The organism is Sporosarcina luteola, from assembly GCF_023715585.1.
Classification (GTDB): Bacteria; Bacillota; Bacilli; order Bacillales_A; family Planococcaceae; genus Sporosarcina; species Sporosarcina luteola_D.
The window spans coordinates 1,672,355-1,730,025 of sequence record NZ_JAMBOK010000001.1; the positions used below are offsets into that span (position 1 = coordinate 1,672,355).

52 protein-coding genes (1 of these 52 cut by a window edge) are annotated in these 57,671 nt (G+C 48.1%); 10 read left to right on the forward strand and 42 right to left on the reverse strand.

Annotation, left to right across the window (positions count from 1 at the left end; genetic code table 11):
- From csaB to murJ, 3 genes are all read left to right on the forward strand, one after another.
- Positions 1–124, forward strand: partial view of a polysaccharide pyruvyl transferase CsaB gene (gene csaB, locus M3193_RS08200; RefSeq protein WP_251626090.1) — the 3' end only. 998 nt of this gene lie to the left of the window's left edge; the window shows 124 of its 1,122 coding nt (coding positions 999–1,122); its start codon lies off the left edge, out of view; its stop codon occupies positions 122–124.
- Position 125: 1 nt separating this feature from the next.
- Positions 126–1,304 (forward strand): glycosyltransferase family 4 protein, encoded by a 1,179-nt coding sequence (locus M3193_RS08205; protein ID WP_251626092.1) that lies wholly within the window; start codon positions 126–128, stop codon positions 1,302–1,304.
- A gap of 91 nt (positions 1,305–1,395) precedes the next feature.
- Positions 1,396–2,907 carry a murein biosynthesis integral membrane protein MurJ gene (gene murJ / locus M3193_RS08210; RefSeq protein ID WP_251626095.1) on the forward strand — a complete coding sequence of 504 codons (1,512 nt, stop codon included), beginning with the start codon at positions 1,396–1,398 and terminating at the stop codon, positions 2,905–2,907.
- Between the two features lie 237 nt (positions 2,908–3,144).
- Here the strand turns inward: murJ and M3193_RS08215 are convergent, their stop codons facing one another.
- From M3193_RS08215 to M3193_RS08235, 5 genes are all read right to left on the reverse strand, one after another.
- The gene (locus M3193_RS08215; RefSeq protein WP_251626098.1) at positions 3,145–5,193 is read right to left on the reverse strand and encodes an S-layer homology domain-containing protein; all 2,049 of its coding nucleotides are present in this window, start codon (positions 5,191–5,193) and stop codon (positions 3,145–3,147) included.
- Between the two features lie 71 nt (positions 5,194–5,264).
- Positions 5,265–6,302 carry an NlpC/P60 family protein gene (locus tag M3193_RS08220; RefSeq protein ID WP_251626101.1) on the reverse strand — a complete coding sequence of 346 codons (1,038 nt, stop codon included), beginning with the start codon at positions 6,300–6,302 and terminating at the stop codon, positions 5,265–5,267.
- Between the two features lie 19 nt (positions 6,303–6,321).
- Positions 6,322–8,211 carry a S8 family peptidase gene (locus M3193_RS08225; protein ID WP_251626104.1) on the reverse strand — a complete coding sequence of 630 codons (1,890 nt, stop codon included), beginning with the start codon at positions 8,209–8,211 and terminating at the stop codon, positions 6,322–6,324.
- 80 nt (positions 8,212–8,291) lie between these two features.
- A complete protein-coding gene (locus M3193_RS08230; RefSeq protein WP_251626107.1) occupies positions 8,292–9,809 on the reverse strand; it encodes an N-acetylmuramoyl-L-alanine amidase in 1,518 nt (505 codons plus the stop codon).
- A 240-nt stretch (positions 9,810–10,049) separates the two neighbouring features.
- Positions 10,050–12,281, reverse strand: coding sequence for a 5'-nucleotidase C-terminal domain-containing protein (locus tag M3193_RS08235; RefSeq protein ID WP_251626120.1), 2,232 nt, complete (start codon positions 12,279–12,281; stop codon positions 10,050–10,052).
- A 277-nt stretch (positions 12,282–12,558) separates the two neighbouring features.
- Here M3193_RS08235 and M3193_RS08240 point away from each other — a divergent pair, with 277 nt between their 5' ends.
- Positions 12,559–12,756, forward strand: a complete 198-nt coding sequence (locus M3193_RS08240; RefSeq protein WP_251626123.1) for a hypothetical protein — start codon at positions 12,559–12,561, stop codon at positions 12,754–12,756.
- Positions 12,757–13,063: 307 nt separating this feature from the next.
- Here the strand turns inward: M3193_RS08240 and M3193_RS08245 are convergent, their stop codons facing one another.
- Entirely contained in the window at positions 13,064–13,432 is a 369-nt protein-coding gene (locus tag M3193_RS08245; RefSeq protein WP_251626125.1) for an iron chaperone, read from the reverse strand.
- Between the two features lie 584 nt (positions 13,433–14,016).
- Here M3193_RS08245 and M3193_RS08250 point away from each other — a divergent pair.
- Complete coding sequence (locus M3193_RS08250; RefSeq protein ID WP_251626128.1) at positions 14,017–14,202, forward strand: hypothetical protein; 186 nt, start codon at positions 14,017–14,019, stop codon at positions 14,200–14,202.
- A 296-nt stretch (positions 14,203–14,498) separates the two neighbouring features.
- Complete coding sequence (locus tag M3193_RS08255) at positions 14,499–15,326, forward strand: glycerophosphodiester phosphodiesterase (protein WP_251626141.1); 828 nt, start codon at positions 14,499–14,501, stop codon at positions 15,324–15,326.
- Positions 15,327–15,534: 208 nt separating this feature from the next.
- Here M3193_RS08255 and M3193_RS08260 read toward each other — a convergent pair whose 3' ends face one another.
- The 6 genes from M3193_RS08260 to M3193_RS08285 form a co-directional block, all read right to left on the reverse strand.
- Complete coding sequence (locus tag M3193_RS08260; RefSeq protein ID WP_251626144.1) at positions 15,535–16,446, reverse strand: DMT family transporter; 912 nt, start codon at positions 16,444–16,446, stop codon at positions 15,535–15,537.
- Positions 16,447–16,797: 351 nt separating this feature from the next.
- Positions 16,798–18,240: a sodium/pantothenate symporter gene (gene panF / locus M3193_RS08265; RefSeq protein ID WP_251626147.1), complete on the reverse strand. Its 1,443-nt coding sequence runs from the start codon at positions 18,238–18,240 to the stop codon at positions 16,798–16,800.
- Entirely contained in the window at positions 18,237–18,572 is a 336-nt protein-coding gene (locus M3193_RS08270; protein ID WP_251626150.1) for a YhdT family protein, read from the reverse strand. The genes panF and M3193_RS08270 overlap by 4 nt, the downstream gene beginning before the upstream one ends.
- A gap of 473 nt (positions 18,573–19,045) precedes the next feature.
- Positions 19,046–20,017 carry a nuclease-related domain-containing protein gene (locus tag M3193_RS08275; RefSeq protein WP_251626152.1) on the reverse strand — a complete coding sequence of 324 codons (972 nt, stop codon included), beginning with the start codon at positions 20,015–20,017 and terminating at the stop codon, positions 19,046–19,048.
- A 256-nt stretch (positions 20,018–20,273) separates the two neighbouring features.
- Positions 20,274–21,185, reverse strand: a complete 912-nt coding sequence (locus M3193_RS08280; protein WP_251626155.1) for a S16 family serine protease — start codon at positions 21,183–21,185, stop codon at positions 20,274–20,276.
- A gap of 307 nt (positions 21,186–21,492) precedes the next feature.
- Positions 21,493–22,098 carry a 3'-5' exonuclease gene (locus M3193_RS08285; RefSeq protein WP_251626158.1) on the reverse strand — a complete coding sequence of 202 codons (606 nt, stop codon included), beginning with the start codon at positions 22,096–22,098 and terminating at the stop codon, positions 21,493–21,495.
- Between the two features lie 226 nt (positions 22,099–22,324).
- On the opposite strand from M3193_RS08285, the gene M3193_RS08290 reads away from it, so the two are divergent.
- Positions 22,325–23,812 (forward strand): MDR family MFS transporter, encoded by a 1,488-nt coding sequence (locus M3193_RS08290; protein WP_251626167.1) that lies wholly within the window; start codon positions 22,325–22,327, stop codon positions 23,810–23,812.
- Positions 23,813–23,861: 49 nt separating this feature from the next.
- Here M3193_RS08290 and M3193_RS08295 read toward each other — a convergent pair whose 3' ends face one another.
- The 6 genes from M3193_RS08295 to M3193_RS08320 form a co-directional block, all read right to left on the reverse strand.
- Positions 23,862–27,800 carry a S8 family serine peptidase gene (locus tag M3193_RS08295; RefSeq protein WP_353056374.1) on the reverse strand — a complete coding sequence of 1,313 codons (3,939 nt, stop codon included), beginning with the start codon at positions 27,798–27,800 and terminating at the stop codon, positions 23,862–23,864.
- A gap of 669 nt (positions 27,801–28,469) precedes the next feature.
- A complete protein-coding gene (locus M3193_RS08300; RefSeq protein ID WP_251626169.1) occupies positions 28,470–29,594 on the reverse strand; it encodes a polysaccharide deacetylase family protein in 1,125 nt (374 codons plus the stop codon).
- Between the two features lie 159 nt (positions 29,595–29,753).
- Positions 29,754–31,028: an HlyD family efflux transporter periplasmic adaptor subunit gene (locus M3193_RS08305; RefSeq protein ID WP_251626171.1), complete on the reverse strand. Its 1,275-nt coding sequence runs from the start codon at positions 31,026–31,028 to the stop codon at positions 29,754–29,756.
- A complete protein-coding gene (locus tag M3193_RS08310) occupies positions 31,029–31,715 on the reverse strand; it encodes a hypothetical protein (protein WP_251626174.1) in 687 nt (228 codons plus the stop codon).
- Between the two features lie 621 nt (positions 31,716–32,336).
- A complete protein-coding gene (locus tag M3193_RS08315) occupies positions 32,337–32,780 on the reverse strand; it encodes a transcriptional regulator (protein ID WP_251626177.1) in 444 nt (147 codons plus the stop codon).
- Between the two features lie 87 nt (positions 32,781–32,867).
- Complete coding sequence (locus M3193_RS08320; protein ID WP_251626181.1) at positions 32,868–33,185, reverse strand: hypothetical protein; 318 nt, start codon at positions 33,183–33,185, stop codon at positions 32,868–32,870.
- A gap of 118 nt (positions 33,186–33,303) precedes the next feature.
- On the opposite strand from M3193_RS08320, the gene M3193_RS08325 reads away from it, so the two are divergent.
- Both M3193_RS08325 and M3193_RS08330 read left to right on the forward strand, forming a co-directional pair.
- Positions 33,304–34,881 carry a hypothetical protein gene (locus tag M3193_RS08325; RefSeq protein WP_251626184.1) on the forward strand — a complete coding sequence of 526 codons (1,578 nt, stop codon included), beginning with the start codon at positions 33,304–33,306 and terminating at the stop codon, positions 34,879–34,881.
- Positions 34,878–37,622, forward strand: a complete 2,745-nt coding sequence (locus M3193_RS08330; protein WP_251626186.1) for a DEAD/DEAH box helicase — start codon at positions 34,878–34,880, stop codon at positions 37,620–37,622. The genes M3193_RS08325 and M3193_RS08330 overlap by 4 nt, the downstream gene beginning before the upstream one ends.
- A 40-nt stretch (positions 37,623–37,662) precedes the next feature.
- On the opposite strand, the gene M3193_RS08335 is transcribed toward M3193_RS08330, so the two are convergent.
- Positions 37,663–37,824, reverse strand: a complete 162-nt coding sequence (locus M3193_RS08335; protein WP_251626191.1) for a hypothetical protein — start codon at positions 37,822–37,824, stop codon at positions 37,663–37,665.
- A 285-nt stretch (positions 37,825–38,109) separates the two neighbouring features.
- A complete protein-coding gene (locus tag M3193_RS08340; protein WP_251626193.1) occupies positions 38,110–38,568 on the reverse strand; it encodes a single-stranded DNA-binding protein in 459 nt (152 codons plus the stop codon).
- A gap of 242 nt (positions 38,569–38,810) precedes the next feature.
- Between M3193_RS08340 and M3193_RS08345 the strand changes: the two genes are divergently transcribed.
- Positions 38,811–39,248 (forward strand): YwpF-like family protein, encoded by a 438-nt coding sequence (locus M3193_RS08345; protein WP_251626196.1) that lies wholly within the window; start codon positions 38,811–38,813, stop codon positions 39,246–39,248.
- A gap of 431 nt (positions 39,249–39,679) precedes the next feature.
- On the opposite strand, the gene M3193_RS08350 is transcribed toward M3193_RS08345, so the two are convergent.
- The 22 genes from M3193_RS08350 to wecB all read right to left on the reverse strand — a co-directional run bounded on the left by M3193_RS08350 (position 39,680) and on the right by wecB (position 57,660).
- Positions 39,680–40,018, reverse strand: coding sequence for a hypothetical protein (locus M3193_RS08350; protein WP_251626198.1), 339 nt, complete (start codon positions 40,016–40,018; stop codon positions 39,680–39,682).
- Between the two features lie 88 nt (positions 40,019–40,106).
- Positions 40,107–40,499, reverse strand: coding sequence for a hypothetical protein (locus M3193_RS08355; protein WP_251626200.1), 393 nt, complete (start codon positions 40,497–40,499; stop codon positions 40,107–40,109).
- A 97-nt stretch (positions 40,500–40,596) separates the two neighbouring features.
- Positions 40,597–41,040, reverse strand: coding sequence for a 3-hydroxyacyl-ACP dehydratase FabZ (fabZ, locus tag M3193_RS08360; RefSeq protein WP_251626203.1), 444 nt, complete (start codon positions 41,038–41,040; stop codon positions 40,597–40,599).
- Positions 41,041–41,098: 58 nt separating this feature from the next.
- Positions 41,099–41,434 carry a DNA-directed RNA polymerase subunit beta gene (locus tag M3193_RS16710; RefSeq protein WP_285851861.1) on the reverse strand — a complete coding sequence of 112 codons (336 nt, stop codon included), beginning with the start codon at positions 41,432–41,434 and terminating at the stop codon, positions 41,099–41,101.
- Positions 41,435–41,456: 22 nt separating this feature from the next.
- Positions 41,457–42,293, reverse strand: coding sequence for a flagellar hook-basal body protein (locus M3193_RS08370; RefSeq protein WP_251626206.1), 837 nt, complete (start codon positions 42,291–42,293; stop codon positions 41,457–41,459).
- Positions 42,294–42,318: 25 nt separating this feature from the next.
- Complete coding sequence (locus M3193_RS08375) at positions 42,319–43,155, reverse strand: flagellar hook-basal body protein (RefSeq protein ID WP_251626208.1); 837 nt, start codon at positions 43,153–43,155, stop codon at positions 42,319–42,321.
- A gap of 66 nt (positions 43,156–43,221) precedes the next feature.
- Positions 43,222–44,214 (reverse strand): rod shape-determining protein, encoded by a 993-nt coding sequence (locus M3193_RS08380; RefSeq protein ID WP_251627256.1) that lies wholly within the window; start codon positions 44,212–44,214, stop codon positions 43,222–43,224.
- Between the two features lie 365 nt (positions 44,215–44,579).
- Positions 44,580–44,849: a sporulation transcriptional regulator SpoIIID gene (locus tag M3193_RS08385; protein ID WP_251626212.1), complete on the reverse strand. Its 270-nt coding sequence runs from the start codon at positions 44,847–44,849 to the stop codon at positions 44,580–44,582.
- 302 nt (positions 44,850–45,151) lie between these two features.
- Entirely contained in the window at positions 45,152–45,805 is a 654-nt protein-coding gene (locus tag M3193_RS08390; protein WP_251626214.1) for a M23 family metallopeptidase, read from the reverse strand.
- A gap of 10 nt (positions 45,806–45,815) precedes the next feature.
- The gene (gene spoIID / locus M3193_RS08395; RefSeq protein WP_251626217.1) at positions 45,816–46,814 is read right to left on the reverse strand and encodes a stage II sporulation protein D; all 999 of its coding nucleotides are present in this window, start codon (positions 46,812–46,814) and stop codon (positions 45,816–45,818) included.
- A 72-nt stretch (positions 46,815–46,886) separates the two neighbouring features.
- Positions 46,887–48,188 carry a UDP-N-acetylglucosamine 1-carboxyvinyltransferase gene (murA, locus tag M3193_RS08400; protein WP_251626222.1) on the reverse strand — a complete coding sequence of 434 codons (1,302 nt, stop codon included), beginning with the start codon at positions 48,186–48,188 and terminating at the stop codon, positions 46,887–46,889.
- Positions 48,189–48,587: 399 nt separating this feature from the next.
- The gene (locus M3193_RS08405) at positions 48,588–48,824 is read right to left on the reverse strand and encodes a DUF1146 family protein (RefSeq protein WP_251626224.1); all 237 of its coding nucleotides are present in this window, start codon (positions 48,822–48,824) and stop codon (positions 48,588–48,590) included.
- A gap of 193 nt (positions 48,825–49,017) precedes the next feature.
- Positions 49,018–49,419 (reverse strand): F0F1 ATP synthase subunit epsilon, encoded by a 402-nt coding sequence (locus tag M3193_RS08410; protein ID WP_251626247.1) that lies wholly within the window; start codon positions 49,417–49,419, stop codon positions 49,018–49,020.
- 23 nt (positions 49,420–49,442) lie between these two features.
- Complete coding sequence (gene atpD, locus M3193_RS08415; RefSeq protein ID WP_251626249.1) at positions 49,443–50,858, reverse strand: F0F1 ATP synthase subunit beta; 1,416 nt, start codon at positions 50,856–50,858, stop codon at positions 49,443–49,445.
- 38 nt (positions 50,859–50,896) lie between these two features.
- Positions 50,897–51,754: an ATP synthase F1 subunit gamma gene (atpG, locus tag M3193_RS08420; RefSeq protein ID WP_251626253.1), complete on the reverse strand. Its 858-nt coding sequence runs from the start codon at positions 51,752–51,754 to the stop codon at positions 50,897–50,899.
- Positions 51,755–51,810: 56 nt separating this feature from the next.
- Positions 51,811–53,322 carry a F0F1 ATP synthase subunit alpha gene (atpA, locus tag M3193_RS08425; RefSeq protein WP_251626254.1) on the reverse strand — a complete coding sequence of 504 codons (1,512 nt, stop codon included), beginning with the start codon at positions 53,320–53,322 and terminating at the stop codon, positions 51,811–51,813.
- Between the two features lie 23 nt (positions 53,323–53,345).
- Entirely contained in the window at positions 53,346–53,885 is a 540-nt protein-coding gene (locus M3193_RS08430; protein WP_251626257.1) for a F0F1 ATP synthase subunit delta, read from the reverse strand.
- Entirely contained in the window at positions 53,882–54,412 is a 531-nt protein-coding gene (gene atpF / locus M3193_RS08435) for a F0F1 ATP synthase subunit B (RefSeq protein ID WP_251627257.1), read from the reverse strand. The genes M3193_RS08430 and atpF overlap by 4 nt, the downstream gene beginning before the upstream one ends.
- A gap of 191 nt (positions 54,413–54,603) precedes the next feature.
- Positions 54,604–54,828: a F0F1 ATP synthase subunit C gene (atpE, locus tag M3193_RS08440; RefSeq protein ID WP_251626260.1), complete on the reverse strand. Its 225-nt coding sequence runs from the start codon at positions 54,826–54,828 to the stop codon at positions 54,604–54,606.
- A 71-nt stretch (positions 54,829–54,899) separates the two neighbouring features.
- Complete coding sequence (gene atpB, locus M3193_RS08445) at positions 54,900–55,610, reverse strand: F0F1 ATP synthase subunit A (RefSeq protein ID WP_251626263.1); 711 nt, start codon at positions 55,608–55,610, stop codon at positions 54,900–54,902.
- A gap of 30 nt (positions 55,611–55,640) precedes the next feature.
- Positions 55,641–56,015: an ATP synthase subunit I gene (locus tag M3193_RS08450; protein ID WP_251626267.1), complete on the reverse strand. Its 375-nt coding sequence runs from the start codon at positions 56,013–56,015 to the stop codon at positions 55,641–55,643.
- A 544-nt stretch (positions 56,016–56,559) separates the two neighbouring features.
- Entirely contained in the window at positions 56,560–57,660 is a 1,101-nt protein-coding gene (wecB, locus tag M3193_RS08455) for a non-hydrolyzing UDP-N-acetylglucosamine 2-epimerase (RefSeq protein WP_435372036.1), read from the reverse strand.
- Positions 57,661–57,671: the final 11 nt, after the last annotated feature.

Sequence of the window (57,671 nt, forward strand, 5' to 3'; positions counted from 1 at the left end):
TTACGTGCTTGACCATGGTACAGATACGAAAGAGATGATTGCGCCGAATGTTGACGTGCTGCGACGGGAAGCTGTTCGCAATGTGGATTTATTACGGGAACAATTTTTGGATGGAGGACGTTGAATTGAAAATATTATTGGCTACTGCATATGATTATCCCCATTTAGGAGGATTATCAGTCCATATGGCAACTTTGAAGGCCGGGCTTGAGTCACGGGGCCATACAGTGGATATCGTATCATTCTCGGATGTGCCTAAGTGGAAGCAGGACGGTGTTGTCCGTGGACCGGCTTTCGTTTTGAATAAGATGAAGAAAGGTTCGGGCTATGTCTGGACGTTGAATCGACGGAAGGACGAGCTGGAGTCGCTTATTAAGGTGAAGGTTTCGGGCGGCGGCTATGACATCATCAATGCGCAGGATGCTTTTACGACGCTTGCCGCGCTGGAGTCTGACGTTCCTGTCGTCAGTACGGTGCATGGCTATTTGACTTTTGAAGGTATTTCCAAAGGTACGGTCATCGAAGGCTCTACTGAAGCGGATAAGCTGAAAGAAGCCGAGTGGAAATCGTATAAATCAACGCGTGAAGTGATTACGGTCGATACGCGCATTAAGGATTATATCGAGAAGGAAACGGGCGTCATTGGTAACATGATCAAGAACTTCATTGACGTCGAATCGTTCAAGCCTGAAGTTTCCCGCCGGGACGAGTTCCGCGAGAAATATGGCTTTGAGAAGGATGATATGATTTTCTTCGTTCCGCGTCGTTTGACGAAGAAGAACGGCGTCATTTACCCGATTTTATCATTGCCAGCGGTTCTTGAGAAATTCCCGAAAGCGCGTGTCGTGTTTGCGGGAACGGGCGAAATGATGGAGACAATGAAAGCGAAGGCTGCAGAACTTGGCGTGGCTGACCGGGTGACGATGGTCGGCGCGGTCGATCATGCAGATATGATTCAGTATTATGCGTTGAGCAATGTGGCACTTGTCCCTTCGATCTATTCCGCAGGAGTGGAGGAAGCGACGTCCATTTCCGCACTAGAGGCGATGGGTTCCGGTGTTCCATTAATCGCGTGTGCGGTTGGCGGTTTGAAGGAGATCATCGAAGACGGCGTGGACGGGCTATTGGTGGAAGAGCAGAATGTCGAGGAGTTAAGCGAAGCGATGATCCGTTTGCTGGAAGACCCTGCTTTCGGCCAGCAGTTGGCTGACACTGCGCGTGCTAAGATCGTTGCGGAGTATTCGCATTTCGCTGCGGCAGAAAAGTATGAGAAGATTTACGAGAAGGCTTTGAAGAAAAATTGATGAACTGATTGCTCCCCGCCCAGGCTGGGAGCTTTCTTTATGACTACAGATCGGCGTCTTTCCGGCGTTGATGCAGGTTAGGTGGATGGATATGAGCAAATTAAAGAAGGCGGCTTTGTGGACGACGTTGCTTGCTCTCATTTTGAAAGTGTCGGGGTTCATTCGCGAGTCTATTGTTGCAAATGAGTTTGGGGCGTCGCATGAGACGGATGCTTATTTCTTGGCGTTCGGCTTCATTACGCTTGTCGTGGCGATGATTTCGACGGGCTTCAATAATGTGTTTTTGCCGATGTATGTGAAGAGCCGGACGGGGAATCCGGACCATGATGACCGGAATGCAAATGCTTTATTGAATTGGACGGTTTTATTGTTCGTCTTTGTGAGCGCATTCGGGTGGTTTTTTGCAGATTGGTTCGTACCGTTGATTTATAAAAAAGCGGTTTTTGAAACGAAAGTTATTGCCGTTGAGATGACGCGGCTGTTTTTCGCATTCATGACGATGATTGCGTTGACCGGGTTGCTCGATTCGTATTTGCAGTCGCGCCGCATCTTTGTCCCTTCCCAAATGGCGAAGCTTCTAGCGACGTTGATGGCAGCGGTGTTTGCAGTTCTATTCAGTGATGTGTGGGGCATTTATTCACTCGTGTATGGATTTCTTGTGGGGACGGTGATGGGTGTTATCGTGCAGGTCGTTGCACTCGCCCGATCCGATTATAAGTGGCAGCCGGTTTTCAATATGGAGAGGACATTTGCAAAGGCGTTTTTAGTGCTCATCATTCCATCGCTGTTGAATTCGGTTGTTGGCCAAGTGAATTTATTCGTGAACCGTTATTTCGCTTCCGGGACGGAGGAGGCGGCGGTTACGTATTTGAACAACTCATCGCTCATCATCAGTATTCCGAACGCAATCTATGCAACGACGCTTGCCGCCATCATTTTTACGCTGATGAGTGAGCAGACGGAGCAATTGGATAAATTCAAGGATACTGTTTTCCGCGGTATGGAAATTTCGTTGGTGACATTGCTGCCGATTGCAGTCGGATTGCTCGTTGTCGGAGATGCAGTCGTTTCTTTCATTTACGAACGCGGGAAATTCACAGCGGCGGATACCGCGAATACGTATTTAACGTTATTGCTTTACTTGCCGATCATCGTGTTCCAGGGCATGCAGCTGATCCTGTCGAAATCGATGTATTCGAGGGGCAAGACTGCCATTGTATTCCGGATCAGTGTAACGACGATCGCAGTGAATCTCATTTTAAATTGGCTGCTGGTTGATAAGTACGGGTATCCGGCACTTGCAATATCAGCTTCAGTCGTGAGCGTTTATTATTTTGCGGTTTCGATGGCTGTCGTTTATAAGGATTTAGGGGCTGCAGAGTTGAAGCGGTTCGCACGGATGAGTTCGCGTGTTATCGGACCTGCGATTGTGATGGGGCTTGCTGTGTGGGGCGCGAAGGTATTGCTGAATGCAGAGGATTGGTATTCGCTCTATCAGTTGGCTGTGCTTGTGCCGATTGGCGTTGTCGTTTATGCAGCGATGATCCGGGTTATGTACCGGGAAGGGTTTAACCGGTTTGTTGGATTGTTGAGGCGTGGATGAGAGGGTTATGCGTGAATACTGCTGTTTATGCGTAAGAATTTCATTTTATGCGTGGATGTCGCGTGTTATGCGTAAGAATTTCATTTTATGCGCGGATATCGCGGTTTATGAGTGTATCGCGGTGAAATTCCGCTCATAAAATACTCTAAGTCGCGCTAAGTGGTTTTGACAATCTAAATTCCTTTAAAAGAATCACCCCAGAAGGTAGAGTTGCATTCTACCTTCTGGGGTGTTTTATTATCTAGTATTCAATTCTGTCAGGAAGTCGCCGCGAATCCATCCAAATTCGATGTGTTCTCCGTTGGCGTCTTTTGTAACGGAGTCTGCGAAAACTTTGTACCAGATGTAGCCGTCTGCGCCTTTTTGCTGTTCGACGATGGCGACTGGATACCCGCTTTTGCCGCTTCGACCGAGGTCACGCGGGCTGAATGAAAAGAGCAGTGTGTCTGACGAGACTACTGGTAACGTACGAACATTCAATGATGTTGTAATGTTCGTCATGGCAAGGCGATATCTATATGCATCTTTACCACCCATTGCAACATCGGTTCTCCACATATGACCAGCGATTTTTGCCCCCCATGTTGGGTCAGACGCATAGCTGACGTTGAAGCCGACGGTTTTATTGCCAGGCACGGCACCTTTCGCGCGTTTCCCTTCCGGTAAGCCATACTCCAAATTGATATACATCAATACGAATGCTTCAATGCTCCGTTGTGGTGTGGCGTATACTTGTCCGGCCCCTGGAGTGCTATCGAATACTGTAATGCCGTATAGATTGTTTTTCTGGAGAGCGTTGGAGCTCATCCCGAAGTCACTTTCATGCATGGCGGCTGCTAGGATGAAGAGCCCGTTTACCCGATGTTGCTCTTCAATTGCCTTAATATGAGAGCCTAAGCCAATAAGTTTCGATTTGACCGAAGCACCTGCATATCTAGCCTGACCTGTACGTTCCTTTTCCGCAAGAATTCGTAGAATGAACGCATCGATTTCTTCAGCTGTATACTCTGTTTTCGAGCGGATTGATTGGAACTGGAAGTACGGATGATATGTTCCAGCCACTTTCCCTGCCCCGTCAAGATAGTTGACACCATCTCTAGAATAGTAGGGCGTACCAACCTTCATGAATGAAGGAGCGGATCCGATGATGTATGATCCTCCGTATGAACGCCTGAGGTAATTAAATTCATAATGGAGAAGTTCATTGTTGCTATTCGCAACATAATAATCTTTCGAATTCGAAATCGAGACCGGCATAAAATCAATTTCTTCATGTTTCACGTAGCCTACAGTATCTGCAACTTGTACTTTGACATAATTTTCCGCGTACTCGAGCACACCCATTTCACGGCCGGCTTCGATGTATGTAAGCTGTGTGCCAAAGGATGGACTAGAGTAGATAATTGTCACTTTACCTAAAGGACCTTGTGCAAATGCCATTCCGCTTCTAACGCGAAGCATCTCTTTGCCTTTGTAGATTCCTTCAGCTATCGGACTGGCGGTAAATGCTTTGACCGCTTCCGCGTACGTGTTGTATTTCTTGTCCAAGAGCTTCATTGCTTTATTTTCCACGACGGCAAGCTGGAATTTCTCCGGATCCGCTGCGGGTGGTGCTGGTGGCTGCGGTATGGATGGTGGTTCAGGTTCCACTTCAGGTATTTCGTGTTTCGCCCGGAATGCGATGAATCGGCTAAGTACAGCTGCGACTTGGTCCCGCTTTGAAAGTCCTGCCGGGTCGAATGTGATGATGGTGCGTGTCGGATCTACTTTCATCCCGTTCATGATTCCCGCTGCGAATACCGTTTTTGCTGCACTGACCCCTTCCGTTGATGCGAAGAGGGATTCGTCTGTCAGCACGATGTCATTCGCATTGACTGTGATGCCTAAGTAGTTGATGGCACGGGATGCTGTGACGGCCATTTCTTCCCTTGTCATTAATTTCAGAGGCATGAATTTACCGTCCAATGTGCCTTTCATAATCCCGCTTTTTTGGATGGCACCGATTTCACCTGCGATTGCGGAGTATGGATTCACGTCCGTGAACACAGGCACTTCGGGTGATAGATTCATTGTCCGCGCGAGGAATGCCGCAAAATCTCCGCGACTCACGTCCGCTTTCGGATAAATTTTGCCGTCCGAGTATCCTTTAATGATTCCCATGGATACCATTTCACGGACTTCCTTTTCCAATGTCAAACCTGTCAATTCATCCGCATGAGAGATTGACGGTGTCAGTTGCAGCATAAGCATAAAGATGACGAACATCGCTGCTAGTTTGCGTTTCATTTAATTCCCCCTAAAAAGCTTTGTCAATCTTTCTATCGGTCTATGAATTGGTTATTAAATAGAAGCAGCCCTTAATTCACTTCGATGGCGCTATAGACAGCTGCTGCAAATTCTGCCCGCGTCACGATTTTGGTGAATTCATAGGATGGTGTTTGGAAGACACCTGTCTTGTCCAACTGCTTTAAAGCATTGATTGACCCCTTTGCCCAATAGGTGGATGGAATGTCGACATAGAGCGAGGAAATATAGACTCGGTCGTCGACTTTCTTCTGGAGATTGAACGCACGATCGATAATGACCGCTAGCTGCGTCCGCGTCAATTTGTCTTCCAAGCCGAATCTTCCATCCTCGTATCCTTTTAAGATATCCGCTTCATTCATCGCGGCAATATGTTCTGCAAATTGATGCTTTTTGTCAACGTCCCTGAAATTCACTTCATTCGCAGGTTTCAGTTTCAATACGCGATTCAGCATGGCTGCCGCCTGTCCGCGGGTAATCGTATCTTCCGGTTTAAATTGATTGTTAGGAAAACCGTTGATGATCCCGTTTCCGCTCAGCTTCAAAATCGCATTGTATGCGAGATGATCGGGAGTGATGTCTTCGAACGCCGTCTTAGGCAGCGTTGGTGCGGCCGGTGCTTGCGCTGCAGTCGATCCGTTCATACGCTTCGCTCCTGCAAAGCGCGGCTCCCAGTATGGATGTGAGAACAGCTTCGCTTTGGCGACGCCACGTTTTTCATTTTCAGCTGAAATGAATTCGTTGTTTCCCAAGTAGATGCCTGCATGAGAGATCCCCGGTTTGTATGTGTCCTTAAAGAATAGCACGTCGCCTGGCTGCAGGTCGGCTGCATCTACGGGAACACCGTAATTGAACTGCCCTTCCGAAGTCCTCGGCAGCTTAGTATCGAACTGGTTGAACACATAAACGATGAATCCGGAGCAGTCGAAGCCTGTTTCAGGTGTATTACCGCCGAATTTGTATGGTGTGCCTTCATAGGCCTTCGCAAAGTCCGCCAGGCTATTGGCCGATGCTTTTGCATGCAAGCCAGGAAACGCAATTGTTATTACTAACAGCAGCAACAGAAATTCTTTTATCTTTATAAATTTCATTTTTCATTCCCCCGATTCCTTACTTGAACGCATCTTCTTGGACCCTGGCCAGGAATACTGCGAAATCAGCCCGGCTCATTTGGTCGTTCGGCTTAAAGGTGCCATCGGTGTAGCCGTTTGTGATTTTGGCAGAAACCAGTGCATTCACTGCACTATAGGAAGCCATTGAAGGATGACTGTCTGTGAATCTATTGACATTATCCGATTTCAGATTAAATGCTTTTGAAATAAGGATTGCCATTTCACCGCGCGTCACTTTTTGATCAGGCTTAAATGTGCCATCTTTGAATCCGGAAACGATATCAGCTTCCTTCAACGCCTGAATATAGCCCCCGGCGAAAGATGTTGGTGAAACATCTTTAAAGGCGACTGCCGAAGCCTTTTCTGGGTAACCGAGCGCCCTGCCGATAATCGCTGCCGCCTCGGCTCTCGTAATGTTTTCGTAGGGGCGGATCGTGCCGTCCGGTAAACCTTTCAATTGACCTTTATGTGTCAGGAATCCGACTGGGCCCGCAAACCGTTGACTGTTATTCATGTCTGAGAAAACAGGTGTGGGCATCTTGAAGATCTTCTGTTCTTGCCAAACTGCGCCTTGGTCGGTCTTTGTCTTCACCAGTACATCAAGGTCTCCGGCAACGCCATAGATCTCCCATTTTCCATTGCCCTGATGCAGAACGTTCGCTCCGTCGATTTGAACGTCTTTGTTCCCACTGTATTGAAGCGTCAATTTACCGAGTTCCGATTGCACTGTAAAGTCGATCGTATTATCAAAGGTAGGTTTGTATTGGATGAGGCCGTGGCCAAATATGTCATCTCTCCCTTCCTTTCCAAGATCTTTGGCAGTTCGTGCAATCAGCTGGCGCAATTCGTCATTTTTCATATGTGGAAATCGTTCTTTATAGAGTGCTAGAATTCCGGTGACATGGGCTGTCGCCATGGATGTGCCGGAAAGCCGCGTATAGCCATCCGCTTTTTCGTCCTCGAAATCCCATTTCATCGGGTATGTGCTGAAAATGGACGCACCAGGGGCTGCAATCTCAATTTCCTTTCCGACCGCGCTGTTTTTAAGCTTTGTTAAATCCGCATTGATTGCCGCTACCGCGATGACAGACTCATATTTAGCCGGAAACATGACGGTGCTATTCGTCTGATCGCCGTTATTGCCGCCGGAGCCGACAATGAGCATGCCTTGTGCATATGCTTTCTGAAGCGCCTTTTCAAGTGCGGGGTCATCTTGGTCAGTTGTAATGCTCAAATTCAGAATGTCGATTTTTTGCTTCATCGCCCAGTTGATCCCATCTATTAAACTAGTCGTTGTTCCGACTCCGAAGCCATTAAGTCCTTTGATGCTGTAAAGCTCTACGGAGGGGGCGATTCCAACGATGCCCGTCTGATTGGCGAGAGCAGCAATGACGCCTGCAACATGGGTCCCGTGTCCGTTGTCATCGTCATAGGAAACGGTCATCGGACAGTCCGTTTTCATGGAACAATACCCCCCTTTGACACGGAGGTCACGATGTTTGACATCGATTCCGGAATCCAGGACAGCGACTTTCACGCCTTTCCCAGTATAAGGGGCGGTGCTGTCTCTAGTTGTGTTGATCAGCGCGCTAGAGGCGAGATCTTTTTCAGCGCTCTGTTGATATGATCGGTTGCTTTGGATGACGATGTGTGGAAAAGCATCTTTCAACCGGGCAATTTCGGCGCTAGACAGCGAGACAGATAGAATATCGAGTGATGGATATGTTTTGTCGATGTGCATGCCACTTTCATTCATATACTCGATCAGTTCCGTCTGTTTTCCACCGCTGATTAAGTACTCTCCCTGCTGCTCCTGGGCCATCGTCTGGAATTGCAATGCGAATACAAGTGTAAATGCGATTGCAATGGATTTAATATATTTCTTCATTGCCTTCACCGTCCTCTTCAAAATAACTATAAAAGAAGCCCTCTAGAAACGAAATTCCAGTAGGGCTGTTAATTTACTTATTAATGATATTTTCTTGACGGAGTCGCGTTGTATTTCGAGTAGAGAGGCGATACCTCTGAACGACCCTCAAAGTGATACAGATAATCAAGAGTTCCTAGGAACACTGCTTTCGCCATCGTTTCGCGATGTGCAGCAGACTTGATATACTGCGCGTCTTTCGCGTTATCAATGAAGCCTACTTCAATCAATGTTGCTGGCATCGTATTTTCGCGAATGACATACAGTGACTTGCTTTGGACGCGTCGATCTGGAAGATTCCAAGCTTCTAGCATCCTTTTCTGGATATACGTTGAAAGTGCTTTGGATTGCTGCACGTTCGGATTGCGTGCCGCACTGTAATAGAATGATTCTATTCCGGAAGCTTTTCCGTTAAATGCATTCGCATGAACACTTATGAATAGGTCCGCCTTATTTTGCTTCGCATATTGGACGCGCTGTGAAAGTTCAAGGAAAACGTCCGTCTCCCGCGTCAGCTTGACATTGATCGGCGTGCCTTGGAAATAGGTTTTCATGCGTTTGGAAATATCCAGGACGATGTCTTTTTCGCGCAAACCATTTCCGGCTGCTCCCGGATCTTTCCCGCCGTGACCTGGGTCAATGACGATTGTCAGTTGATTCAGCGGCTTTTTGCCACTGATGGGACTCGTAACAGGACCAGGGACGGGAGTAGGGGTGACATGGATCGGATCTTTCATATTACTAATTGCTGGCTGGTCAGTGGACAGGTAATAGCCATGGATGAAACCAGTAATATTATCCACTTTCGCATAGACCCAGTCTCCAACAGTGTACAAAACGTCAACCGGATTTCCACTGAATAATTTCATTTTTTCGGTATAGTCTACGGATGGGCCTGTCCTCATGTTGAGGGATGTGTCTTCACTTACATTTACATACATCGGCGTGGCTGCCACTTGCAGCGCTTTCTCACGGAAGTCGGCATTGACGGCGCGTGCGAGGAATACAGCAAAATCTCCACGTTTCATCGGCAGCTCGGTGCCGAAGTTGCCTTTACCTACTCCGTCTGAAATGCCTTTTGCCATGAATTCTTGTGCTGCCGCATTTGTCGTATCGGATTGGAATCCGAATGCTCTGCTGATGAGCAACGCCATCTCTCCGCGCTTCAATTGCTGTCCTGGCTTGTACAAATACGTTCCGTTCTCCTGTTTGTATCCGAAAATGATGCCACGATTCACAGAGTCTTCTATGTATCCTGACGCAAAGTGATCGGCTGGAACATCCGGAAACCTCGTATTGACAGGGGTCCCTTGCAATTGGACGGCTTTTCCGATCATCGCTGCAGCGTGCGCCCGTGTCATAGGTGCATCGGGGGCAAATAGGTCAGGGTTGTCGGATGTTGTTATATTACCTTGCTTAAGATAGCTAATCTCTTTATACGCTCTATGTGTAGAAGGGATATCCACAAAACCGGAAGCTGCTGAGGCATAGTTAGGTGTGAAAAGGTCCAATGAAAAAATCAAAAGAAACGACAACAAAAGTAAAACAACTTTTTTCATCTAAGACTGTACTCCTTTGTGGAAAATGTTTCTCTTAGTCTACCATACCAAAACACATAATAATATGTTTCATTCGGACTAATTTCAATTATTTTGGGATTTTGTGTCTAAAAGGGGTGCCGAACGGGTATGGAAAGAGATGCATTAGGTCGCATTTAGGCGATTGGGGCAAAAGGATGGTGATTCGTTATCAAAAAAGCCCTACTCCAGTCGAAAAGGAGCAGAGCATTTTTTATTTTATTATTTTTTAAATCCGTTTTGTTGTGTTGCTAGAGTTGTATCGATGATGCGGCCTTCTATTGTTGGATTAATTTCTTTTCCGAGCGTCTTTACATACTCTATGAAGTTTTCATAGTCTACGAAACCTGGCTCGGATACTTTGCCGGCTTTGTAAGCATTGCCAAGCTGTTCGAATCCGTCTCCGCCTTTAGCAGTGAATGAATTCGTAGCGATGAAGTATGTTTTGGTTTTATCCAAATCAACATATTTGTCCCCTTCAAGTACTTGGGCGGATTGGACGCGCTCCCCTTTTGCTTTCGAGCTGTCATATGTGAATTTCATGCCCGAAACGTGAAGGAATGCACCACTCTCCTTCAAACCTTTTCCACCTTCGATGGCATCTGCTGCAACGCTATGCTCAAGTGTTTTCAGAAGATCCGCGCCTGAGAGTTCAACGATTGCCAATGCGTTTCCGAATGGCATAACTTTCAGTACTTCTCCTGTTGTAATGTCGCCATCTTCAATCGATGTACGGATACCGCCGCCGTTTTGAATTGCGATTGAAGTCTTGTCGTTGATGGACTTCGCTTTCCAAAGCATGGCGTCAGTCATTAAGTTTCCTAGATTCGTTTCATTATGGCGAACGCTTGAGACTCCTGAATTATCGCTATCCCGTTTTCCGTCTAGCAGAGCTTTTGCACTGACGCCGATGGATGCTTTTTTAATTTCATTCACCTTCGCCGTGAATGGCTCCAATACTTTCGCTGCTTCTTTGTCCGCGGCGATCGGGAAGTCTTTCGCTGTAGGATCAGTTGCGATCAACTTTCCAGCGTGTGAATAGATTTCACCTTTGGAGTTGAACTTGACGTCCAATGTGCCGAGCGCTTTCGCATATTCATGTGCTTGGACGATGATTGTCACACCTTTGCCTTCGTTCACGATTTTTGGTTCGCCAATGGAAGTGTGTGTATGTCCTCCGACGATGATGTCGATGCCTTGAACTTGTTTCGCAAGTTCTTGGTCATTGTCCCAGACGAGTGAATCGTCGAATCCGATATGTGTCAAAGCAATGATTTTATTGACACCTTGATCTTCGAATGCCTTTACTGAAGCTTTCGCACGGTCGATATAGTTTTCAAACTTCACCTCGCCTGTGCTTGAAATTGTAGGCGTTTCTTCAGTAGTCAGACCGAATACGCCGACTTTTTGACCATTCACATTGATGACAATACCGTTGTAGATATGACCGTCTTTATAGTTTTCCGTTACATTTCGTGTTTGCAGCCCGTCGAACAGCTTGTCCTTCGAGAAGTCGACGTTTGCTGAGACGAACGGGAACTTAGCGGACTTGATGAATTCCGAAAGCTTTTGATGCCCTTCCTTCGTGCTTCCCAAGTCGAACTCGTGGTTACCGAATGTCATTGCATCGAATCCAAGTTGGTTCATCATCGCTACGTCTGCTTCCCCGTGAAATGCGTTGAAGTAGAGATCGCCTGAGAATGCATCCCCTGCATGAAGAAGAAGATTGTTCTTATGTTGGCTTCTCAATTCATTGACGACAGTTGACACGTATGGAAGTGGATCCAAATATGCATGGTGGTCGTTCATATGCATGACCATCAAGTCGATGAAGCCAAGACCTTCTTGGGAGCGGAACAGGAACAATGCCATTTCCCCACGAGTGACATGATCATACGCTCCGAAGTTCGTATCCGTCTTCCCTTGTGTGATGCCTGCTTTCACAAGCGCTTCGACATATTTCGAGAAGTTCGAATTGACGTCTTTGAATTTTGTTGACTTCACCTTATTATCGATTGAAAGATTTGCAGCATTTGCAAGCACTTTCGCCATTTGGTTGCGTGTCAATAACTCGTCCGAGCCGAATTCGTTGGCATTCAAGCCATCGATGATTCCCGCTTCGACGAGCGCATTGACTGCCCATTTCGCACGTACAGGAACGTCTTTGAAGCCAGCATCCTTGTATGTTTTGCTAGCATCGAACCCGAGTGCCGTTGCGATTTGAACTGCTGCATCCGCACGTTTGACTGAATCTGTCGTGCCGAATTGCTCAGGCGTGTATCCTCTCGAGATGCCGTGCGTGTACAAGAAATCAACCGCATTTTGATAGTTTTTTGATACGTCCTTAAATGTTGCTGTTGCAGCTGAAGCTGATGGAACTCCTGCCGCAGTCACGACTGCTGCTGCGATGATCGATGTTGCTAGAAACTTCTTGCTTTGAACTGTTTTGCGCAAATTTCTTCCCCCTTGTTCGATGTTTTAAGATTCATAACTATTTTACCATTGTTCTGAGTATTGCACTATGAGAAATGAAAGATTTGTAGAAAGACTTTTTGTTGTGTTGTTGCGTTGCGTTATGCGTGAGTTTCGAGACTTATGCGGTTATGAGCGGGATTATGCGCGTCTTTCGAGATTTATGCGTTTCTCGGCGTGTGTTTTTATTGTTCGCTTTTATGTACGGATAACTATTGACGAACTACATATCCTATTCTTGTTTAGGAGGTGAAACGTCATGGCTGACCAACAATATGGGAAAAACCAACAAAATAATAAAAACGTTGCGGAAGGCATTAAAAATACAGCTGGCTCCGCATTCGAGACAGCTCATAATGCTTTGGAAACAACAGAAGATATTGCAATGAAGACTGTAAACGCGACTAAAAATGCGGCAAAGAACTTGAAAGATAACATGAAGAAACAATCAAGATAATTGAACATGCTTATGTTAAACGCCATTTTTTGGCGTTTTTCTTTTTGCGCCGAAAAAATTCGCTTATGCACCGAACTTTTCACAAACATTATTTAGTGGGCGCGGGAGGGATTTCGTGTTGAACGTCATATAGTCGTGATAAATGCTTTTGACAAATTAGGGGTTTGTTATGCGTGAGTTTTGGAGTTTATACGTTTCTAGGTGGATGTATGAGCGTTTAGGAGCGGTTATGAGCTTTGGGGAGTATTTATACGTGAAAGTTGGAGGTTATGCGTAAATAAAAAAGCTTACTTTTCAAGTAAGCTTTTTATCGCCAGAAGGTTGTGCAGTCTGCTTTCTCTGAGATGTTAAAGTCGATCATTTTCTCGAGCAGTTCATAATCAAACGGACGGTTCCAAGGGAATTGGACTAGCATTTTGGTGTGCTTGTAGCCGGCTTGTATGATTTGCTCTGAGAAGTGGTCAATGCCTACCTGTTCAGGGGATGCGGCTAAATGTTGCTTGGATACGCTGAAGCCGATGATATATGTGCCGTGATCGGTAAACATCGGCTGGTTCCATTTGATGACTGGCGTCAGTTCGGGATATTTCGTTTTTACCCACGTCAACACTTCTTCTGTTCGCGCACGTTGTTCCGGGTTATCGATTTTCGTTAGAAATTCTTCGAATACTTCCATCTGTTTACCTCCTAGTTCCAGTACGGTTTTCTACATTGAATTATATATGTCTTTCTTGGTGTTTAGCAATGATGAGTTGGGCGCGGGAGTTTTCTGAGATTGCCCTCCCCTGCTCGCGCTGAATAGGTTTGACAACTAAAGGGGTTGCGTTGGAGGCGTTATGCGTGAGTTTGGGAGTTTATGCGTTTCTGGATGGATTTATGCGCGAACGGCGGCGGTTATGCGTGGAGTTTGGGATTTATGCGTGTTTGGAGGAGTTTATGGACTTTTGGAAGTGTTTATGTGGAATTGAGTTGGTTTAGCCGATTTTAGGACGGCACGGGTTTGGATTTTCGTTTTTTCCATAGTTCTTCGGCGGCGCCCGAGCCTAGGATTACGCCAATGATGATTAAATCATAACCGGCCTCCACCTAATCGGCTTTAGTTATTCCGTAGCTACTATGATTGTTATTTCGGTGCTCTATCTTATTGGGAGCAAGAAAACGTAGTTCTTGCGGCTAATAAGGAAAAGGTCCTGAACGTTATTTGCACGGATAAATAATGCTATTACACATATCCTACTCTTGTTTAGGAGGTGAAATGTAATGGCTAATCAGCATAATGGTAAAAATCAACAAAATGATAAAAGTGTTGCGGAAGGCATTAAAAATACAGCTGGATCTGCATTGGAAACAACAGGAATTATTATTGCAATGTATACTGTAGATGCTGCTAAAAACGCCGCAAAGAAAGTAACAGGAAAAATGAAAAACAATCAAGGTAATCAATGATGATGATGTTAAACGCCATTTCTTGGCGTTTTCCTTTTGTTAAAATTCATTTCAATAAATTCTATAAAAAGAAGGACAATCCTTTGGTGAATTTTCTGGATAGGCAAAGACCGTTTTGGATAAATCCTAGCAGTATAGCATTACTTTTCTATTAAATTGATTTGTAAAGAATCGTAGGGAAAATGGTAGAAATTCGTTAACATTATCTTTATGTATATCTACAGCTATCTACATATTAGATTAACATTCCTATTCTAAACTAGAGTTGAATCTAATTTAGATAGGAGATGGAGAAGATGAGCAAACAATTACTACTAGAAGCAGGAGTAGCCTTATCGTTAGTATTCAACCCGTTCAGTCAACTAGCAGAAGAACCAACAACAGGCCAGAGAAAACAAGTCGAAAATGTAGCACACCGTGGTGCAACAGGTTATGCACCTGAAAATACGATTGCCGCTTTTGATCTCGCAGTTGAGATGAAAGCTGATTATATTGAAATCGATGTTCAACGAAGTAACGATGGTGAATTGGTAGTGATCCATGATACAACAGTGGACCGCACGACAGATGGAACGGGTCAAGTCGGGGAGTTGACATTTGAACAGCTGAGAAGTCTTGATGCAGGAAGTTGGTATGGGGAAAAGTTTGCAGGAGAACACATCCCGACATTTGAAGAGATTCTTGATCGTTACCGTGGCAAGATTGGAATTTTAGTAGAGTTAAAGGCTCCGGAACTATACCCTGGTATTGAAGAACAAGTAGCAGACGCATTACTAGAACGCAATCTCGATAAACCACAGAATGAGAAGATCATTATTCAATCGTTCAATTTTACGTCAATGAAAATGATGGATCAGCTTCTTCCCCGAGTTCCCATCGGTGTATTAACTTCAAACCGTGCTGACACAACATTGGATGCTTTACAGGAATTTTCAACATATGCGGATTGGTTTAATCCGAGCTATGGAATTGTGACAGAGGAATTAGTGAATGACGGTCACTACTTAGGAATGAAAATTGGTTCATGGACGGTACGCAGCCAAGAAGCAGCAGACTTTCTATTCGAAATGGGTGTTGACGCAATCATTACTGACTGCCCGGATTATGTAGATCCTAGAAACTAGTATTTCTATAAGACGGTTTGAGAGAAGGAGTAGTTGCTACTCCTTTTTTGTATTTCAGGGAGTTTATGCGTGAATTTTTGTGTTTATGCGCTTCTGAAGAGATTTATGCGTCAGATTAGAGGAGTTATGAACTTTTGGCGGAGTTATGCGTATTTGCAGGGATTTATGCGTATTTGGAAGAGTGCGTGAGTTAGTGATCGAGCCGCCTTTAGGACGGCTCGGGTTTAAGTTTGCGTTTCTTCCATAGATCTTCGGCAGCGCCGGAGCCTAGGATGACGCCGATGATGATCAGGACGAAGCCGATCAGGTGTCGGCCGGTGATGATTTCTCCGAGGAAGAGGGCTGAGCCTACCAGGGAGAAGAGTGTGTTCAGGTTCATGAAGATTGCGGCTTTGGCGGGGCCGATTTGACCGACTGAATAGTTGTATAGCATATGCCCTACCGCAGTTGCGAAAATGGCGCTTGCGGCGAAGACGACCCAGAAACTTGGCGGGACGGTTGTGTATTTGATGAGTTCGCCGGGCTCTTGGATGAGGCTGATGACAAACAACAAGAGGCTTCCGGCGGTCAGCATGTACGCGGTGAGAAGCCTTGGGTCCAGCGTCCTTGCCGCCTTAGCGATTATCAAAAAGGAAAGGACTTGTACAAGGATAGCGAAAAAGATGAATGCGTCGCCGAGTTTGAGGCCGGTGAAGCTATCGCCTCCTGCGAGGACGACGGATCCGATGCCGATGAAGCCTACTGTTGCGCCGATCCATTGGACTCTGGTCGGGTAGTTGCGCAGTAGGAGTGCTGTGCATATTGCTGTCAGGACTGGGCCGGTTCCGAGGATGAGGCTGGCGTTGGTGCCGGTTGTGCGGAAGAGGCCCATGTTGAGGAAGTAGTGGTGGAGGACGACGTTGAGTGCGGCTCCGCCGATGATGTATGTCCATTCTTTTTTGGTTGGGAGGCGGAGGATTTTGAGGGCTCCGAGGATGATGAATACGGTGATGCCTGCTGTTAGGACGCGGAGTGCGGTCATGGTGACAGGGTGCATGAAGGTGAGCATGTATTTGAGCATGGGGAGGTTGGCACCCCATAGGAGCATGGCGATGGTGAGGAATGTGTAGAGTTTCCACATGTTAGTTGCCTTCTTTCTTGGTTTCGATAGATTCTAGTTTAGCATATGGGGTGCGAATTATGCGTGAGAATTTGTGATTAGTCGCTATTTGGGTTCGTGGGGAATAATTTGAGCTTCCCTCCCCTGTTCGCTCCTAATGGTTTTGACAAATTAAAAGTATTGGATTGAAGGCGATATGCGTGATTGGAGGAGTTTATGCGCGTTTGATGGCGTTTATGCGTGATTCAGCGGAGTTATGCGTGAGAATTTGATTTTATGCGTATGTGGGAAGATTTATGCGTGAGTTTTTCAGTATATGCGTTTTTAGAGATGGGAAAGCGGACTCTCGTTTGTGGGAGTCCGCTTTTCATTTCAGAATCTGAATGCTTTTCGCTGGATGGCGAGGGAGCCGATGATGTAGGCGATCAGGGACAGGACGACGGGGATCGTGACTGTGTGGACGCCGAGCAGGTTGCCGAAAGTCGTGTTGTAGAAGTGGATCGCGATGTAGCTGGCGATGCCGGTGATCATGCTGAGGATTGCGCCGTATTTGTTGCCGTATTTCCAGTAGAGTCCGAGGACGATCGGCCAGATGAAGGCGGCTTCGAGTCCTCCGAAGGCGAATAGGTTTAGGAAGATGAGCAGGTCGGGCGGCTGGAGGGCGAGCAGGAAGACGATAATTCCCAGGATGCCGGTGACGCCGATGCTTATCTGTTTGACCCGTTTTTCAGTTGCTTCAGGTTTGATGAAGTTCAGGTAGACGTCTTTGACGATCGCTGAGCTGACGAGCAAGAGCAGCGAGTCGACGGTCGACATGATGGCCGCCATTGGTGCCGCGAGGACGATGCCTGCTAGCCACGGGGGCAGTACTTCGAGCGCGATTAACGGAATGACTTTGTCCCCTACGGTGATTCCCGGCATGACGGGTCTTGCAAAGACGCCGATCAGGTGCATGTTGAGCATGATGAAGCCGGTGACGATGGTGCCGATGACGAGTGCCCGGTGCATGGCGCGGGAGCTTTTGTAGCTCATGGCGCGGACGGCCATTTGCGGGAGGCCGACGACGCCGACGCCGACGAGTATCCAGAAGGAGGATACGTATGCGGCTGTGAGTTTTCCGTCTGCCCCGAATGGCGTGACGAGTCTCGGGTTTTCATTCAATAGATCCTGCATGATCGCCGGGACTCCCCCGCCGGCGATGATGACGCCGATGAGCAGGATGAGTGTGCCGACGACCATGATGGCTCCTTGGACGGCGTCGGTCAGTGCGACTGCGCGGAATCCGCCAATCGTCACGTAGACGAGGACCGAAATCGCGAAGATGAAGAGCGCCGTCGTGTACTGGAGTCCGGTGAGCGATTCGATGAGCCGTCCCCCGCCGACCCATTGCGCGGTCATGGCGGAGAATAGGAAGATGATGATGGCGATGGCTGAAAGAATTGCAACGGCAGGGCTGTTATAGCGCGCTTTCAGGAAGTCGATCATCGTGACGGCGTTGTATTTGCGTCCTAAGATGGCGAATTTCTTTCCTAAGATGAGTAGGACGAAATAGCCGGTGACGACTTGGGTCATGGCAAGCAGGATCCAGCCGAAGCCGACTGTGTAGGCGGTTCCGGGTCCCCCGAGGAAGCTGGATGCGCTGCCGTATGTGGCGACCATCGTCATGGCGAGTACGAATCCACCGAGTTCGCGTCCTCCGAGGAAGTATTCTTGGAGGAATCCGCCGGTTGAGCTCATCTGTTTGGATGCGATGAAGCCGATGGCGAAGATCGCGATCAGGAAGATGGCGAGCGGTAAGATGACTTGGATGTTCATTTTAGCGGTGATTCCTCCTTTGTTGTTGCGTTCGGGTCCGCGTATGGATCCGCGTCGAGCGGGACTTCTTTCAGGACGTATTTTGTGATGATGATGACGATGACGGACATCAGGATGAAGCCGACGACGCAGCTGTAGAAGAACCAGTCGGGCAGGCCGAGGATGTATGTATATTCTTCAGGCGGGCGGGAGCCGAGTCCGTAGGCGAAGCCGTACCACCAGATGAAATTGAAGATTGCGAGTGCGACGCCGATGAGTGCTTCTTTGTGCGCGATTTTGAATCGCGGATCGGGCTTGTACGTGCCGGGCGATTCGTGTTTGTTGGCGGGCATTTTAGGGTCTCCTTTCTGTTTGGAGTTCGATTTATGTCTTTGAGGTTGATTATACAGGAATTCCTTGTTTTTGGGAGGGGTATTTGGAGATTGGTAGATATTGCGGGCGTGGGCGGGCGGTTATGCGTGAGTTTTCGGATTTATGCGTGGATGGCGGCGGTTATGCGGGAATCGGCGGAGTTATGCGTGGATGTTGGAGGTTATGGACTTTTTGGGGCGTTTTTGCGCTTTTGAAGGGATTTATGCGTGGTTGGGAGGGCGCGGAGTTTCTTCTATATAAATAGAAAGTGTGGATCGCGCTGAATGGTTTTGACAAATTAAGGGGCTGTTTTGGAGACGTTATGCGTGATTCTTTTGATTTATGCTTATCGGGGAGAGTTTATGGACTTTTAGCAGTGAGTATGCGTGGAGATCGGGAGTTATGCGGATTTGATCATTGGAAAGGCAAAAACGCTCCGTGGTGGGAGCGCTCTTTATGGAGTGGAAGATTTATCTTTCATTAATACATAATGAGCTGCTTTTCGTTCGCCGATGAGTTGCAGGCCGGATTTGCCGAGAAGGCCGCGGGCGACGTTTCGGTTGTTGAGCTGGGTGAAGTAGCGGAATTCGCGGTTCGTCATTTGCGGTTTGATTAGCATGAACCAGTCTTGGACGGTTTGGTGGTGCTCTGTTTTTCCGGTGTGTCCGCATGATTCGCAGTTCCACTTTTCCCTCCCCCACTTCATGCCTGGCCGGTCGCATGCTGGGCAGATGACACCTGGCGTAATATCAGCGGGGTTGATGTCGAATAGTTCGGCCAGCGGGAAGGGATTGTATTCTTTCTGGTGTTCGAGTAAAGCGAGCGCCAGGTTGTGGATTGCATGTCCATCGAGAATGTGTTCATTCACTGTTTGCGAATGGAAATGTGCTGGTGCATCGTATGTGAACATTGTTTTCATTTCAGGCGACGGGTGTTCGATGGCGAGTTCGTTGGTGTGTGCGAATGTGAGGATGCCGTCGATGGGGATTTGGATGCTTCGTTTGTCGAGCCAGTTTTTGAGCAGGTGGATTTTCCGGTCGATTTCTGTGTATGGATTGCGCATTGGTTTGCGGTCGCCGTTTCGGAACACGCGGATGAACTGGGTCGGGTTCGCTTTGATGACCGTTTTGTCTTTGTGATTTTTCACTTCGACGATGGTGATCGATGATGGCGTAATGAGCAGCGAGTCGATTTGAAAATAGGCGCCGTCGTGCTGCAGGTAGAGGTCGTGGAGGATGGCGTGCGGATAGTCCGGCGTGAATTCGATGATGTGTGCGTCGTATTCGAGTTCGCCGTTGTAGTCCGCTTGACAGATGAGCAGGTTCTTTTGGACGGCGTGCTTTTTAGCGTGATTGCTCGGCAGGCGTTTGTCGAGTGATATGAGTGCTTTCAGTTCGTTTGGCATTGTCCATTGTTTGTAGATCAATGTTTCATCACCTCATGTTTAGTTTAGACTGCTTGGCTTGCAAATGGAATAGTTTGGGTGAAGATTGCGTTTTGGGCTGTTTTCGGCGTTTAAAAGTGGATTTTGGGATGATTTCGGTGTTTGAAAATGGTTTTTGCTAGTTTGACTGATAGAGTTTATGCGTGATTTGGCGACGGTATGCGCGAGTGTGAGCGTGCAGCAGATTTATGAGTGTTTGCAAGGGCCCCGATTACATCTAATCAGGGCTTATTTTCTGTTATCGTGCATTAAGCTCCTTAATGGCCATTACTGCCTCATCTATATGATGGACAGGTAAGATTTCAATCGCTAAATTATTTTGGACTTTTGCAGTATTCGCCTCTTCCCTATTTGCATTCGGAACAATGATGTATGGGAAACCTTTTTGTTCCGATATGATCATCTTCCATGCGACTCCGCCCACTTGATTGACTCTTCCATCTGGTTCTAACGTTCCAGTGACGCCGATTGGAATTCGGTTGTGCAAGCTGCCTTGATGGACCATTGCGGAAAGTCCTAACGCTAGTCCAGCACTATCTCCATGGAGATTTTCACGATTAAGAAAGTCATTAATAACTGTAATATCTTCACGAATAAAACCTCTCACATTCTGCCCCATTACGTGAAAATCCTCTTTGCCGAGTCCTAAAAATCGTTTTATTTCATTTGTTTTACTTTTGTACCGATCCTGATTTGTAATTTTATGCAAATCAAAAATTTGAATACCTTCTCTTTCGTAAATATCCTTTACGACATTCTCCTCTTTCACGTAATGAATGTCGTTGAGCCCAATTGCCAAAATGTAGATCCCGGATTTTTGTATAATTTCCTCTGGTTCTCTGTAAACCTCTGCAATATATGTATTGCTCTCATACTCCAGGAGTCGAGACTCATAACCGCAAATGAGAGACAATAATCCGATCACCCAACAGGCGGTAAGGCTCTTAAACTTATCTTTTCGGAAAATAATCAATGGAATTACAGCGATCACTATGAGACCTATTAATGCACCTAGAAATGCGAAACCGCTTATATACTCCTTGTAATATGCGTTCCCAAGTATGCAATAGACAGGGAATGAAATGAAAATGCCATACACAAATGCCAACAGCTTAGCCGAGCTATTTAGTGATCTATTCTGCTTCTTCAAATTTATTTTCCTTTCCCAAGCCTGACATGTTTTCTATGTCCTTTAATAGTATCACTATAACTTGGTTATTTGAATACTTAGACAGAGGTCGCGGAAGCCTGGAGATCGTTCACGGCTCCGAATCGCGCTGAATGGTTTTGACAAATTAGGGGTTTGATGATGGGCGTTATGCGTGATTAGGAGTATTTATGAGTTTTTGCAGACGTTTATGCGTGAGTTTATGGCTTTATGCGTGAAAGTGGAGATTTATGCGTTTCTGGAGGGGGTTATGCGTTTTTCATTAAGAAAACCGCCAGGCACGGCGGCTTTATTGGGTGCAGTATTGGTAGATGGCGGCAGTGGCTAGGCAGTCGCCGATTGCGTCGTGGGCGTCGTGTTCAAGTTGGAGGTGCTTCGCCAGTGTGCCGAGTTTGTGGTTCGGCGTTTCGGTGATGACTTTACGTGCGAGTTTGACGGTGTCGATGACGGTGTATTCGGGAATTTCGATGCCTTCGAGGTTGTCGAGGGCATATAGAAAGCCCATGTCGAAGCTGGCGTTGTGCGCGACGATGGGCAGGTCATCGATAAATTCGATGAGTTCATCGATTTTTTGTTCGATTGTCGGTGCCCATTGGACCATTTCGTTCGAGATGCCTGTGAGCCGGGTGATGGTGAGCGGAATGTGGCGCTCCGGGTTAATGAATGTGTTGATGAATTCAATCTGTTCGTGATTGATGTATTTAAGGGCGCCAATCTGGATGATGCGGTCGGCGCCAGCGCGGAAGCCTGTCGTTTCGAAGTCGAGGACGATGTAATCTTTGACATGCCTGGAAGTTGTTTTATATTTCTTGACCCTGGAAGCGCGGCGTGCGCCCCAGTTTTGGATGTCCGTCTTGGTCTGGAGCAGCTGTGCGGCTTTACGATTTGAGCTCATCTTGGATGCACATCCTTTATTTTTCTCGAGTGTTTCATTTCTATTACTTTATTACACCTTATTCAAACTATTAAACTATTATTTCTGTTTTAAGTGTGTAATTCCATGAATGCATTGCAAAGTGCCTACTGGCATGTTATTATTGTCCTCTTATTTTCAAGCTTCTTTTCGACTACTTTCACGGAAGAATGCTAACAATATTTAGGTAGACGAGAGGAGTTTTTTTATGCAGGACACTGTGCACCCTAAGAAATATGAGTACTTGGCGGATGATCCGAATGTTAAAGTTATCCCGATCATGCTGTCGCTCATCATCGGTGCGTTTTTCGCGATTTTAAATGAAACCTTATTGAATATCGCCCTTATTACGTTAATGGATGAATTTTCGATTTCATTGCCGACTGTGCAATGGATGGCGACGGGCTTCATGCTTGTGATGGCAATTGTCATTCCGGTTTCTGCGCTGCTTTTGCAGTGGTTCACGACAAGACAATTGTTTATTGGCACGATGACGGTCTTTACGATTGGGACGATTGTCAGCGCCTCAGCGCCGACATTTTCTATTCTGCTTGTCGGACGGTTGATCCAGGCGGTTGGGACCGGTTTGCTGATGCCGATCATTTTCAACGTTTTCTTATTGATTTACCCGCCGGAACGCCGCGGGAAGGTGATGGGGTTGATTGGCCTTGTCATCATGTTTGCGCCGGCGATCGGACCGACACTTTCCGGAGTGATCGTTGAGTATTTCGGCTGGCGTTATTTATTTATCCTCGTTATTCCGTTTGCGTTGTTTTCGATTGCGTTTGGTTACAAACATTTAGTTAATGTTTCCGAAGTTACAAAGCCGAAGATTGATGTCATTTCGTTGGTTTTCTCGACGTTGGGCTTCGGAGGGATCGTTTACGGATTTAGTTCAGTCGGAGAGAGCGCGGATGGATTTGCTAGTGTGAATGTGCTGGCTGCAATGATTGTCGGCGTCATTGGCGTTATCCTTTTTGTGCTGCGGCAATTGAAGTTGGATGAGCCGGTCATGGATTTGCGGGTGTTCCGCTATCCGATGTATACGCATGCCGTCCTAATGTTTTTGATTATCATCATGGCGATGTTTGCGTCGGAGATCATTTTGCCGGTCTATATGCAGGGGCCATTGGCGTTGACCGCCGCCACTGCAGGGTTGGTGCTATTGCCGGGAAGCATTTTGAACGGGGCGATGTCGCCGTTCATGGGAGCTCTCTTTGATAAATTTGGGCCGCGTGTATTAATGATTCCGGCGACGATTGTGTTGAGCGGAACGATGTTCATGATGAGCAGATTGACGGTCGACACGCCTGTTTGGGTCGTTGTCGTCGGGTATATTCTAATCATGCTGACGGTTTCTGCAATTATGATGCCTGCGGAGACGAATGGATTGAACCAGCTACCGAAGCGGTTGTATCCGCACGGAACGGCAGTCATGTCAACGTTGCAGCCGGTTGGCGGAGCGATTGGCGTTTCTGTTTTCATCAGTATTTTGAATGCAAGGCAGATGAAGGTTCTGGAAGGCTCGGCCACGCCTGAAGATCCACTAACAATCGATTTTGCGATGGTGGCTGGCGTTGAGCTTGTTTATTTTATTGCTTTTTTGATGTCGATCGTCGCAGTTGTATTGGCTTTCTTGGTTTATCGAGCTAAGCCTGAGGTGGAGGAAGAAACTACGGGCGAGCAAATGGAATAGTTTTCTATAAAATGAGCCTTTCCGGAATCTCCGGAAAGGCTCATTTAGTTTATTTGCTGGTGGCTACGAAGCTTCCTCCAGTGTTCGTTGAGAAGTTGACTTTGCCGTTTTTGACGTTTGCTTTTTTGTTCACTTCTGCAGATGTGTTTGCGTCGATAATGCGGACTTGCTTGCTGCTCGTGTTGACTGGCATGACGATATCGATTGAATGAGCGAGACGTGTCACTTGTTGTTTCGTATCCCCAAATCCGTTCCAAATTGTGATTGTGTAGACTTCGGAAACGGCGTTGGCTACTGATGCGTCATTTTTTGCTACTGAGATTGTGATGTCACCGTTCAAAGCTTTCAAGATATTTTTTTGAAGGGTGAAGACTGCGCCATCTTTTTGGATAACAACATCTTTCTTCGAACCAACGATTGCCTTCAAGATGGAAGCGCTGATTTCGATGTCGACTTCCCCTTGCATCGAAGACGCATCCAGAATGATTGTACTGCCGGGTTGAGTGATCATTTCTTCCGTAACGACATAGCTGTTGCCCGGCTCCGGCTCAGGCTGCGGCTCTTCGACAGCTTCGACTGTAACGAGGACAGTTGCTGTGAATTCACCGTTTGTGATGGTAATTGCCGTTTCACCTGCGCCCACTGCTGTGATTGTGCCATTCGTTACAGTTGCTACGTTTTCATTACTTGAAGCAAATGTTGACGATGCTGTAACATCTTCTTCTGATCGCTTGCCATCTGCTGTTGTCGTTGTTTTCGTGACGATCAATTGATCCGTTTTACCAACGGTTAGATCGACATAATCTTTATTGACCGCGAATGTGATTGTATCAGGCTCAACTTGGTCGCCTGCGTTGTAAATGATCGCTTCGGCTTTATTGCCAGCAGCGTCTTCATATTTCACTTTGACTGAGTTGTCTTTTTTGCTCAGCTCAGGAAGATCGAATGTGAATGTGCCGTCCTGCTCTAGGTTAACAGGACCGGATGCGACGACTTCTTCACCTTTCAATACTTCGTAAGATGCTTTTAGTTTTGTGTTGATGTCGTAGCCCATGCCGTACCATACGAGTTCCTCTTGGTATTGAATGTAGGCGTCATCGATTTGGCCAGTTGCTGTCGAGCCTTCAACTGCCCCTTCAATTGTACCGGCTGTGGATTTGACGACGACAGGTCCTACAAATTCACCGATGATTCCTGACTTTGCCACTGCTGTGAAGTCAATCGTGTAGAGACCGTCTGGAATCGTTGTTGCAGGAGCAGAGCCCCATGGTTTGTATTGTCCTTTGATCCCTAACGTGTATGAGCCCGCTTTAAGCGAAGTGCCATTGTGCAGATAGCCGATATAGCCGTCTCCATATTCGCCGCCTTCAGGGTTCATGATGTCCCATAGCTCAATGTAGTTTGTTGTCACGTCGCCAGTGAGTGTGAAGGAAAGTGTCGCTTCGTCCTTCACCCCATCGCCGTTGAAGCTTAGGTCATTTTCAGAGATTTTCATGTCTTTTATTGCAGTTGCCGCTGCCCCGCCGAAGTCGGCTGCGAATGGCAATGATGCAGTTGTACTGCCGCCTTCGATGTTGATGTAACCGAGAATTTCATCGCCGGTTTTCGTGCTTGTAGCGGAAGCTGTCAATGTAACGTTGAGTAGCTGCTCGCCGGATACCGTGAATGTCGGCTTGTCGATTGTGACTTTTGCGTCACCGAATGCTTTTGTCACTTGGACGGAAGCATTGTACGTGCCACCGTTTCCGTTTACGTTTTTCACAAGAATTTGTTTCGTAACGGAGATGGCTTTATCCAATTTTTGAGGACCGAATGTGACTGTCCCTTTTTTGTTTTCGACTGTTTGTCCGTTATTGTTTGCGGTGTCGATTGCGTATGCAAGGATTTCAGGGTGCGCCGCTTGGTATGCTTGTACGCGGCCGGCTCCTTGTGCGAAGACGTCGTACTTGTTAGTGTCAAGGACCTTCGCTGTGTTGGAGAGCGCGACTTTTACGTCAAAGGCGTCCCACGTCGGATTCGCTTGCTTCACGAGCGCCGCGATTCCCGCAATATGTGGTGTGGCCATGGAAGTTCCCGTTTTGCGCGTGAAGGCTTGTTCGTAAGTGGCTTCCGGGAAATCTGCTTTGTACATCGGGATTGTGGACATGATGTTCGTTCCCGGTGCTGTGACGTCAGGTTTGATGTCGAAGTTCGGTGTGGACGGTCCGCGTGAGCTGGAGCTGTTCACTTCGTCGCCTGCTGTCATTGTTTTGCCGAAATTGCCGAACGAGATTGTGCCTGCTGCTTTTGCAAGTGCTGCACGGATTGCGTCGCCGTCCGTTAGGGACATGTCGAATGTCGGAATGAATTCGAATGCGTCGCCAAGGAATGTGCCGGATGGGCCTGGTGCGCCTGTTCCGCCCGCGAAGTTGTGGACGATGATGGCGACTGCGCCGTTGGCTTTCGCGGCTGCGATCTTATCGACGAACGGGATATCGCCGCGTGAGACGAGTGCAACTTTGCCGTTCACGTCAATTCCAGTGTAGTCGGTTGGTTTTCCGAAGCCTGGGACTGCGACTAGGCTGAATTCGCCGTCAAGTTGCGTGGCGAGGTTGGCGCCGTATGTCGTGCCCATCAGCTTCAGTGTTTTCGATAGGTTGTAGCTGCCGGCGTTGATGTTAATGTCCCCGGAGTAGTTTGCTTCAGGGTTTGTCGTGTTACCGACTGCGATGCCGAGGCGGGCTGTGGCTGGTGTGCCCATCGTTCCGCGGTTCGGTCCTGAGTTACCTGTTGCGATGACTGAGATTGTGCCTGCTAGCATGGCGTTGTTGATAGCGAATGATCCAGCGTCTGTTTCAGTGTTGGAGCCGCCGCCTAGTGATAGGTTGATGACGTCCATTTCTTGTTGGACTGCGTAGTCAATGGCTGCAACGATGCCGGATGTTGCTCCGCTGCCGTACGCGCCAAGTACGCGGTATGCGTAAAGATCGACTTTCGGTGCGATTCCTTTAATGCCGTATTCGTTGTTGCCGACTGCGGCGATTGTGCCCGCGACATGTGTGCCGTGGGAAGTGTAGAATGCGCTACCGTTTGCGTTGAATTCCGGTGTGCCTGCCGGGCGCTCTACTGGCGACGTTTCGGATGCATCGTCGTCCGCACGTGGTTTTGTGTAGGTGCTGCTATTCGGAATGAAGTTTTTGCCGCCTTTGTAGACGGCTTTTAGGTCTGGGTGGTCGGCGTCGATTCCTGTGTCAAGGACGGCGACTTTGATTCCTTGTCCTTCATAGCCTTCTTTCCAGAGTGCTTCGATTCCGAGGAAGCCGATGCTTGTGTCCATATTGGCGTCGACTTGTCCACCTTTTACTTTCTCTTCAAGTTTTGATTCGGATGGGGCCGGTTTTTTCAAGTCTTTCGTTTTCGATTGGCCATTGGCTTTTCCATTGTCAAATGCATGGACGATTGTGTCCGGTTCGACGAGTGTAACACCTTTCACTTCAAGAAGTTTCGGCAGGTCGTCGGCTTTGACGGTTCCTGCGATTCCGTTAAGAACTGTGTCATAGCTGAACCCTTCTTTGAATTGGATGCCTTTGATGGCCATCTCTTTTTTCACAGCAGCATGCTGGTTGCGAACTTTTTGTTTTGTTTGATTCGCTTCTGCGCTGGAGAATGGTTTTCCTTTCAGTTTGTGGATTCCTTTTTGGAGTCCGACTGATTTTTCGGATAGGTGGATGATGACAGGGACTTGTTGGTTCCCTGTTACATTTTGAAGCTCTTCATGCAGTTTAGCTTCGTCCCCGAGCAGGTTGAGCTGTTCGGCGATGGCCGCTTTTTGCTGCATGATGCTTTCATCTTGGGTTGTCTCTTTGAAAGCTTTTAGTGTTTGAGCTGATTCAGCAGTTCCATCAGGATCCGTGTTGGCGGATGCCGTGAATGGTGTGAGCATGGATAGCACGAGAATGAGTGCCAAAAGCGTGCTGAACAGCTTTGTGAAGTTAGGATTCTTCTTCAAATTACCTATTCCCCCTTAGTAGCTTGGTAGTTTATTGCCACTAAAGACTAACATAGTGTGATTTATTTGAAAATAGCAGTAGTGCTTGTATTTGATGAAATTTCAGAAAAATCGTTCAAACGGTATGGATGATTCTGGATGCTGATAGTGCGGAAGATTTATGGATAGTATTGTAAGCATGAGTATTTGGCTAAGTTGCTTGAATAGTATTTTTAGCTTGTTTGATTTCCAGTTTACTGGCGATGTCTTGGATCGTGCGATTCATTTATGAGCGTTTGCGGAGTGTTATGCGTGTTTTTTTGCGTTTATGCGTATCTGGTGAAGGTTATGCGCTAGTTTGTCGAGTTATGCGTGGAATCGATGATTTATGCGTATTTATAGCAGTTTAAGTGGTTCGCGGGCTTTTGCTTAATTGTCAGCATATTCCTTGTCGCGTCAAGTGCATTTGCTCAATTAAGGGTTTAATTTATGCGTGGGTACGCCCGGTTATGCGTGAGTTTTTGCGTTTATGCGTATCTGGTGATGGTTATGCGTTAGTTTGTCGATTTATGCGTGGATTCTATGATTTATGCGTAGTTATAGCAGTTTATGAGCGGTTCGCGGAGTTTATGCGTGATTGGTAGATGGATGCCTGTCGCGACTAGTGGTTTTGACCAATAATGGTTTGGTTCAGAGCGACGGATCGCGTAGGAAGTTCTGGATGATGTGGTTGTCGGGTTCGTACGCCTTGAAGTTGTAGCCTTCTCGTTGGAGCCATTCGATGATTCTAGGAAGAGCGATGGTTGTTTGGCTGCGGTCATGCAGGAGGATGATGATGTCCTTGTCGCCGGATTTCGCGGCTTTTGTGACGCCGTCCTGAACGTTTTTCACGATTTGGCCGGCTTGTTTGTCCGTATAGCGCCAGTCGTTGGAGTCGACGTCCCAGTCCCATAGCTTAAGTCCGCGGGCGATAAGGCTTTTTTGCATACCCGACGTGACGAGCGGTTTGCTGCCGTAAGGGACGCGCACGAGATTGGCAGACTTCCCTGTAAGCTGTTCGGCGATTTCGGCGCCGCCAGCCATTTCGGCAATGAATGATTCGGAGGAATTGTAGACGAGTGCCTTATCGTGCGTCATGCTGTGCGAACCGATGTAATGGCCACTTTTCGAGACGGTTTTGACGATGGATTCGTTCTGCTTCATTTGATTGCCGAGGAAGAAGAAGGTGGCGGGCACATTGTATTTTTCGAGCGTCGCGTGATTGATCAGTGTGGATTGATTCGGACCGTCATCGAACGTCAAATAGACGGTCGGCTTTTTAGTCGTTTGAGTTGTTTGAGTTCTTTGTTGCTTCTTTATGTGTTCCTTGATGATTTCTTTGTATTCGATATGGCTTATATGCGGATAGGCATCTCGATAAATCCTCAATGTCCGGTATTCCGGAAAGTATTCGAGCTTGAATTCGAATTGGTTTGCCAAATACTTCAGGCTGATCAACAGCTTGCCGGATTCGCTGAAGATAAGTGGGTTTTCTGCAGAAGGTGCTTCTTGGTCAGCAGGGATGTTAAGTGTAATTTCTTTTCCGTGTTTAGATAATTTTATTGTTCCTTTATCCTTTGTAATGTCGATGTACAGGTGTTTGGAAATCTCCTCCAAAAGCACCTTTGTATCACCGCCTATGACGTAGATGTTCTCGATCGGCAACATTTTATCATGAAGACCGATATAACGCTTTGCCTCCTCTTTCGCAGCTGCTTCATTCACTCCTATTAGGAATGCAATTAGTATGATTGCAATTATGACTACCCTTTTCAATTTATCTACTCCATTTCCACTAGTAATTTCACTGTTTCAGTCTATTAATTGAGTCGGACAAGTAGAATCATAATCAGCTTTGTTTACTGGGTGAAAACTTTCCTTTACTACTAATTCAACATAAAAAAACCGCCACTTGGGCGGTTTTTGTCTTGGTGTTTATTCCACGAAAACATATTTCACGTAGTTCTTCCACCCGAATGTTCTCCAGTCGCTCCTTGACGGGAGTTCCAGCGGGAGGGGGAGGAATACGCGTGGATGGTTGCTGTATTCTTCAATGTTGCGGTTATAGATGGCGACATCGCCGGTTGTCAGGCCTTCCGTAATGACGGCGCGGTTGTTCGTGATAAATGGAACCGTTACGTTTGTGTTGGCGGCACGGCCTTGTTCGTCCAGCTTCCAGACGACGGCGCTGTCTTCAATGAAGGATTCGAGCCAATGGAGTTTCACTGAAACGGCTTCCGCTTCATTCACGATGATTGATGCGTTCACGTTCGCTCCGAAAGGCATATTGTACAGCTCTTCTAGCGGCTTGATTGTAATTTCATAGAGGTCGAGCGGATTTTCCCGTTCTTTCGGGTCAAGCTTATCGTACGCTTCGCGCCATCTGCTGTCTGTTGCAGGCACTTCGGATACGGAATGGATTGTGCCTTCGATGACCGACTCCAGATTATCTTCTTGGATGCGGACAGGATCGCCGGCTTCGATTTTCTGCCATTCGTCGAGTTGGACGTACGTCGTGACGAGCTTTCGATTGCTATAAATATCAGCGGCGAGTGTGAAGCCGTGCTTGTTCACGTCCGAAACCGTTCCGTCCACAGGGCTGATGAGCGCAGGACGGGCATCATCCTGTTCGAGCTGCGTCTGGACGACGGTTAGTTTCCTGTCGATTTCCGACAGTTCGCGCTCCGCTTCGGCAATTGCTTGGGCGTAGGCGCCGTCTTGGTGGACATCGACTTGGACATCGACGTTCAATTCGACATCTGAGCCCTCCGGTGTTTCGGTCGTAGTAACGTTGGACGAATTAGTTCGGGCGCTGCTCCGGTCTGATTCGAGGCTAGCAATTGTTGACTCGATTGCACTCCGTTGTTCAAGGAGTCCTTCCTCTTCCGCTTCCCATGCCGCGAGCTGGCTCTCTGCGCGTCCGGTCTGCAGCAACGCGATTTCATCACCGACCTTAACTGGATCGCCTTCCTTGACGAGCCATGAATCGATCGTCTCATCGTCACCGACGTAGACGGTGTAGATGCTTTCAGGCGTGACGAGTCCTTCTTTCGGGAGTTCCTCTTCATAATGTCCGGGAGTCATGCGCTCGTACTTGTGGACATACAATGTTTTGGGAACCGTGCTTTTCTTCGAGAAGAGCACGTGGACGTTAACGGCGATGAAGAGGCTGACGATGACGGCGACGGTGATGCTTAATCGTTTATTCATCTAGAAGCCACCTCCGAAAATTGAATTGAGGATGGAATCGAACGGAATGTACGCGACAGCTGCGGTGATGAGGGCCATTGCGACATGCAGGCCGATCAATATCCATAGATGCTCTTTCCATCTTCCGTCCACGATGAATCCTCGGATGAACCTGTATTGCAGTGTGATGATCAGCGCGCTTGTGACAGTCAATTGGTTCATGAAAAGGACCAAATACCAGTTTTCCATGACGGTGACGGCGAGCGGGCCGAAGGATAGAAATGATAGGCTGACCGTTGCGCCTTTCATTGCAAAGACAATGAAAAGGACCGCTTTTTCCAGGAGCAGCACGCCTGCGATGAGCACTTGGAGCGGGACCAACTGCCGGTATGGGATTTTTGTCAGTGCCGACAGGATCAATGCGACTCCAAAAATGTGGAATGCTATGTATAGGACCGACCATAGAATTGTGCCCGCAAGTGATGCGTATCTAGCAATTATGTAGTCAGTAGTCGTCATTGTCGCCATCACTGACGTTAGTGCTTCCGTGCCCATTCCCCATATTTCTCGGAGCGCGAATAATGCGATGCCTGCAAGGAAAACGAGTAAGAGCCTTCTATTGAAGTTTCGCATCGTTCCGGTTTGCAGTTGTGAGGCGAGTTCATAGGGCCTCGTCAAAAAGTGCCAGAATCGGTATTGGAAAAACAAGCGCGACCATCCTTTCTTCAGGTGTTTTTTTGATGCTGTATACATAACTGTATCAAATCTCGTGGATTATTCAATTTTAAGTAGTCATTTTTTGTATGATTCTTGGAAAATATGACTAGACTAATGGGAAATTCATCTTTTTGAAACGCCTCATTTCCCGGGAAATCGACAAAGGAGCGGATTTTGATGAATCAAGATGATAAGCATCAATTTACAATGCATGATTTCTTGTTCGGATTGACGGGTTCCACTGTATTCGTCATTGCGTTGCATTTTTTCACGAATTGATTGGGCGACGAATTGAATTGAGCCTTTGTGAAATTAATTGAGCCTTTGATCGAATAATTGAGCCTTTGTGCAATTAATTGAGCCCTTGATCGAATAATTGAGCCCTTGTGCCATTAATTGAGCCCTTGATCGAATAATTGAGTCCTTGTTTAATTAATTTAGCCCTTGATGAAATAATTGAGCCCGAACGCAACTATTTAAGTCCTTGCGACTTGCAAGAAGTTAGTAAGCTAGCTATGTATACCCTGTCAGTCTAGTCGTTCAAACTCAAAAATAAAAACACTCATCGTCTTTTGGAGCGATAAGTGTTTTTTCATGAGTTGTTTTTCAATGTCAGTGCATTCCTTCCGTCAGTTGAGTGAATAAGGTGCGGTTGTTTGTTTCGAGTGCGTAGTCGATCATGCGCTGGCGGTTGGCGGATTCGATTTCTTTCAACAACTCCGCCGCTTCCTGAATTACCTCTTCGGGTATTTCCAATTTCAAGTTCAACGTCCCTTCAAGGATTGATGATAGATGCAGATGAAGATCTGAGATGAGGAGCAGCTGGTAAAGCGGAAGCCGGATGAATCGGCTGCCCCGCTGGAAGACGAACACTTCTCCAAGGTTTTCGACTTGCAGGCTCTTCACGTTGACGACGATTTCTTTTCCTTCAGAGGGGACGAATTGGTATACTTCACCGCCTTTGATAATCGAGAAATATTGATAGGCGAACACGAGACGGAGACGAAAGTTCTCTTGGCTAGTGAAAAAAGGCGTCATACGCTGTACTGATAGCATTTTTCTCCCTCCATCATTGAATATTCCGATTATTTATATTCTATCATAGTCCGCGAGGTTTTGTGAATGTTTTGTTTTCTATCTTATTCACTTCCATCTGGATTGATGATTTTTCTTATTCGATCTCATGATGAATTGGATTGCCAGCGGTTCAAACGGTATTTTCCTTTTCAGCAGCTGATTGATGAATTTACTATCCTTGCCATTGAAGAATGTCACTTCGTCGGTTTGATAGTTGACGACAATCGCCTCGGAATCATGCCCGAGTGTCATGAATGTTTCGGCTGCGATGAATCCCCCGCCGTTTCCGTTTTCCAGGTAGGCGTGATCGATCGATATGTAGTCTCGTATTAGCAGATTCCGTTTTTCATAGACTTTTGGTATATGTAGGAGTAATGTTTCCAATTTGGTTCCCCCCGCCAGTTTTTTATTTGTCGTTTGCCATACTTTGAATGATATCATTTACGATTGCGGCATGAAAGCCTTATAATAGAGGGAATGCTTTAGTTTAGGGAGTGAGCCGATGCACATGTCAGTGGAACGAGTTTCTTATTTGCATGAGCGTGAAATAGATGAATGTATGAACATGATCCAACACTCTTTCCGGCCCGATGTGCAGGGTGAGGCGAAGGTCATCCGAAAAGCCGTTTCATTGGTCCGTAAAGGCGCGTTGCGCGATTTCCAATTCTCACAGGACGGCATGGCCATCGAAGTGCTGATCGCGGACGAGGCGGAGGAATTTGTCACACTTTCCCTTTCGATGACGGAAGCGTCTTGTACTTGTGTTGAGGATGATTGGTGCGCCCATAAGATTGCTGTTGTCTTCCATCTTTATTCACAATTCCATTCGTTGACGGAGTGGCTGCATGATTGGCAGCGCAGAGAAACGGAACAGATGGCGCTGACCGTTTCGGAGCGGACGCCAGAAGCTTGGAATGACGTGTTGTACAGGCTTGCGTCTCCGCTTCGCGAGATCGGGCCAAGTGATAATCCGAATGTATTCATCCACGAAAGCTCGTTGATGGACCAGAAAGTGATTCCGCTGTCCCCTTTCGAATATGAATGGAAGCCGTTGTTCGAACTGTTTTACCGACTGCATCTGCTCGAGGCGGGCTGGTCTTTTGCGCACGGACATCTCGAGGAGGCAAATCATTTCACGTACCGCCAATGGCAGGTGAAGATGTGGCTCAATGAACAGATCGAGAAGCTGCGTGATATCGGCAAAGCGATTGGCAAGAATCCACGTCTATTCGAGACGGATGCGTTTTACAATGCTTTGAAAAAGCAAGTCCGCGAGTTCGTCCTGCGGAATAAAGGGCTTTTCGAAGTCCGCCTTGAAATCTACGCGATCATGTGGGAGTTCCTGTACAAGGATACGGCTGCACAGGAGAAAGAGCTTGCATTTCTGCTTGACGATGATTCGGTCGATGCCGCCTTTTTCGCTGCGTATTTCAACTTGACGAAAGGCGATGAAGAGACGCTCGCAAAAATAGCGGAGCGCGCGGGCGGCGAGCTTGTCGGCCATTGGCTGCCACTGGCGGATTTGGCTGCCGAGAGGGAAGATCAAGCCTCCCTCTCCGTCATCATGAATACGATCTACCCTCATATCGGCGATTTCTTTGGCAGGATTTCGTTTTCCACCGACCGGTATCATTTTATCCGGAAGATCGATGGATTGCTTGAAGAAGCGGATTTTCCGGAAACGCGCCGCGAAGAGCTTTTCATGATTTACGGGGAAGACGGCGTCAGCGCGTTCGGCGATTTCCTCATCGAGCGGGAGCGGTTCGCCGAATGGGCGGCACTCATGCATCGGTTCAATATTCCGTACGACGGGCTTGAGCCGGATACGTTGAAGTTCGTCCTCGCAAATGACCCGGCTTCCGTCATGCCGCTGCTTCATACGTATGCGATGCGGTTCATCCAGGAAAAGAACCGGCATAGTTACCGCCGCGCTGTCCGGTTGTTCAAAAGTATGAAGGCGGGCGCGAAAAAGAGCGGCAAGGTGGATTTCTGGAACCGATATATTGACACCGTCCGCGAGCAGTATCGACGGCTCCGCGCGTTGTCGGAAGAAATGGAAAAGGGGAATTTGAATTTATGACGAAAATGGATACGTTGAATCTCCTCTTCCAATTGGCGATTGAACGGGACGAAGGAGGGCGGTATTCGGTTACTGCGACAGACCCGTCCGGACGTGCGGTTGCCCCGGACAGGCTCTCCTCCTTCCTGTTCTTCAATAATGAACAGGCGTTGTACGGCTTGTTGCCGACGACCGATGAAGAGGCCGTCCATTTGAATACGAATGAATTCCTGCAAGTATTTGCGGGCAAGACGCATCCCTTCGCTTCGTTTGAAGGCAATTCGTCGAAAGATGAAGCGCATTTATCCGCGTTGCGGGAAGCGGCGCGTCTATGGAATGAACCTGATTTCTGGCAGCACGCGGAGCTGGACGCAGGGACGATCCGATTCGACGAGGAGAAAATAGGGATCTCTGCCCTTTCTTCGATGATTTTGCATGATGCGATTCGCGAAAAAATCAATGCTTCGGCAATGCGGCTCGATCAGTTGCCGGCGTTGCTGCCTCATTTACGGAAATACGGTTGGCCTGGCGATTCGGTTTCGACGATGCCGGTCCGGGTCGCTTTCCGTCTGACGGAGCCGGATGAAGACGGGGATACGGAATGGCTGCTCGAGACGGTCGTCGTCAGTGAACGCGGGACGCATTGGACGCCAGCTGTCCGGAAAGCGAATGCGGAAATCGCCGATGCGCTGCCTGCGAAATGGAAGGATTTCGCCGATGAAATTCTTGAGAAGCAGTCTGAGATGGTGTCTTTCCTGCGTTCGGTCGACGCTGAGCCCGGGAACCGGTTTTTATCGATTGCGATGTCCGATCCGGAAGTGCGGATGTTCATCCAGGAAGACCTGCCTGTGTTCCAGGCGTTCGGGTATGCTGTCATTCTGCCGGCTTGGCTGAAGTCGGTGACAGAGTCGAAGATGCGCGTCCGGACGAGTGCGAGTGTGCAGTCGTATCGGTCCGCCGCCGGTCTTGATGAAGTCCTTTCCTTCGATTGGAACTTTTCGCTTGCCGGGAAAGAAATCGATCAGGACTCGTTCCGCAGGCTTGTGGATGAGAATCGCGAGTATATCCGGTCGGGCGATGAGTGGTTCCATATCGACCCGCTTTGGCTGAAGCGGATCCGTGAGCTGATGGAGCAGGCGGATGCCGGCGAGTGGACAGTGAAGGATCTGCTGTTCCAGGAGATTCCCGAGGAGATCATCCCGGTCGATGAGGATGATGAGTCGGATGATCCCCTTCTGGCGTTTTCGATGAAACAGTCGCTGCGTGAATATGTCGAGATGGTTTCGAATAAGCAAGGCCTTCCTGAAGCGGGGATTCCGGGTGCATTGCAGGCGGAGCTCCGGCCCTATCAAGTCGACGGGTATAATTGGCTCGTCTTCATGCGCGAGCATCATTTCGGGGCTGTATTGGCCGATGATATGGGGCTCGGGAAGACGGTGCAGCTCATTACGTATTTATTGAACGTGCATGGGCGCCCGGAAACGGACTCCCCTTCGCTCATCATCTGCCCGACGAGCGTGCTCGGCAACTGGCAGAAGGAGATCGAGCGGTTTGCGCCGTCGCTTAAGGTGCTTACGCATTACGGTCCGACGCGTGCCCGGGAGGAAGAGTTCGATGCGCTATTGAAAGAGCGCAAGCCGGATGTCATTTTGACGACGTACGGCACCGCGACGCAGGATGATGAGACGCTTGGCGGCACTGTTTTTGCGAGCATTACGCTCGATGAGGCGCAGAATATCAAGAACATGCAGACGAAGCAGTCACGGGCGATCCGGAAATTGCAGGGCGACCATCAGATTGCGTTGACGGGGACGCCGATCGAGAATCGGTTGTCGGAGCTGTGGGCGATTTTCGATTTCATCCACAAAGGGTATTTCGGAAGCTTCCGGACGTTTTCCGAGCAATTCATCGTTCCGATCGAGCGGGATGATTCGGAGCTTGAGAAGCGCAAATTGCGTGCGAAGATTCGTCCTTTCTTGCTGCGCCGTACGAAGAACGATCCTGATTTGCAGTTGAATCTGCCGAAGAAGCTTGAACAGAACGAGTATTGCCCGTTGACGACGGAGCAGGCGGCGCTCTATGAAAGTTTCATCGAGGATACGAAGTTCAAGCTGGATACGTTGACCGGATTTGAACGGAAAGGGCTCATTCTGAAGATGTTGAGCCGCTTGAAGCAGCTTTGTAATCATCCTTCGCTGTTTTTGAAGGAGCCTCATGCGCCTGCCGATCAGATGCTTGAGCGGTCGGTGAAATTGAACCGGATTGTGTCGATGGCGGCGGATATTGCTGCGAATGGTGAGCAGTGTTTGATTTTCACGCAATATATCGGGATGGGCCAGTTGATCCGCCAATGCTTGAGCGAGCTGCATGATATCGATGTGCCGTTCTTGTCGGGAAGCATGCCGAAGGGGCAACGCGATCATTTGGTCGAGGCGTTTCAGGCCGGTGAGTTCCCGGTTTTCATCTTATCGCTGAAGGCTGGCGGCACCGGGTTGAACTTGACGGCGGCGAACCATGTGCTGCACGCGGACCGCTGGTGGAATCCTGCGGTTGAGAATCAGGCTACGGACCGTGCGTATCGGATCGGCCAGACGAAATTCGTGCATGTCCACAAGTTTGTGACCGTCGGGACGATCGAAGAGAAGATTGATAAGATGCTGCAAGAGAAAGCAGCGCTGTCCGCGGATCTTATCCAGTCGAGTCAATGGCTGACGGAGTTGTCCGATACGGAATTGGATGATCTTCTGTCGTTTGAAAGATAGTTGTGTGACCCTGGTTTCCATTTATGGAGGCCGGGGTTTTTCATGATCGCTGTGCGTGGCGCCGCATATGTATGGGAATGACTTTTCTCGCGAGTTCTCTCTCTTCCAATTCATTGAGCCGTTCATTCATGCCGGCGATGATGCGGATGAGCTGCCCGACTTGCAGTTCCATGCGGATGAGCTGTTGGTCTAGTTTTTCCATGTGTTTTCCTCCTCTCGGTATTGGTAAGATGCGGCGGGAACGGTCCCCGCCGCATAGTGTCGGCCAAGATCATCAGGCCTAACGCAGCTAGCATTGCGTCTGGCGGACGCGATGCCCCCTTTGGATATGGGAGGGTCCCCACCCTCCATATCCTGATCGCTTTTTTCTCCTTCTTACTCACTTAGATATTTTTCATTCCACTATTCAATTTTTTGTGTATCCGAACGTTTTGGCGGTCCCCCTTTTCGGTTAATTCCCCCTGCCCTATGTATCATCCTTTAGAGGTCAATAGATAGGCAGTCCCTCTGTCTCGTCCTGCGGCAGATGGAAGTTCGTACTGACCTTCTCCTGTTCCGTCTTGCTCTCATTTCCGCCGCTTTGTTGCACATTTCCATCTGGCTCTCCGTACAAGTTGTCGTACGTTCTCCGCTTTGTCGACAGGAAACGGATTTCCTCTCCGATCACTTCTATGACAAAGACGCGGCTATTGTCTTCGCGTTCATATGTCCTCGATTGGATCCGTCCGCCGACACCTACCAAAGATCCTTTTCCACAATGCTTCGCGGTGTTTTCCGCCACTTTCCCCCATGCTGTGCAAAGGATGAAGTCTGCGTCCACTTCGCCATGCTGGTTTTTGAAATTCCGGTTCACGGCAAGGATGAAGCTTGTCTGCAGCCTCCCTTCCGATAGCCTTCGTAAAATCGGATCTTTTGTCATGCGCCCCACGAGTGCAACTTGGTTCACTTTTCCCCCTCCTTTCTTCCTGTGATGCCCTCATCATATTACGGATTGAAAATTGGTGCAAATTGGCAAAATCGAGTTTTGATGGGGTTTCTGGGCTGTTTTTTTGGTTGAAAAATGGATAATGGGATATTGGCAAGGGTTTGGAAGTTTTCATTTATACGGGATAATACGAGCTCGGCTGTTTCTGAAGTTTTTTTCCGGCGTATGGTATACTTGATGAAAAAGCGGGCGGGGTGGCGCATTTGAAGACATTTAAAATGATTTCGGTCGGTATATTGATAGATGATAAGATCCAGGACTTTCCGTTGGAGGACGGCATTATCATCAATCAGGAGAATAGCCACCGGATGTGGATTTTGGAGCTTTTCATCGACCAGGAGCATCAGCAATTGTTCGAGGGATGGAAGGAGTCGGGCGAGTTATTGGAGGCGCGCGTCGTCATTTCCTATCCGGAAAACGAGCCCGCGGGATTCCGCGTGGCGGTCGATGCCGTGCAGCAGATCGGGGAGCATATTTCGGTATTGTTGAAGGGCCGGTTGAAGCGCGCCCGCACTCAGTACGCGGAGCATTTATTGGAGGAATTAATTACCGAGGGGCTTGGCGGCGAAGAGCTACTGAAGCGTTTCGAGTCGGATATGCGTGAGCGTCCGCGGTTGAAGAAGGACCGGGAAGAAGCTTGAGGGGAGCTGCCTTATTGGGCGGCTTTTTTTGATGGCATTTATGCGCTGTTGCGGGGCGTTATGCGCGGATTTTGCGTGTTATGCGTGATTGCGGAGAGTTATGCGTGGATTTCGCTATTTATGCGCGAATGCGGAGCGTTAAGCGTGGATTTCGCTATTTATGCGCGAATGCGGAGCGTTAAGCGTGGATTTCGCGATTTATGCGCAGATGCAGAAATTTATGAGCGCGTAGCGGAATTTACAAGCTTGTTCCGCGGATGGATCCCACGTCGAAGCTGACTCCTATTTGCGCCAGATGCCTTTGACAAACAAAACTCTTTAAAAATGGATGCGGGAGATTCTGTTGGACTCAGCTTCCCTTATGACGCGATTGTAAAAAAAGAAAACCGCCTGGGGTTGGCGGTTTTCTTTCGGCTTGCGGTTAGCGGATGTTATTTGTTCCGGTTGTTGTTCGGAGTTGTTACGTTTTCATCGATAATGACTTCTTCGTTCGGTGCAGTTGTGTTGTCACCGTTCATGTCTCCGTTGATACGGTCATTATTAAGGCCGTTACGGTCGTCATTGATGATTCCGTCGTTTACACCGTTGTTCCGAGTTCCGTTATCGATGCCATCCATGTCCGGTCCTGCGCCGTTATTGACTCGTGGAGTTACATCACGATTCAAGTCTTGCATCGGCGTTTCATTGTTGTTCGGAACGTTGTCGCGGTTGCCGCATGCTGTTAAGACAAGTCCGGAAATGAGTACGAACGGTATCGCTTTTTTGAACATGAAAATTCCCTCCTTTCCACAAGCCTCTCTCATACAAATCGTATGATACTTGTAGGTTGGCTAAAAAGGAGGGAACTATCCATACTTTTTATTGTTCTTTTTCGAACCGGTCTCTGAGCAGCGCTTCGACGTAGACGGCTTCTGCTTTGCAGTCATACGTCAAGTGCGTGTCAAGTTTTTCCTGCATGATCTGGATGTTGGCGATCTGCTCTTCAGATGGCGGCTCGCTGAGAATGCGCTGGATGACTTCATTGATGCGCTGGGCGAGGTCTTCGTGAAATTTAGGTTCCGTTTTCACGTCGTCTGGGATTGATGTATACCAAAGTGCTTTTGTCGTGATGTATTCGCGCCATGAATCGATGAAGTCTTCGATATCGTATAGTTCTTCGTCCCAACCGATGTCCGCCATATATTGCTCGAATGTCTGGGTGATGGAGCGTGTGATGCTGCTCTTTATATTTGGAGAAAGATCATTGTACATAATTGGTTGGTACCTCCCACTATAAGCATGCGTGTGATGTCCGCCTCAATATACACACTGCACTTTCATTTTAGCTTACATATTATACGCGCGCAATTTAATTTGAAGCTTCTGCTACCGGACCTAATGCAAATGTGATTTCCGTTTCGCAGGCGATTTCGCCGTCAACGGTCGCTACCGCTTTCCCTTTTCCGATGGAGCCGCGCATCCGCGTAATTTCGACTTCAAGTCTCAATTGGTCCCCGGGAACGACTTGTCGTTTGAATCGGCAGTTGTCGATGCCTGCAAAGAATGCGAGGCGGCCGCGGTTTTCCTCTTTTTGAAGGATTGCGACTGCGCCGACTTGGGCAAGCGCTTCCACAATCAGGACGCCCGGCATTACTGGGTAGCCTGGAAAGTGGCCGTTGAAGAAATCTTCGTTGATCGTGACGTTTTTCAGGCCGACGACGCGTTTCCCTTCTTCGATTTCTGTAATCCTATCGACTAATAGGAATGGATAGCGATGGGGAATGATTTTTTGAATTTGTTCTGCAGTTAGCATTTCCTTAATCCTCCCGAAAATTTATGTAGTTGAAAATGAAACGAAATGAAAAGAGCCGTTACGACTCTTTCCCTTTTATGATATCGAGTATATGGATCCATGTCTCTTTTTTCAGTGCATCGGCGGGTTGGCCGTCACCGATGTATCCGTAGCCGATGATGACTCCGAGGACTGCTGCGCCTGCAAGCAACAGAAGGACGATTACAATACGCAGCCAGATCGGAAACAATCTAATTTGTACCCAGAGACGCTGCTTTGCGATTGGTTCCTCTTCTGCGGGCTTCTGCTTCTTTTGCAGGTTGCGCTCCACGCGGGACGCCACGATTTGACGCTCTGCGGAGTCATTTTGTTTTATATGATCCCATTGAGGATTCTGCTGTTTTTCTTCTATCATTTCGGATTCTCCCTAGCGCGGCTTATCGAATGTTATTGATCAAGCCTAACATTTGATCGGCGAGCGTGACCGTCCGCGCGTTGAATTGGTAAGAACGCTGGACATTGATCAGGTCTGTCATCTCTTTTTCGTAATTGACGTTTGAGGCTTCAAGCTTCCCGCTTTCCATGTTAATCCGGTTGCGGTTGGCGCCGTTCATTTCCGTCAGGATATCTCCGGCAGCGACGCCGAGTTCCGCTACGTTTTCAGGAAGCGCGAACAATGTCGAAGAAAGCCGGTTCATCAAGTTCGGGCGTTCCAAAGTCGTGACGCCCATTTGGATTTGCTGTACGTTTCCATCGTAATTGGTCACTTGAAGGACACCGCCCGGAAGCATGGCATAATCTCTCACGCTGTCGGAGAATGTGATCGGCTGTCCTGCGCTATTCGCGACAGGATACCCTTCGCCGTTGACAAGCATCAGGTTGCCGCCTTCAACAGGTGAAACGTAAAAATTCCCAGCGCGCGTGTACACCGTTTGCTCCCCGTTTTCTCCGGGCATGATAAGGTTGAAATATTGCTTCGGTTCGGTCAGTGCAAAATCGAGTTCACGGCCGGTCGTCTGCAACGTTCCGACTGTCCAGTTCATTTTCGCAGGACCGAGCGCAGCACCGACGCCATAGCGGATGCCCGCAGGGGATTGACGCTGGGCTGTATCGGCTTTATCGTTGTTGAATTGCTGGTAGAGGAGTTCATGGAAATTGGCTTCACTCGATTTATACCCGTTTGTCGCCGAATTTGCAAGGTTATTCCCGATAATATCGAATTGGTTCTGCAATTGGTTCATTGTGTTAACTGCCGTCGTCATTGATCGTATCATTCGATTCGGCCCCTTTCAAAACGCATCATCCGTTGACCCGTCCTATTTCGTTCACGGCTTTTTCCATGCTGCGGTCATACGCTTGAAGAATTTTTTGATTCGCTTCGAATGCGCGGTACGCGGCGAGCATGTCCGTCATCGACTTCGCAGCGTCGACGTTGGAGCCTTCCAAAAAGCCTTGTTGGAATGAATATCCGACTCCTGCAGCGTTTTGTGCTTCTGGCAAATTAGCGGCGCTTGCAAAGAGGCCGTTATCTTGCTTTAGGAGGGCGCCGGGCTGTTCCGCGAATGAAACACCGAGCCTCGTTACCGTTGCGCCGTCCTGCATGATGTCCCCGGTGTCTGAAATGCTGAAGTCGTCATTTTGCAGTTGGATGCGCTGACCGTTCGTGTCGAGTACATAATACCCCATTGGATTCGTCAAGTAACCGGCTGCATCGATTGTGAAATTCCCGTTTTTCGTGTAGAGCTCATTTCCGTTTTCATTTTCAAGCCGGAAAAAGACAGCTCCTTGTTCACCGGTTTCCGGGTCGATCGGCAGGCTTCCGTCCAGCAGCGCAATGTCTGTCGTCATGCCCGTTTCACGAAGTGTCCCTTGAGTGAAAAGCGGCATCGTCTCTTGCATGTAAACGCCTGTCGACAGCTCTCCAACCGGCGATAAGCCCTTCAGTTGAATTCCCTTTTGCGTCGGGATGCGCTGCGCATTGAGGCTTGACATGAACATTTCCGGAAATGAACGGATGCTTGACTGTTCGGCTTTGAAGCCTGGTGTATTGGCGTTCGCGATGTTGTTTGCCAGCATCTCCGTCCTGCGCTGCTGCGCGATCATGCCGGAGCCGACTGTGTAAAACCCACGGAACATAAGGCACCCGCCTCCTTTCAAAATTCGTTCTTCTCTTTATATCGGATGGATCAAAAGTATTTTTACTTAGTGTCGGCCAGTTTTGCCGATGTTGTCGAGTAGGATTCCCGTCCCGATCGCAACACAGCTGAGTGGATTATCCGAAATGAATACCGGCACTTTCAATTCTTCTGCAAGCAGCGTGTCGATTCCGTGCAACAGGGCGCCGCCTCCTGTGAGGAAGACGCCGCGATCGATGATGTCCGCGGATAGCTCCGGCGGTGTTTTCTCCAATACGTTTTTTGCGGATTGGATGATCATGCCGACCGATTCGCTGAGCGCTTCACGAATTTCATCAGATCCGATCGTAATGGTGCGCGGAAGTCCGCTGACCATATCGCGACCTCGGATGTCCATCTGTTCCTTCCGGCCGCCCGGAAAGACGGTCGCGATCTCTTTTTTGATCGTTTCCGCCGTACGCTCGCCGATGAGCAATTTATATCTTTTCTTGATTGATTGAATAATGTCATTGTCAAATAAGTCTCCGGCAGCTTTGATCGATTCGGAAGTGACGATATCGCCCATTGACAGCACTGCGACGTCCGTCGTCCCTCCGCCGATATCGATGACCATATTGCCGCTCGGCTGGAAGATGTCCATGCCGGCGCCGATTGCCGCGACTTTCGGTTCTTCTTCGAGATATACTTTTTTGCCGCCGGATTTTTCCGCCGCATCCTGGATCGCTTTCTGCTCGACATTCGTAATGTTTGTCGGGCAGCAGACGAGAATCCGCGGCTTCGAAAGAAATCCTTTGACATTCAGTTTATTGATAAAATGGCGAAGCATCATTTCCGTCACGTCGAAATCTGCGATGACACCGTCTTTCATCGGACGGATGGCAATGATATTGCCAGGTGTCCTTCCTACCATTTTAAACGCTTCTTCACCAACCGCCAGTACTTTGTTTGTATGTTTGTCGATCGCTACCACTGCAGGCTCGTCAAGAACGATGCCTTTCCCTTTTACGTGAATCAACACATTCGCAGTCCCTAGGTCGATTCCGATATCCTTTGCAAACATCAATCCCGTTTCCCCTTCCAACTTCAGTTCGGTCGTCCAGTCTCCTAACTATAGATTGTACCATAATGACTCTTTAATGAACACAAATATTGACAGGAATTTTGCATTTTTTCATGCAGTTATTTGGGGCTTGCAGAATCGTGTCGAATGGGGGTTTTTTACAGGTATTTTTGGGGAGTGTGTACGTTGACGACAGTTTTTATGTAGGTCTTTTTCATTCCACTCTAAAAGACATGGGTGTATTTATCAACTATTTATTACTTGTTTTTGTCATTTTCATTCGGGTATGAGACTGTTTTGCTCATGCGAAAAGACAGGGTTTCCGCCTTCCTGCAAGGATGGTCGATGGTCCCCGTCTATTCCCGTTACGTGTTGCGGGCTTTCTTATTTTCATTCATCCATTTCATCCGTGTTGCTTCACCGCCTCTTAAATGTCTGACAGACTTATGATAGGCAAGTACGTTGGCGACTTCTTCGGATAACTCCACATCCACATTCGGCAGTCTCTCCGTCAAATCTTTATGGACCGTGCTTTTCGAATAGCCCGTCGTTTTCGCCAGCGCCCGTACGGTAAGTCCTGTGTCCAGCAACATTTTGCCGAGGCGCACGCATCGCCTCCGAATTTGCTCGTGCACGCCCTCTTCCTTTCCTGTCAGCTCCGTTTCTTCCTTTATCTTATGCAGTGGTTGCCGCGGTTATGTCAAAGCTGGATTGTTGTGGCGGGGTTATTGTTTTATCGGGTGTTGTGGGATGTTGTTTGGACGCGGAACAAGCTGCTTTGGACTCGGAAATCCACTATTAGGACGGATGTAGGCAATTCATAAGATCTGTTTCCTTCCGCGGTAACTGTTGATGGACAATAACTCGAATCTATTGGTTGCGCCAAATGCCCTTACCACAAAAAACCACTCTCGCAATGGAGAGTGGTTTGGTCAGTTTAGAATCCTAGTAATGAGCGCGGGTTGACTGGGTTGCCGTCCTTGTGCACTTCGAAGTGCAGGTGTGTACCGGCTTTCGTGTTCCATTCGTTGCTTGTGGCAGTTGCGAGTGATTGGCCTTGTGTGACTTCATCGCCTTCTTTGACGAGGATGCCTGTCAAGGAGCTGTAGATGGTTGTCATTCCGTTGGCGTGTTCGATAGTGATTTCGCTGCCTTGGAATTCATCGATAACGACTTCTTTCACTGTTCCGCTAAGGGCTGCAACGACTTCAAAAGGTTGGCCATCCATTGAGATCGAGATGCCTTTGTTTGTAAGATATGATTGATTGAAGACGAGGAGTGCATTTTCACGCGACTCTTCATCGGCTTCTGCATCATAGTACTCTTGTATAATCGCCACTTCATCGAGTTGGTCCTCTTTGAATGGGAATTTGAGTACTTCGTTTGCAGCATTTGTTTCAACAAGCGGCGGGGTGTTCGGATCTGTTGCGACGTCGGCAGTTTCGTTCGGGCCCTTTTGGATGAAGGCATTGTAGCCCCAAATCATGCCGACGAAGACGATCGCGATTCCCGCGTAGATGGCCGGCCAGAACCATCTATTCTTCTGACTCTTATTCTTCTGAGAAGGGGATTTCGGTTTTTCTTCTCGCATTATCATCACCTCACTTGCTATTGTTTGCAAGTGTTGGTGTTTTTAAACATTCAGATTCGTCTACTTCAAATTTTTTTATTGTCGTGTCGGAATAATAGTAGGTCAGTATGTTTTCAGCGGTCCATCCTTTCTGGGCGAAGGCTTCCGCACCGTATTGGCTCATGCCGACCCCGTGTCCGTATCCCTTCGTCGTAATGAGGACGATCTCGTTTGTGACGTCGTAGGCGATGTCAAAGTCAGTTGAAGCGAGTCCGAGCGCTTCACGCATGTCCCTGCCGCTCATTTCGAAGCCGGTGGATACCGCTTTTTGTACGCGTCCTGTTTGATTGCGGACAAGTTTGAGGCTTTTAAACTGATCGGCTTTCCAAGCGGATCCGAGCGCTTTATTCCACTTCGCAATCGGCATTTCGATGTGCCGTTCCACTTTCGCTGCGACGATTTCCTCACCCGGGCTTTCCACGCTCTGCAAGTACGGAATCGGGTTGCCACTGTAGTTTTGCGCAGTCTCAGTCTTCCCATTCGAAGTCGAAAAAAACATGGCGGTGATCATTTCATCACCATACACAATCGTGTCTCCCTCGGTCGACGCGACAATTTCCTTTAGCTTCTTCTCGTTTTCCTTGAACTTCTTCCCCCAGCGTTCCTTCCGTTCTGCTGCGGTTTTATAGACTTGGGCGGAGACGGTCGCTTCGATCGGCTTCTTGCCGCCATCCGTCGTCCGCAGAACATAGGTCCGAGCCGCAATCGCTTGTGCCCTTAAGGCCTCGTCATGGAAGCCGATCGGCATTTCGCCGGCGACGACCCCTACGACATACTCCTCAAGCGGCATAGGCTTGTCCACCCCTTCCACAGTGATAGTGATTACGCAAGGATCTTCCTTTGCCACGTTTTTCTCCGGTTCGACTGTCGTTTTCATGAAGATGGGAATAAAAAATAGTAGTACGATGAATAAAACGGCTAGTAGTTTGTCCATATTCGATTGTATGATGAAGGATCGTATTTCATTCAAAAAAACTGCCCCTCGCCGATATGGCAAGGAGCAGTTTTTGGAGTAAACGAATAAGAGTATGAAGAGTGCTGTTTAGACGAGTTGCTTCTCTGCTTCCATTTTCGTTTCTTCCGTAGTCACGCGTTCGATGTCTGCACCGAGCGCTTTCAATTTCTTATGGAAATCCACGTAGCCGCGATCCAGATGATCCAGTTCCGTGACGCGTGTAACGCCTTCCGCAACAAGGCCTGCCAAGATGAGGGCAGCTGCCGCGCGCAAGTCCGTTGCCGCAACTTCAGCCCCTTGCAGATCGGAAGGACCTGAGATGATGACTGAACGTCCTTCGATTTTGACGCTCGCGTTCATGCGTCGGAATTCTTCGACGTGCATAAAGCGGTTTTCAAATACCGTTTCCGTGAGCACTCCTGTTCCGGATGCCGTCAGCATAAGTGCCATCATTTGTGACTGCATGTCTGTCGGGAATCCTGGATGCGGCATCGTTTTCAAGTCAACTGCCTTCAAAGGATGCTTCGCACGGATTCGTAAGCCTTCGTCCAATTCCGTGATGATGACGCCCATTTCGCCAAGCTTGGAGATCAACGCTGCGTTATGCTCAGGTACAGCGTTTTCGATTGTCACGTCTCCGCCTGTGATAGCTGCGGCGACCATGAATGTACCTGTTTCGATACGGTCAGGAATGATATGGTGAATCGTGCCGTGAAGCTTCTCAACGCCTTCGATCCGGATTGCATCCGTACCGGCGCCGACCACTCTTCCGCCCATTTCATTGATGAAGTTCGCTAAATCGACAATTTCCGGCTCTTTCGCCGCGTTTTCAATAATTGTCGTACCTTTTGCAAGAGCGGCTGCCGTCATGATGTTTTCCGTTGCACCTACGCTCGGGAAATCCAAATAGATCTTGGCGCCTTTCAGACCATTCTCCGCTTTCGCTTCAACATGTCCATGTCCAAATGTAATTTCCGCACCCATCGCTTCGAACCCTTTCAGATGCTGATCAATCGGACGTGAGCCGATCGCGCATCCTCCTGGCAACGCTACGCGTGCAAAACCGTTGCGCGCGAGCAATGGCCCCATAACGAGAATTGACGCACGCATTTTACGTACATAATCGAAATGTGCTTCACTAGCGAGTTTTTCAGTTGAATCAATGATAACTTGCCCTCTGGATGGATCGTATTCGACCTTCGCATCCAAACTCTTGACTACTTCGTTGATCGTGGAGACGTCCGACAGATTCGGCACGTCGCGAATGATATTAGGACCATCCGACGCGAGCAATGCAGCCGCCAGGATTGGCAGCACCGCATTTTTAGCGCCTTCCACACGTACGTTTCCGTGAAGAACGCGTCCACCATTAATAATTATTTTGTCCACAAAAAGCCCCTCCGACTCAGTATTTATAATATTATCCATAATTTTCCATTGAACTTTTTTCGTCATAAATTAAACATAAAAACACATACTATTCTACAACGCTCTACATTATTAAACAAGTAACTACAGAGCTATTTTCCCGTCTATCTACAAGATAGTCTATAATATGTACCCATTTGTCGTTTTGTGTTCTCTGATGACGTAGGCATTTGCCAAGTGACACTTATGTAATTCCCATAACTTGTCGGAAATTAAACATTTTTTTCTATTTAATGTCATCGCCCCGTTCACATCCAGATGTAGACGCGGCGATGACATGGATTCCGTGGCTTATGAGTAGTTTTGACTGAGACATTAGCCTACTGACTATGTACCCGATTTTCATTCCACCAAACAATGTCAATTAAATAAAGTAGGAATCCTTCCTGACCAATAGGATATGTCCAAAAAGAAATTTGATACGGTCGAACCTATTGCAAAACTCAATAAAATAAAGAGCAATTGCGCTTGAAAAACATGGTGCTTTTTGATGATTTTCTCCGGCATAATTGCCTGCAGTGCATAAAATGACAGGCCAATGAAGAAAATATGCGAGACGATGGCTAGCATCGGGTTGTGTGCAAATACGTCATTCATAGTCCTGCCTCCTTTTTTAAAAACCGGATTTACATACGTGCTTGCCGTGATTAATTAACTCGCAGCGGCGAATCATAAGCGCGGGAACGACTTTCTTGAGCGCTGCCCCACTGTTTATAGGCGAGTGAGTTTGCAAGCAATAAAATGCGGGCAGAAGAAAGACTCCCTCTGCCCGCCAACCCAGTCAAAGCTATTATTTCATTTCATAAACATTGATGCGGGTGATGGCCCGTTTTAGGTCGAGCTCCACCAGTTGAGCTTCAAGTTTATCAGCTTTTGCTTGAAGTGCTTGTTCCGCACGCTTCGCTGCGCGTTTGGCGCGGTCGATGTCGATGTCGGAAGCCAATTCAGCATGTTGTGCTAAAACGGTGACAACATCCGGACGAACTTCGATGAACCCGCCATGGACGGCGACATTTACAGTCGAGTTGTCTTTTTTCAGGCGAAGGGCACCGATTTGGAGTGGTGCAACCATTGCGATATGGCCGGGGAGAATCCCGATCTCACCAGATTCCGTGGCCGCGATCACCATATCCGCTTCAGTTTCACTAACAGGTCCGTCGGGAGTGACGATATTGACTTTGATTGTCTTCATTTGTTTCCCTCCTGATCCTGTTTTTAGACTTCAACGCCCATGCTTTTCGCTTTTTCGATGACTTCTTCGATGCGTCCGACGAGGCGGAATGCATCTTCCGGAAGGTGGTCGTAGCGACCTTCCAGGATTTCTTTGAAGCCTTGGATCGTTTCAGCTACAGGCACGTATGAACCTTTTTGGCCTGTGAACTGCTCGGCAACGTGGAAGTTCTGCGATAGGAAGAATTGGATGCGGCGTGCGCGTCCTACGACAAGTTTGTCTTCTTCGCTAAGCTCGTCCATACCGAGGATCGCGATGATATCTTGTAGTTCACGGTATCGTTGAAGCGTCGATTGTACTTGGCGAGCCACTTCATAATGCTCTTCGCCGACGATTTCCGGGCTTAGTGCGCGTGAAGTGGAAGCAAGCGGGTCAACCGCCGGGTAGATACCCATTTCTGATAGTTTACGCTCAAGGTTCGTCGTTGCATCCAAGTGAGCGAATGTCGTAGCCGGAGCCGGGTCTGTATAGTCATCGGCCGGTACGTAAATCGCTTGAATTGATGTTACTGAACCTACGTTAGTTGAAGTGATACGCTCTTGAAGCTGACCCATCTCAGTTGCAAGCGTCGGTTGGTAACCAACGGCAGATGGCATACGGCCTAGAAGTGCGGATACTTCAGATCCCGCTTGTGTGAAGCGGAAGATATTGTCGATGAACAGAAGAACGTCCGCGCCTTGTTCGTCACGGAAATACTCTGCCATTGTCAAACCAGTCAAAGCAACACGCATACGTGCGCCAGGCGGCTCGTTCATTTGACCGAATACCATCGCCGTTTTGTTGATAACGCCGGAATCCGTCATTTCATAGAACAAGTCGTTTCCTTCACGCGTACGCTCGCCAACACCTGCGAATACGGAGATACCGCCGTGTTCTTGTGCGATGTTGTTGATCAATTCCTGGATAAGGACGGTCTTACCTACACCGGCACCACCGAAGAGGCCGATTTTACCACCTTTGATGTATGGTGCAAGCAAGTCGACAACTTTAATACCTGTTTCAAGGATTTCAACCTTCGTTGAAAGGTCTTCGAATTGTGGAGCGAGACGGTGGATCGGGTCGCGGCGTTCGGATGCCGGAACTTCCTCTCCAAGGTCGATGATCTCTCCAAGTACGTTGAATACGCGTCCAAGTGTCACGTCGCCGACCGGTACCGAAATAGCTGCGCCAGTGTCTGTAACTGCTGCGCCGCGTTGAAGGCCATCAGTGGATGACATTGCAATCGTGCGCACTGAGTCGTCTCCAAGGTGGAGTGCAACTTCAAGCGTCAACGTTTCAGGTTGTTCGTTCGGACGTTGGATTTGGACCTTCAAAGCATTATAGATTTCCGGAAGCTGGCCGTTTTCGAATTTCACGTCAACGACCGGACCCATAACTTGAAGTATTTGTCCGTTACTCATGCTTTTCCCTCCTGACTTACTTTCCCGTTCAAATTGCTTTATTCGAGAGCGGCAACTCCGCCGACGATTTCTGTGATTTCTTGTGTAATTGCTGCTTGGCGTGCACGGTTGAATTGAAGACTCAATGAATCGATCAATTCGCCTGCATTATCCGTTGCAGTCTTCATCGCTGTCATACTGGAAGCATGTTCGCTCGCTTTTCCATCAAGCACTGCTCCGTAGATGAGGCTTTCCGCGTACTGCGGTAGAAGCGTTTCAAGAATCGCTTCCGCAGAAGGCTCAAACTCATACTGGGCAATTGCTGACGCTGATGAAAGGTCCGTGAGCGGAAGCAATTTCTTTTCCGTCACTTCACTGGAGATGGCGGAGATGAAGTGACTGTAATACAAGTACACTTCATCGAATTCGCCTTCTGTGAACATGCCAACAGCTCGATTCGCGATTGCTTTTATTTCATCGAAAGAAGGGTGGTCCGATACGCCGATGAGGCTTTCAACAACTTCATACCCGAGGCGCTCGAAAAACTCGAGCCCCTTGCGTCCGATGGCGACGATTTTCACGTCATCCTTCGAAGCGTGGCGCTGCTCGATCGCACGTCTCGCTGCACGGAAGATGTTGGCATTATACCCACCTACGAGACCGCGGTCCGAAGACACGACAATGTAAGCTGTCTTCTTCACGGGACGGTTGACGAGCATCGGATGACCGGAGCCGCTCGTCGCGCTTGCGATTGCGCCGACCACTTCCTCAATTTTATCCATGTACGGCACGAACGCTTTCGCATTCATTTCCGCACGGGTCAATTTGGAAGCCGACACTAATTGCATCGCTTTTGTAATCTGACTCGTCTTCTTTGTCGATTTAATACGGTTTTCAATATCGCGTAATGATACCACTGGCAATTCACCACCTTATTGTTTAATTAGATCAGAATCCATATATACGGTACGAATTAAGACTCGGACGGTACGAAGTTCTTCTTGAATGCGTTAATTGCATCTTTCATCACTTCATCAGACGGAAGGTCTTTTGTCGTACGGATATGATCGAACACTTCAGTGTGGTTTGACTCGAGCCAGCTTGTGATTTCAGCTTCGAAACGAAGGATATCATTTACTGCGATATCGTCAAGAAGTCCGCGTGTCAACGCATACAGGACGACAACTTGATATTCAACTTTCAATGGCTTGTTCAAGTCTTGCTTCAATATTTCAACTGTGCGCGCTCCGCGTTCAAGTTTCGCTTTCGTCGCTGCGTCAAGGGATGAGCCGAATGCTGCGAACGCTTCTAGCTCACGGTATGCTGCAAGGTCAAGACGGAGTGTACCCGCAACCTTTTTCATCGCTTTGATTTGCGCGGAACCACCTACACGGGATACGGAAAGACCGGCGTTGATCGCTGGACGTACACCCGAGAAGAATAGATCCGACTGCAAGAAGATCTGTCCATCCGTGATGGAGATAACGTTCGTTGGAATGTAAGCGGAGATATCTCCAGCTTGTGTTTCAACGAATGGAAGTGCAGTGATCGAACCTGCGCCCAATGTATCGTTCAACTTCGCTGCACGCTCGAGTAGACGGCTGTGCAAGTAGAATACGTCACCAGGGTAAGCTTCACGGCCTGGAGGACGGCGAAGTAGCAAGGAAAGTTCACGGTAAGCAGCCGCTTGTTTAGAAAGGTCATCGTAGACCACAAGGACGTGCTTGCCTTGGAACATGAATTCTTCCGCCATCGTCACACCAGTGTATGGTGCCAAGAATAGCAATGGAGCCGGTTGTGAAGCGGATGCCGTAACGACGATCGTGTAGTCAAGCGCGCCGTTCTTACGGAGTGTTTCAACAACCCCACGTACTGTGGATTCCTTTTGTCCGATAGCAACATAGATACAAATCATATCTTGGTCAGCTTGGTTCAGAATTGTATCGATGGCAACAGTCGTTTTACCTGTTTGACGGTCACCGATGATCAATTCACGCTGTCCGCGGCCGATCGGCACGAGTGCATCGATCGCCTTGATGCCTGTCTGCAATGGCTCATGAACGGATTTACGTGCCATGACGCCTTGGGCAGGACTTTCGATCGGGCGGGTTTTCGTTGTTGCGATCGGGCCCAATCCATCTACTGGCAAGCCGATTGCGTTCACGACGCGTCCAATCAATTCCTCACCGACAGGAACTTCCATAATACGGCCAGTCCGACGTACTTCATCGCCTTCTTTGATATCTGTGTATGGTCCGAGGATAACGATACCTACGTTGTTCGCTTCCAAGTTTTGAGCCATACCCAAGACACCTGTGGAGAACTCAAGAAGCTCTCCGGCCATGACGTTGTCGAGGCCATGAGCAAGAGCGATACCGTCACCGATTTTGATAACCGTACCGACTTCGCTTACTTCCATCTCAGACTGATAGTTTTCAATCTGCTGCTTTATCAGCGTGCTGATTTCTTCAGCTTTGATGCTCATGTATGTCACCCCTCAATTTCAAATTAGGATCCGATCAAACTACGTTGCAGTTTTTCAAGCTTCGCGCTCAAGCTGCTATCGTAAATCTGATTGCCGATTTGAAGGCGTACGCCCCCGATCAAGCTTGGATCGATGATATTTTCAATGCGTAAAGAATGTTTGCCGATCTTTTTTGCGAAAGTGGCCGAAAGGGCGTTTGTCTCTTGCTCCGTCAACGGGCGTGTCGAGTATACTTTCGCTTCTGCGATTCCTGCAGCATTATCTGCAAGTGCGAGGAATTCTTCGAAGACATTTTGCGCTTCATCCATGCGCTTCGTATCAAGAAATACGTATAACGCATTCAATACGAGCGGATTCGCGCCTTTAAAAATGCTTGCGATGAGTTCCTTCTTCTTTGTTGATGATAATCTCGGAGAATCCAATAGCTCACCAAGATCTTTATTGTCACGGAACGCACTCACCAATTCTTTCATTTCTTCCTGAATTGAACCGGTTTGTCCATGTTGTTGAGATAGTTCGAATAAGGCTAGCGCATAGCGTTTTGCTACGACGGAGTTGCTCATCGGCTTTCGCCTGCCTTCACAATCGTTTCTTCAATCAAAGCACGGTTGTCTTCCTCGGAGATTTCTTTGCCAAGTACTTTGGACGCCGCCAAGATTGAAAGCGATACGAATTCTTCGCGGAGGGCTGCAACTGCCTTTTCCTTCTCTGTCGCGATTTCAAGAGAAGCGGATTCTTTCATCCGGTTCACTTCTGCGCGCGCTGCAGTCACCAGTTCTTCACGTTGTGTTTCACCTTGCTTACGAGCATTTTCAACAATCGATTGTGCGTTTTCACGCGCTTCTTTTAAAAGGGCACGCTGCTCTTCCAAAAGTTTGTGTGATTCCAAGCGGCTTTTCTCGGCTGCTTCGATTTCGTTTGCGATCAACTCAGCACGTTGATCCATAATTCCCATAAGCGGGCCCCAAGCGAACTTTTTAAGGAGCACCATGAGGACTGTGAAGAATAGGACTGTGACGATGATGTCGCCTAGATTCAAGCCATTCGGGTTATTCAATGATGACAAAAATCCTCCGCCGTTTGCGGACAATAGGATGAAGGTGTTTCCTAACACGATTGTTTCACTCCCTTCAAGAGCTCATGTCAATTTTCGTTATTGTATAGAAAGAACGTCATTCTTAATTTTCAACTTCAAATTAGCTGTTCAAACATCAGTTGTTACATAAATGAATGGCGAAGGGCAGTTAGCCGCGTTCTTCGCCATTTAAAATTGTGTATCGATTATTTGTTCATTACGATGAACGCGATAACTGTCGCGATGATCGGTAGGGCCTCAACTAACGCTACCCCGATGAACATTGTTGTTTGAAGCATACCGCGAGCTTCTGGTTGACGAGCGATGCCTTCAACTGTTTTTGAAACGATCAAACCGTTACCGATACCTGCTCCAAGTGCGCCAAGACCGACTGCAAGTGCTGCTGCTAATAGACCAACTGAACCTACCATGTGTAATATCCTCCTAAAATTTCATGTTTTTTTATTGTTGTTTATCAACCCTGAAAAGGGGCACTATATGTTTAATGATCCGTTTGGACTTTGTGCGCCATGTAGACCATCGTTAACATAACGAAGATGAATGCCTGGATCGCTCCGATGAAGACTGAGAAGCCAAGCCACGCGAGTGACGGGATCAATGCTCCGATAAGACCGAATGCACTGCCAGCCCCGAGTGTCGCAAGAAGTCCGATAAGGATCTCTCCTGCGAAAATGTTACCGTAAAGACGAAGACCGAGTGTCAACGTGTTTGCAAATTCTTCGATGACTTTAAGCGGTGCCAAGAATGGCATTGGCTGAAGATACGTTTTGAAGTATCCTTTCACACCAAGTTGCTTAACGCCGTAATAGTGAGTTAAAATAACAACCATCGCAGCGAGCGTCATCGTAATGACGGGATCGGCTGTCGGTGATTTCCACCAAAGCTCACCTTTCCATTGGATTCCAAACGGGAGACCGAGCATGTTTGCAACGAAGACGAACATGATCAATGTAATTCCAAGTACGTGGAATCGTCCGCCAGTTTTCCAGTCCATATTGTTCTTGATAATCCCTTTGACGAAATCCATGATCCATTCCATGAAGTTCTGCATGCCTGTCGGTTTGATCTGCAAATTGCGCGTCGCGATGACGGCGATTAGGAAAACGACCAGACATGTGACAAAGAGCATGAGGATGTTTGCCGGGTTAAAGTGTAATCCGTATAAGTCCCAATCCGGATTTCCATGGTTCACGTTTCGTTCACCTCCCTTATGCGTGTCAGTTTAGAAATGCTTTACGTGGACTACGATTCTGTCGACGAGCAATAGAACGTATGGAATCATCAGTCCGATCACTGTACCGATCAGATCGAATTTCTCCGGCATCGACAACGCAATCGCTGCCGCCGCCACACCGGATCCGAATCGCATTGCGGTTCCTCCGATTGACTTTGTTTCTAACCCCTTCGAAATGTTCTGATCAAATCTTTCCATTCTACGGACAAGAATCCAGAAATTATACAGTCCGAACAAGGAACCTAAGATTAATCCACCAAAAACCGGTTTGAATGCACTAAAAGCCCATCCGATGACAAACAGTGCGAGCAAAAAAACGAGAGCAATTTTCTGCCTATTAAAGATCTGTCGCAAAGTATGCATGATGGGTGATTCTCCTGATTCGTATTTTCCGGGTCTGGCGATTTCGAGATGAGGCAAGTGTACAGCGGGAGCGCCAAACGGTTTGACCCGTTTCCCTTACTAGGGTTTGTACTGATAGAGACTCCGAAAAAGGTCGAAACCTGTCGAAATTTGTGAATTGCCGTAAGCAACTGACCACCAGGAGGCGTTGCCATTCAGCACGCTCAAGGAGCCCCTCGTGGAACGGCGTCAATGAACGATGATAGAATCGCCTTGAACCTTGCCATCGAGGCGTTTATCATATGTATAGTTCCCTATCATTCTTACCCTTTGTTAGCATACAATAGGGGCATTTTGATGTCAATTGATTCCCGTGAAATTCTTCACAAAGTCTTCATGTTGTCAAATAATAGACATATTTGCACAATTAATTATGTCAGAATGAAGAAATGAGGGATTTCCCTCAGTTTGACCCGATGAAAAAATCCCTCAATGGCTTTATTTTACGTACTTTATCAATAAATGTGCATGCGTTGTTCAATATGCACAAACGTGTCGACGCATGTCAGTTCGTGGAGGAAAGATATTCCTTTAATGCGCTGACAATTCGTTCGGATGCATGGCCGTCACCATATGGATTGGAAGCTTTCGCCATGGCGTTGTATTCCGCTTCATCGGATAACAGCGTGTCCGTCAAGTTGAAGATCGTGTCTTCGTCGGTTCCGGCAAGTTTCAGCGTGCCCGCTTCGATGCCTTCCGGACGTTCGGTCGTATCGCGAAGGACGATGACCGGTTTGCCGAGCGAAGGCGCTTCTTCCTGGATGCCGCCTGAATCGGTAAGGATAATGTGCGAGCGTGCTGCGAAGTTGTGAAAATCAACGACTTCAAGCGGTTCAATCAGATGAACCCGCTTGTTCGAGCCGAGGATTTCGTCCGCCACTTCACGCACGGCGGGATTCATATGGACCGGATAGATGACTTGGGTGTCCGGATGCTTTTCCAAAATCCGTACGATGGCACGGAACATATTGCGCATCGGTTCGCCCAGGTTTTCGCGACGGTGCGCGGTAAGAAGGATAAGTCGATCTTCCCCGATCTTGTCAAGGATCGGGTGGTTATAATCTTCCTGCACTGTCGTCTGAAGTGCGTCAATCGCCGTGTTCCCCGTAATGTAGATTCGGTCTTCCTGTTTGCCTTCATTTAACAGGTTCTGCGCAGACTTTTCGGTCGGCGAGAAATGAAGGTCGGCAAGGATGCCTGTCATTTGGCGGTTCATCTCTTCCGGGTACGGGGAGAACTTATCCCATGTACGGAGTCCCGCCTCGACGTGGCCGACTGCAATCTTATTGTAAAACGCGGCAAGACCGCCGATGAATGTCGTCGAAGTGTCGCCATGGACGAGGACGATATCCGGCTGGGCCTCTTTCATAATTTGGTCGAGCCCTTCGAGTCCGCGGGTCGCGACATCTATGAGCGTCTGACGGTCTTTCATAATGTTCAAATCAAAATCTGGTGTGATGTTGAATGCTTGTAAAACCTGGTCGAGCATTTGACGATGCTGCGCCGTCACCGTGACAATCGATTCGATCTCCTCCGGGTGCTTTTGCAGTTCGAGCACGAGCGGCGCCATTTTAATCGCTTCCGGCCGCGTACCGAATATCGTCATCACTTTCCATT

Bases quoted from the DNA above. Each gene is read 5' to 3' on its own strand.
- M3193_RS08390 (WP_251626214.1), bottom strand. From the start codon at position 45,805: ATGCGAGAAGAAAAACCGAAATCCCCTTCTCAGAAGAATAAGAGTCAG.
- murJ (WP_251626095.1), top strand. From the start codon at position 1,396: ATGAGCAAATTAAAGAAGGCGGCTTTGTGGACGACGTTGCTTGCTCTC.
- M3193_RS08290 (WP_251626167.1), top strand. From the start codon at position 22,325: ATGCAGGACACTGTGCACCCTAAGAAATATGAGTACTTGGCGGATGAT.
- atpA (WP_251626254.1), bottom strand. From the start codon at position 53,322: ATGAGCATCAAAGCTGAAGAAATCAGCACGCTGATAAAGCAGCAGATT.
- M3193_RS16710 (WP_285851861.1), bottom strand. From the start codon at position 41,434: ATGATAGAAGAAAAACAGCAGAATCCTCAATGGGATCATATAAAACAA.
- M3193_RS08355 (WP_251626200.1), bottom strand. From the start codon at position 40,499: ATGTACAATGATCTTTCTCCAAATATAAAGAGCAGCATCACACGCTCC.
- M3193_RS08335 (WP_251626191.1), bottom strand. From the start codon at position 37,824: ATGGAAAAACTAGACCAACAGCTCATCCGCATGGAACTGCAAGTCGGG.
- M3193_RS08450 (WP_251626267.1), bottom strand. From the start codon at position 56,015: ATGCATACTTTGCGACAGATCTTTAATAGGCAGAAAATTGCTCTCGTT.
- M3193_RS08305 (WP_251626171.1), bottom strand. From the start codon at position 31,028: ATGAATAAACGATTAAGCATCACCGTCGCCGTCATCGTCAGCCTCTTC.
- M3193_RS08225 (WP_251626104.1), bottom strand. From the start codon at position 8,211: ATGAAGAAATATATTAAATCCATTGCAATCGCATTTACACTTGTATTC.
- M3193_RS08240 (WP_251626123.1), top strand. From the start codon at position 12,559: ATGGCTGACCAACAATATGGGAAAAACCAACAAAATAATAAAAACGTT.
- atpD (WP_251626249.1), bottom strand. From the start codon at position 50,858: ATGAGTAACGGACAAATACTTCAAGTTATGGGTCCGGTCGTTGACGTG.
- M3193_RS08375 (WP_251626208.1), bottom strand. From the start codon at position 43,155: ATGTTCCGTGGGTTTTACACAGTCGGCTCCGGCATGATCGCGCAGCAG.
- M3193_RS08330 (WP_251626186.1), top strand. From the start codon at position 34,878: ATGACGAAAATGGATACGTTGAATCTCCTCTTCCAATTGGCGATTGAA.
- M3193_RS08260 (WP_251626144.1), bottom strand. From the start codon at position 16,446: ATGTGGAAACTCTACACATTCCTCACCATCGCCATGCTCCTATGGGGT.
- wecB (WP_435372036.1), bottom strand. From the start codon at position 57,660: ATGACGATATTCGGTACGCGGCCGGAAGCGATTAAAATGGCGCCGCTC.
- fabZ (WP_251626203.1), bottom strand. From the start codon at position 41,040: ATGCTAACTGCAGAACAAATTCAAAAAATCATTCCCCATCGCTATCCA.
- M3193_RS08370 (WP_251626206.1), bottom strand. From the start codon at position 42,293: ATGATACGATCAATGACGACGGCAGTTAACACAATGAACCAATTGCAG.
- M3193_RS08270 (WP_251626150.1), bottom strand. From the start codon at position 18,572: ATGCCCGCCAACAAACACGAATCGCCCGGCACGTACAAGCCCGATCCG.
- panF (WP_251626147.1), bottom strand. From the start codon at position 18,240: ATGAACATCCAAGTCATCTTACCGCTCGCCATCTTCCTGATCGCGATC.
- M3193_RS08285 (WP_251626158.1), bottom strand. From the start codon at position 22,098: ATGAGCTCAAATCGTAAAGCCGCACAGCTGCTCCAGACCAAGACGGAC.
- M3193_RS08255 (WP_251626141.1), top strand. From the start codon at position 14,499: ATGAGCAAACAATTACTACTAGAAGCAGGAGTAGCCTTATCGTTAGTA.
- M3193_RS08250 (WP_251626128.1), top strand. From the start codon at position 14,017: ATGGCTAATCAGCATAATGGTAAAAATCAACAAAATGATAAAAGTGTT.
- M3193_RS08215 (WP_251626098.1), bottom strand. From the start codon at position 5,193: ATGAAACGCAAACTAGCAGCGATGTTCGTCATCTTTATGCTTATGCTG.
- M3193_RS08350 (WP_251626198.1), bottom strand. From the start codon at position 40,018: ATGTTCAAAAAAGCGATACCGTTCGTACTCATTTCCGGACTTGTCTTA.
- M3193_RS08405 (WP_251626224.1), bottom strand. From the start codon at position 48,824: ATGAATGACGTATTTGCACACAACCCGATGCTAGCCATCGTCTCGCAT.
- M3193_RS08245 (WP_251626125.1), bottom strand. From the start codon at position 13,432: ATGGAAGTATTCGAAGAATTTCTAACGAAAATCGATAACCCGGAACAA.
- M3193_RS08220 (WP_251626101.1), bottom strand. From the start codon at position 6,302: ATGAAATTTATAAAGATAAAAGAATTTCTGTTGCTGCTGTTAGTAATA.
- M3193_RS08380 (WP_251627256.1), bottom strand. From the start codon at position 44,214: ATGTTTGCAAAGGATATCGGAATCGACCTAGGGACTGCGAATGTGTTG.
- M3193_RS08325 (WP_251626184.1), top strand. From the start codon at position 33,304: ATGCACATGTCAGTGGAACGAGTTTCTTATTTGCATGAGCGTGAAATA.
- M3193_RS08230 (WP_251626107.1), bottom strand. From the start codon at position 9,809: ATGAAAAAAGTTGTTTTACTTTTGTTGTCGTTTCTTTTGATTTTTTCA.
- M3193_RS08430 (WP_251626257.1), bottom strand. From the start codon at position 53,885: ATGAGCAACTCCGTCGTAGCAAAACGCTATGCGCTAGCCTTATTCGAA.
- atpE (WP_251626260.1), bottom strand. From the start codon at position 54,828: ATGGTAGGTTCAGTTGGTCTATTAGCAGCAGCACTTGCAGTCGGTCTT.
- M3193_RS08315 (WP_251626177.1), bottom strand. From the start codon at position 32,780: ATGCTATCAGTACAGCGTATGACGCCTTTTTTCACTAGCCAAGAGAAC.
- M3193_RS08410 (WP_251626247.1), bottom strand. From the start codon at position 49,419: ATGAAGACAATCAAAGTCAATATCGTCACTCCCGACGGACCTGTTAGT.